The sequence below is a fragment of the Micromonospora sp. SH-82 genome (assembly GCF_051132485.1).
Taxonomy (GTDB): Bacteria; Actinomycetota; Actinomycetes; order Mycobacteriales; family Micromonosporaceae; genus Micromonospora.
The window spans coordinates 1,195,938-1,252,364 of sequence record NZ_CP148049.1 but is presented as its reverse complement, the minus strand read 5'-3'; the positions used below and the strand labels follow the sequence as shown (position 1 = coordinate 1,252,364).

Here is a 56,427-nt window from a genome sequence, read left to right as displayed (position 1 = left end):
CGGCACCCGCACCGTCGACGCCCCCCGCGCCCGCCGCCAGCCCGAGTCCGACCCGCAGCACCCCGCCGGCCCCGGTCCGCGCGCGTCCCACCGGCCTCCCCGCCGGCCTGCGCAAGACCACAGGGGTACGCGAGGTCGCGCTGACCTTCGACGACGGCCCCGACCCGAAGTACACCCCGACCGTTCTCGACCAGCTCCGCGAGGCGAAGGTGAAGGCGACCTTCTGCGTCATCGGCAAGCGGGCCGAGCGGTACCCGGAGTTGGTGGCCCGGATCGCCCGCGAGGGGCACCAACTCTGCAACCACAGCTGGGACCACGACATGGACCTGGGCCGACGGCCGAAGGCCGCCATCCGCGCCGACATGAGACGGACCAGCGCCGCCATCCGTGCCGCCGTACCGGACGCGAAGGTCCCGTTCTACCGGCAACCGGGCGGCAGGTGGAACGCCGAGGTGGTGGCGGTCGCCAAGCAGTTGGGGATGCGCTCACTGCACTGGACCGTCGACCCGCAGGACTGGGCGAAGCCCACCGCCCCCACCATCGCCAAGCGGATCAAGAAGGCCGCCCGCCCCGGCGCGGTCGTCCTGCTGCACGACGGCGGGGGTGACCGGGCCCCGACAGTGGCCGCCTGCCCCCGGGTGATCCTCGACCTCAAGACCCGGTACGGCATCACCAAACTGCGCTGACCTGCGGTTTTGTACGGCCGAACGGGGCCGCCGGTACCGGTTTTGTCGACCGGCACCCGATCACGTATGCTTTGCAAGCCTCCGGCGGGGCCGGATGGGAGCAAGTCCGCCAGAACTTGCGAGTGTGCAATGATGGCGGGGCCGCCCTCATCGTCTAGCGGCCCAGGACGCCGCCCTTTCAAGGCGGTAGCACGGGTTCGAATCCCGTTGGGGGCACGGTCCGGCTTCGGCCGGATGCAACAGAGCAAGGTCCTGTGGAGCAGTTGGAGTGCTCGCCGCCCTGTCAAGGCGGAGGTCGCGGGTTCAAGTCCCGTCAGGACCGCAACGCTACGCCGCGTGCACCTTGCGCGGCGTTCTGCGTATCGGCTGACGGTCCCCACAGGCAGTTCACCTGCTCACCGGGTAGCATGAGCCGAGATCAAGGCCAGGTAGCTCAGTTGGTACGAGCGTCCGACTGAAAATCGGAAGGTCGGCGGTTCGACCCCGCCCCTGGCCACATAGCCTTTCGCCGGGCTACCAAGATCCCCACTAGCGGAAACGCCGGTGGGGATCTTTGCGTTCCCGACCCCAGAACCCGCCCGTGATCGACCTCTCCCAACCCACCGTCGCCCGCAACGGATCAGGCAGCACCCGAGGGTGGGTGTGTTGCAGGGCGGGGAGGCGGGCTTTTGGGTAGATTCGGACTTATGGCGCAGAAGGGGGCAGCGGTTCGGCAGGAGGTGGGGCCGGCCTCGGTGCGGAGTGTGCTGCTCGTGCCGGTTCCGGTGGAGCGGGCCTTCGAGGTCTTCGCCGAGGAGTTGGCCGACTGGTGGATCCGGGACTACACCTGGTCCGGGTCGGCGGCGCTGGTGGAGTTGGGGATCGAGCCGCACACCGACGGGATGCTCTACGAGATCGGGCCGTACGGGTTCCGGGCCGACTGGGGTCGGGTCCTGGTCTGGGAGCCGCCGTACCGACTGGTCTTCACCTGGCAGATCGGGCCGGACCGGGCACCGGTGCCGGACCCGGAGCGGGCCAGTGAGGTGGAGGTGCGTTTCCGCGCGGACGACTCCGGCGACACCGTGGTGGAGGTGGAGCACCGGCACTTCGAGCGGCACGGCGAGTCGGGTGAGGGCTACCGGCAGGCGCTGACCGCCGGGTGGCAGGAGCTGCTGACCGGCTACCACCGCTCCGTGACCCGCTGACCCGACACCGGAGCCCCCAGCACCACCCGGGACACCGGCACCGCAGCATCCCGCACCGCACCTTCAACCTTCGGCTGCCGAGCTTCGGCCGGGGAGTCGTCGGGCCGACGACGGGGTGGGGACCCGTCTGCCGCCCAGGTCGGCGCGGCGGCCCGCCTCGGCGCCGGTGCCGAACCCGCCGCCGGCCAGTCGGCGGCGTGGGGCCGTACGCAGTCGGGGGTAGGCCTCCGCGACCCGCCGCTGCACCCGGTCGGTCCGGTCGACGAGGACCAGGGCGTACGACTCGCCGGTGACCTGCCCGGCGGCCGCCTCCTCGGCGGCCCGGAGCCGTTCCCCGACGGTCTGGGCGAAACCGGCCAGCCAGGTACGCCGGAAGGCGGCGACGTGGACGCCCGGTGGCACGGGGGTGCCGGCGAGCCCCTGTGCGGCCTGCACCAGCAGTGAGGTGAACAGGACGTCGACCCGTTCCAGGTCGCTGGCGAAGCCGAACAGGTGCATCTCGAAGCCGCTGCCGTTGCGGCGACGTACGCACCGGCACCGCATGGGGTCGGCGACCGCGGCCAGCAGACCGGCCTTGTCCCTGGCGTACGGGGCGGGGACGTCGACCAGCCGGTCACCGACCGGGTCGGTGGCCGGGTCACAGGCGGCGAGCAGGGCGCTGTCGACTCCGTACCGGGCGATGAGGTCGGTGGCCTTGGCGGTCAGCGCGGCGGACTCGGCGGGGGTGCAGGCCGGGTCCTCCGCCTTGGCCAGCAGCTTGCGGACCTTGCTGAGCATCCCCTCGGACATGACAACAGAGCTACCACACCCCCTGGACACACCCGGGAGCGACAGGCGACACATCGACGCGTACCATCGTCTCGGCACGGGGTCCGTCCACTGCGGACGGTTGTTCGAGCATCTGGAGGTGGGCATGTCCGTCACTGTCACCCGGGCACTGGCCGGAGCCGTCGCGTTGACCGTCGCCACCATCGGCGGTCCGGCCGGGGCGGCACCCTCGGGGGGCACCGCGGAGGCGGCACCGGCCGAGGTCATCGCCGAGGTCACCGCCGGGGTGGGGGCGCAGAACCAGTTCGCCACCACCTCCACCTGCTACGGCGGGTCGGTCCGCTCGTTCTTCCAGGTCGCCGGCTGGGGCGGCAGCGCCGGGCCGTACCGGACGTCCACCCGGTGCAAGGACATCAACGTGCGCAACGCGAGCCCGTTCCCTGTCGACGCCTGCGTGGTCTTCGTCGACAAGACCAGCAAGTGCAACTACTGGAGTTACCTGCCCGCCAAGTCGGGCTGGGTGGTGGTCGCCACGAACGTCAAGGACGGCGTCCGGTTCCAGGTCCGGTTCGAGACCCAGCGGTACGAGTACGAGGCCCTGACCTCGCACCACGCCTTCTGATCAGAAGCAGCCGCGCCTCCCGGGTCGTCAGCCGGCTCGACTGCGCAGGGTCGCCAGGGTCGACCCGGCGAGGGTCTGGAGACACTCGGGGAGTTGCCCGTCGGCCACCGCCGCCCCGAACAGTGCCTCACCGGTGTCCTGGTCGTGATTGGCGTACGCGCTGACGAACCGGGCCACCCACCGGGTGTCGTACTCGGCCTCGTCGATGTCGGGGAACTCCAACGAGCACCCCCCGACCGGCACCTCCTCGCCGAGGAGGGTGGCCGCCAGACACCAGGCCATCCCGTACGCCCCGTCCAGGCCGGAACGCTCGACGACGGTGTCGATCGTCCTGGCCACGGCGGCGCCGTCACCGTCGAGCGCCGAGTCGAGGATGGCGGTGGCGTCGTCGAACATCTGCCGTGATAGGTCCGTCACTCGCCGCACAGTAGGGCAGCGGGTCAAGTGATCACCAGGGGTGCCGGGAAAATCACACCAGGTGAGCGGTGCTGCGTGGGGACGATCTGATCCGCTGCCGCGCTCCCGCCGGTGACCGACGGCACGCTAGTGTGCGCAGCGGACCTTCGCCCAAGGAAGGACGACCATGCTCCCATCCCGCGTCCCCCGCGCCGCCGCACTGGCGGGTGCTGCGGCGCTCCTGTTCGCCACCGTTGCGTGCGGGACGGACGAACCCGAGGAGGCGACCACCCAACAGGTGCGTCTCTACGGCGTAGACGGCAACATGCAGAACTCCTTCCCCGCGCAGTTGAAGGACCGGTCCGGCCTGGTCGACGGGATGAAGGGGACCACTCCCCTGACCCCGCTGCCGGAGGGTTTCAAGGAGCGGCTGCGTGCGGTCGACCCGAAGCTGACCGACTTCCCCTACGCCGGGGAGTCCTACGACGCGGTGGTGATCAGTGCCCTTGCCGCCGAGTTGGCGGGCACCACGGCGCCCCGTGAGGTCGCCCGGCAGATCGTCGGTGTCACGAACGGCGGCAAGCGCTGCGACGACATCCCCACGTGCCTGAGGCTCGCCCGCGACGGCGAGGACATCGAGTACCGGGGGATGTCGCTGAACCGGGCTGGGTTCACCGACGCCGGGGAGCCCTCCACCGCCAGCTACGCCACGCTCCACTTCGACCACGAGAAGATCGACGAGGGCAAGACCGAGTTCGTGGGCGCCGGGGACGAGTCCCGGGCGAGCACCAAGGCCCCGCCGAAGGCCCGGCCGGGCAGCGGCAGCCGGGGCGGCGCTCCGCTCGTCTTCGGCGGGCTGCTGCCGCAGACGGGTGACCTGTCGCTGGCGTATCCGCCGCAGTTGGCCGGGGTCCGGCTGGCGATCCGTGAGATCAACGCGGCGGGTGGGGTGCTCGGGGAGCCGACGCGCTTCATCGAGGGCGACGACGGCACCAATGTGAACGTGGCCAAGGCGACGGTGGCCTCGCACGTCTCCGCCGGCGTGCACGTGATCATCGGATCGGCCGCCTCGGGTATCTCCCGGCAGGTGCTGCCCGACGTGGTGGCCGCCGGCCGGATCCTCTTCTCCCCGGCCAACACCGACGCCGGGTTGAGCGAGGTGGAGGACCAGGGGCTCTACTTCCGTACCGCCCCGCCGGACAACCTCCAGGGTCGGGCGCTCGCCGACGTGATGCTCCGGGACGGGCCGACGAAGATCGCCCTGGTGGCCCGGAAGGACTCGTACGGCGAGGGCCTCCAGGGGTCCGTCCGGGACGAGTTGGAGCGGGCCGGGATGGGCCCCGACCGGGTGAAGCTGCTCACCTACACGCCGCCGGAGGGCGCCGAGGTACCCGTCGACTTCTCCTCGGGTGCCCTGGACATCAAGGACTTCGGGGCGGACGCGGTGCTGATCATCGGGTTCGCCGAGTCGGCCCAGGTGATCATGGCCCTCGACGACGCCGGACTCCGGATCACCGACGACGACTGACGCACTGCCTCGTCGGTGACCTGCCCGGGCACGGGCGGTGTCGGCGAGGTCCGGGCAACGCAGGGCAGGGGAGGCCGTCGGCAACGACCGACGGCGTCCCCGCCGACGTTCAGGACGGCGACCGTCGGCTCCGGCTCCGGTCGAGGAACTCGGTCATCCGGCGGTGCTTCTCCTCGTCCTCGAAGAGGACCGCCTGGCTGACCAGGTCCAGGTGGGGGTGGGCGGCCGGTGGGGCGTCCACCGCCAGCTTGGTCAGCCGCAGCGCCAGCGTCGAGCCCTTGGAGATCTCGTCGAGCAGTCCGTGCGCGGTGGGCATCAGCTCGGCCGGGTCGGCGACCACCCGGTTCACCAGCCCGATCCGCAGCGCCTCGGCGGCGTCGACCCGCCGCCCGGTGAAGAGCAACTCCTTGGCCCGCGCCTCGCCCACCAACGCCGGAAGCCGGTGGGTCGCCCCCGCCCCGGCCAGGATCCCCAGTCGCACCTCGGGCTGGCCGAACACCGCCCGGTCCGTGCACACCCGCAGGTCGCAGGCGTACGCCAGCTCCGCGCCGCCGCCCAGCGCCGGCCCGTCCACCGCCGCCACAGTCGGCAGGGGCAGGGCGCGGACCCGGGCGAAGACGGCCGAGTTGATCGCGGCGAGGGCGTCGGACCGGCCGCGTTCGCGCAACTGCCCGATGTCGGCCCCACCCGCGAAGATCCCCTCGACGCCGCCGGTGAGCAGCAGGAGTCGCGGCCGGGCCTCCAACTCGGCGCAGACCTGGTGCAGGGCGGTCACCAGGTCGGCGTCGATGGCGTTGCGCTTCTCCGGGCGGTCGAGGGTGACCACCAGGCGGTCCGGCTGCTCCTCGACCCGCAGGCCACCTCCGCCGGTCGGGGTCGGGGCGCTCATCGGGTCGCCTCCCCGGCCGTCGTCGGGGCGTCTGCCCGGCGGCCGTCGACCCAGCGGTAGAAGCCCTCGCCGCTCTTGCGGCCCAGCCGACCGGCGGCCACCATCTCCTCCAGCAGCGGCGGCGGGGCGAAGCGGTCACCGTACGCGGCCTGGAGCGTCCGGGCGATGTCCAGCCGGACGTCCAGCCCGACGAGGTCGGTCAGCTCCAGCGGGCCGACGGGATGCTTGTAGCCGAGGACCATCGCCTTGTCGATGTCCGCCGCGTCGGCCACCCCGTCGGCGAGCATCCGGATCGCCTCCAGTCCGAGGGTCACCCCGAGCCGGGAGGTGGCGAAGCCGGGCAGGTCGCGTACGACGACGGGGTCCTTGCCCAGGCGGCGGGCGAGCGCGACGGCCGCGACGGTGGTCTCGTCGGCGGTGGCCGGGCCGACCACGATCTCCAGCAGCGGCATCGCCCAGACCGGGTTGAAGAAGTGCAGTCCGAGGAAGCGGTCCCGTGGCCCGATCCCCTCGGCCAGGTCGGTGATGGGGATGCTGGAGGTGTTGCTGCCCAACAGGGCCGGACGCAGGTCGGCGGCCGCCCGGAGGACCGCTCGTTTGAGGTCCAGCCGTTCCGGCACCGCCTCGATCACCACAGCGGGCTCCGGGGCGACCTCGGCGAGCCCTCCGACCACCGTGAGCCGGTCCCGGTGTGCGCCCGCCTCGTCGACTGTCAGCTTGCCCCGCTGGACGGCCCGGTCCCGGAGGTCCCCGAGGCGGTCACGGGCCGCTGCGGCCCGCTCCGGGTCCACCTCGACCAGTTCCACCCGGTATCCGGCCCCGGCGGCCACGTACGCGATGCCGAGGCCCATCGTGCCGGCTCCGATCACGACACAACGATCGCCGGTGACGCCACGGGGATCGCCCGGGTCAGGCCGCTCGCTCCACTCGTTCATGGGGCGACCCTATGCAGCCACGACCCGACGGCGCTGCCCGGGGCGTCGGCCCCTGCGGGATCACGCGACCACGCTCCGTGGGGGACCGTCGCGTCGGCCTGTCATGATCGGATGCCGTACCGGCAGGCGTGGGGACGGACCGGATCGGGTACAGACGGCGGTCAACAGAGGGAAGGGACGACCCGACATGAGCCAGGCACCGGAGATCCTGCCGAGCACCGACCCGGCGGAGAACACCGAGACGGTGGACACCCGAGGCGACGAGCGGATCGAGCTGCTGCGCGCGGACACCAACAACGACGGACGGACCGACGTCTGGGTGGTGGACACCGACGGCGACGGCAAGGCCGACCTGTTCCAGTTCGACACCGACGGCGACGGCAAGGTCGACGTCACCATGGTCGACCTCAACGAGGACGGCACCCCGGACGAGGTGGTCGACGGTGACGGCGGGCTCCCGCCCGAGCAGCTTCCCCCCACCGTCCAGGTCTGACCCGATGTCGCGTCCCACCCGCTTGCGGTAGTACGCGCGGGCGGGTGGGGAGCTGCGACGGGCGGTTCCACGGGCGGTGCCGCACCTGTGTCCCCCGCCACCGCCCACGAACCGGGACACCGGGCGGCGGGGTGAGCCGTACCCTGGCGGCATGACCACGTTGGATCGCCTGTCGGCGGAGAAGTACGTCCTGGTGACGACGTTTCGTAAGGACGGTCGGGCGGTGCCGACCCCGGTCTGGGGGGTCCGGGACGGGGACGCCCTGGCGGTCTGGTCGGCGGCCGACGCGGGGAAGGTCAAGCGGATCCGGCGCAGCGGCGAGGTGACAGTGGCCCCCTGCGACGTGCGGGGGCGCCCGCACGGTCCGGCCGTGCCGGGGCACGCCGTCCTCTGCGACCAGGCCGACAGCCGCCGGATCCGACAGTTGATCAAGGAGAAGTACCGGCTGCTCGGCCGACTGACGATGCTCGGTAGCCGGATGCGTCGGGGCGAGACCGGCACCGTCGGAATCCGGATCACGTTCGCCGCCGAGTGACGGGGCGGCGAGGGCTCCTCCGGACACGAATCAGGGGCGGCGGATGATCTCCGCTGCCCCTGAAAATGTGAAACTGGTGAAGCGCTTCCTGTCAGTCGCCCTGCCGCTGCTGGGGGATCTGCCCCTGCAACAGGGCTCGAACCTCCGACTCCCGGTAGCGGCGGTGGCCTCCGAGTGTCCGGATGGCACTGAGCTTGCCCGCCTTCGCCCACCGGGTCACCGTCTTCGGGTCGACACGGAACATCGACGCCACCTCGGCCGGTGTGAGTAGCGGCTCTGGTTCGTGCGTTCGCGATGCCATCGGTCACTCCTCCACATGTATAGACATCGGCCGGGGTCCCGCCGGCCGACGCGTCTCCCATGGTCCGGCTAGTCCCCGATGTCCGACATGGGCCGAACGGCCGAAGGTCCCTAGACGGACGGATGAACCATGCCCGATTTATACGACTAATACACCTCAGAAAGTACCTTATTCGGACTCATAATCACGGTTCGTGATGCGTCAGCTACGAGCCAGCCTCGGATTCGACCGGGATTACTGGCTGTTTTGTGACTAGTTGCACCTTTCGAGCAGCTGAACCGCCCGCCAGCGGGCCACCAGCTTGTCGTACGCCGCCGAAGCCTCGTCCGCCTCGCCCTTCGACAGCCCCGCGAGGCCCGCCGCGACCAGTTCCGGCGAGTCGTCGGCGGCCAGGGTCTCGTCCGACAGCAGGTGCACCAGACCGCCGTAGTCCAACTCCACCACCGAGTGCGGGTGGAACTCCTCCAACCACCGGGCCGCCTCCTCGACCGCCTCGGTGATCGGTGCCTCCCCGACCGTCTTGGTCAACACCGACAACGCCCGGGACGCCCGCTGACGGGCCTTGGAGATCTCGGTACGGAACCGCAGCGCCCGCCGCCCCGGCGCCGTCACGTGGTCGCGCTCCTCGGCGTCGAACAGCACGAACCACCGCAGCGGGACACCCCACGTGGCGATCTGCTCGTGCACCCGGGGCACCCCGTGCTCCAGCACCCGCGCGCCGCTGCGCCAGTCCTCCACCACCGCCTTGGCCTGACCGGCCAGGATCGGCGGGACGAACGCGTCGGCGAGCACCGGAGGAACCCCCTCGCGGGCGGACAACGCCGCCTCGGCCACCCGGATCCGCAGGTTCCACGGGCAGATCAGCAACGTGTCGTCGGTCTCCACGACGTACGCCTCGTCAGGCAGGTCGGGCAGCCGGGTCCAGCCCGCGCCGAGCGCCTCGATCACCGCCGTCCGTTGCCGGTCGGGCCCCTCCAACGGGGCGACCGCCCGCCCCTGGGCCACGTACCGACGCCAGTACGACTGGCGCTTACGGTCGAAGGCGGTCAGCGGCTCGTACACGCGCAGGTATGAGGCGAAGAGCGACGGCACTGCGCGATCCTCCCACGACTCGGGCTCGGACCCCACGTCAGCGCCGTCCCCGACCAGGGCGGACCACCCGACGCCCCGGTCCGACGCCGTGCAGGCGAGGCGATACTAGGCTCGGTCACACCGGCAGACCCCCGCCGGCATCCCCCGAGGGCGCGTCCCACGAGGACGCCAGCGACACCAGGAGCACGTCATGGGCGTATTCGCCAGCACCGACGACCCGGGTTCCACCGGGCACGAGCAGGTCGTCTTCTGCCAGGACAAGCAGAGCGGCCTGCGGGCGATCATCGGCATCCACTCCACCGCGCTGGGCCCCGCGCTCGGCGGCACCCGCTTCTACCCGTACCCGAGCGAGGAGGCCGCCCTGGCCGACGTGCTCGACCTGTCCCGTGGCATGGCGTACAAGAACGCGCTGGCCGGGCTGGACCACGGCGGCGGGAAGGCGGTCATCTGGGGTGACCCGGAGGAGCTGAAGTCGGAGGCGCTGCTGCGCGCGTACGGCCGGTTCGTCGAGTCGCTGGGCGGGCGCTACTACACCGCCTGCGACGTCGGGACCTACGTCGCCGACATGGACGTGGTGGCCCGGGAGACCAGGTACGTCACCGGCCGCAGCGTGGAGCACGGTGGCGCGGGCGACTCGTCGGTGCTGACCGCCTGGGGCGTGTTCCAGGGCATGCGAGCCGGCGCCGAACACCTGTGGGGCAACCCGACGCTGCGCGGTCGACGGGTCGGGGTGGCCGGTCTCGGCAAGGTCGGCAAGCACCTCACCGGGCACCTGCTCGACGACGGCGCCGAGGTGGTCGCCACCGACGTCAGTCCGCGCGCCCTGGAGTGGACCCGCACCACGTACCCGCAGGTCGACCTCGTGGCCGATGCGACCGCGTTGGTCAGCTCCGACATCGACGTGTACGCCCCCTGCGCGCTCGGCGGCGCGTTGGACGACGACACCGTCACGGAGTTGCGGGCGCGGATGGTGGCCGGGGCAGCCAACAACCAGCTGGCCCACCCCGGGATCGAGAAGCTCCTCGCCGACCGGGGTGTCCTCTACGCCCCGGACTACGTGGTCAACGCGGGCGGGGTGATCCAGGTGGCCGACGAGATCGAGGGGTTCGACTTCGACAGGGCGAAGCTGCGCGCCACCCGGATCTTCGACACCACCCGGGAGATCCTCCGGCTCGCCGACGCCGAGGGCGTTCCCCCGGCGGTGGCCGCCGACCGGCTGGCCGAGCGGCGGATGGCCGATGTGGGTCGGCTCCGCTCCATCCACCTCCGCTGACCTCCTCCGCCCCGGTGATCAAGGGCTCCGCGACCGGACGGGGCGGCGCGGCTCCCTTGGCCCCGAGCACTCCCCGACGATCTGAGCGGTACGCCCCGACAAAGTCCTTCTGTGGGGTTTTGTTCGGTGTAGCGGGTGCCCACCGCGTCGCCCCCCACCCGTACACTCCGTGACGGATGGGCAACTGCGACTCGCTGAGCCGGCTGTCGGCAACCCGAGGTGCCGAACGGTGGCATCCCCATGTACCGTAAGAGCCACGAGAGATGCCTGACGTCATCGGGGCCCGCCTTCGGGCTGCCCCGAATTCTGTGCGAGGGGGTCGAGCCATGGGGCGCGGCCGTGCTAAGGCCAAGCAGACAAAGGTGGCCCGGGAGTTGAAGTACAACACCCCGAACACCGACCTCGCCGCCTTGCAGCGAGAACTCGGCGGCAGCGGAAAGTCGAACCGCGACTTCGACGACGACTACAAAGTCGACGACGATGACGACGACCATACGGACGACGACCCGGACAACTGGGCCCGTCCGCCCCGCTGACCTCCGGTCACATCTGAGCACGCGGTGAGCTCCGCGTGCTCATGCATGTGCCGACCTGAAGCCGGCGAGCCAGATGCCGACTCGGGGACCTGCCGTACCAGCAGGTCCCCGAATCACGGCTGACCTCACCGGGGTCGGTTGTTCCAGTTGTAGAACGTCGGGATGTTCTCGAAGTGGTTCCAGGCGCAGACCGCGCCACCACCGTCGCCACCCGCCACCTCGGACCGCTCTCGACGTGCCGCCTCGGCCTCGTCCAACAGCGCGTTCAGGCCGACGGCGGCGTCCCTGAACCGCTCCGCGATCAGATCGACGGGCTCCGCCTCGATGCGCTCAGGCTGCCGGTCCCTGGTGGTCTCGGGCATGCTCCAACACTCCCTCCAGTAGGCGGATCTTGCTGTTGCGGCAGTGCTCGGTCTCCGTACCGTCGAAGCGTCGGTGTTCGAAATAACGGTTGGCCGCGTGGCCGCCACCGCAGAACCCGAAGTACGCGCACGACGAGCGGCAAGCCTCCACACCGGTGAGGAACTCCCCCACCCAGGACGTACCGGACGCGGACGTCAGGATCTCCGCCAGCGGAGCCTGCAACACGTTGCCACTGCTGAAGTCGCCGTACCGGGGATCGGTGAAGCCGGCCAGCTCCGGTGAGAGGACCGTCACCGACCCGTCGTACCCGACCGTGGGGATCGGGTCCAGTTGCCGGGGCAGGACCGTGTCGGCCGCCCCGTCCAGGGTCGCCGCCACGTACCGCAGCGACCACTCCACCTCCCGCAGGTGGATCCGCGGGTCACGACGCCACGCCGCGACCAGTTCCGACCAGAACCCGGTCACCGCCGCCCGGTCGTGGGTGTTGTCCCGGAGGTTGACCCCCTCGGTCTCCTCGATGTTGACGCCGAGGACGTCACACCCCAGGGTGAGGAAGTAGTCGTACAGCTCGGTGGCGAGCCCCGGCTCGGGTCGGCTGACGACTGCCAGTGCCGAGAACGGCAGCCCGTGTCGACGCAGCGCCGCCACCCCGCGCAGGATCCGGTCGTACGCCGGCTGCCCGCCCCGGGTGGTCCGCTCGTGGTTGCGCTCCCGGGGGCCGTCCACGCTCACGCTCACCCGCATCCGGTGCGCGGCGAAGAACTCGCACCAGGCGTCGTCGATCAGCGTGGCGTTGGTCTGGACGTGCTGCTCGACGTCGCCGTCGAAGGGGGCGATCAGGGCGGCCAGGTGCTCCCGGCCCGCCGCGAGCGGCTCACCGCCGTGCCAGACCACCGAGAAGCGCCCCTGGGTGGCCCACCCGTTCACCGACTCCGCCACCGCCTCGGCCACCGACACCGGCATCCGCCGGTCGGCCGACCGCATCGGCAGATAGCAGTAGGCGCAATCCAGGTTGCACAGGGTGGTGGGCTGCATCACGACGTACGACGGCACCGCCGCGATCCCGTGCATCCCGCTGAACGGCCTGTCCCGAGCGGCCATCGTCACCTCCGGAGCGCATGAGGTCACCCCTCAGGCTAGGCGGCGATGGCCACTCGGGTAAGCCCCGATCAGTTGGTCGTACGACCACAGGGCCGGCTCAGCCCCGGGTGTGCTGCCCGACCATCTGCACCGCGCCGGTGCCCTCGACGATCTCGCCGGCCTGCCAGGCGTCCACGCCCCGGCCGGTCAGGGTGGCCAACGCCCGGTCGGCGTCCTCGGCCGACACGATGGCGAACATGCCCACGCCCATGTTGAACGTGGCCTCCATCTCCGGGTCCTCGATCCGCCCCTTGGTCTGGATCAGGTCGAAGATCGGCTGGGGCTTCCAGGTGGAACGGTGCACGACCGCGTCCACGTGCTCCGGCAGGACCCGGACCAGGTTGCCCGGGATGCCACCGCCGGTGATGTGAGACAGCGCCCGGACCTCGGCCTCGGCGATCAGCTTGAGGCAGTCCTGAGCGTAGATCTTGGTGGGGGTGAGCAGCTCCTCGCCGAGGGTCCGCTGCCGACCGAAGTCCTCGATCACCACGTCCAGCCGCATCCGGCCGGCGCCCAACAGCACGTGCCGGACCAGGGAGTATCCGTTGGAGTGCAGGCCCGAGGAGCGCATCGCGATCACCACGTCGCCCACCTCGACCCGCTCCGGGCTGAGGATGTCGCTCTCCTCGACCACCCCGACACCGGTGGCGGAGATGTCGTACTCGTCCGGCCGCAGGACGCCCGGGTGCTCGGCGGTCTCGCCACCGAGCAGCGCGCAACCGGCGTACCGGCACCCGTCGGCGATCCCGGCGCCGATCTCGGCGACCCGATCCGGCACCACCTCACCGGTGGCGATGTAGTCGAGCAGGAAGAGCGGCTCGGCACCGCAGGCCACCAGGTCGTCGACGACCATCGCCACCAGGTCGATGCCGACGGTGTCGTGGATGTCGAGCTGCTGGGCGATGACCAGCTTCGTCCCCACCCCGTCGGTCGAGGAGGCGAGGATCGGGTTCTTGTACTTCGTCGTGTCCAGCCGGAACAGCCCGGCGAAGCCGCCCAGGTCGCCCATCACCTCCGGCCGCCGGGTCTGGCGAACCTTCGACTTGAGCAGCTCGACCGCGCGGTCACCCGCCTCGATCGACACCCCGGCGTCGGCGTAGGAGACCGTACGTTTGCGGCCGGGGCGGCCGGTGCCGGCCGTCCAGGGCTGACGGTCGCCGCCGGCGCCGGTCGGGCTGCTTCCTGCGCCGCTGCGCTCGGACACGTGCGTCACGGTTCTCCCCTTTGTGGTTCTCGCGGTGCCGGTCGTAGGCGGCGGTCGGGCCGGTCGGCCCGAGGCACCGTCGCCGTCGCGGGTTGTCGCGCGGGTGCTGCTACGAGTGGTGCGGTGCCGCGCCACCGGGAGTGGCGACGAGCTCTTCGATGACATGCTGCGGAGCCTCGGACGACCCGGTCGTGACCCGACGCCCGATACCTTCGAGCAGATGTTTGCCGATTTGGTTCCCGGCCGGCAGATCGATCGGATACTCCCCATCGAAGCACGCACGGCAGAGCCGGGTCTTCGGCTGCTCGGTCGCCGCGATCAGCCCGGGGAGGGAGACGTACCCCAGCGTGTCGGCACCGATCGACCGCCGGATGCCCTCGTTGTCCAACCCGTTGGCCAACAGCTCGGCCCGGGTGGCGAAGTCGATACCGTAGAAACAGGGCCAGGTCACCGGCGGCGAGGAGATTCGTACGTGCACCTCCAGCGCACCGGCCTCGCGGAGCATCCGGACGAGGGCCCGCTGGGTGTTGCCCCGCACGATCGAGTCGTCCACCACGACCAGCCGCTTGCCCCGCACGTTCTCCCGCAGCGGGTTGAGCTTGAGCCGGATACCGAGCTGACGCAGGGTCTGGGACGGCTGGATGAAGGTACGCCCCACGTACGGGTTCTTCACCAGACCGGAGCCGTACGTGATGCCGGAGGCCTCCGCGTACCCGATGGCGGCCGGAGTGCCCGACTCCGGCACCGGGATGACCATGTCGGCCTCGACCGGGTGCTCCTTGGCCAGCAGGCGGCCGATCTGCACCCGGGCGGCGTGCACGTTGCGTCCGGCGATGGTGGCGTCCGGGCGGGCGATGTAGACGTACTCGAAGAGGCAGCCCTTGGGCTCGGGCGCGGCGAACCGGGAGGACCGCAGGCCGTCGGCGTCGATGGCGATCAGCTCACCCGGCTCCACCTCCCGGACCACGCTCGCCCCCACGATGTCCAGCGCGGCGGTCTCGCTGGCCACCACCCAGCCCCGCTCCAGCCGGCCGAGGACCAGGGGACGCACCCCGTTGGGGTCCCGGGCGGCGTAGAGCGTCGACTCGTCCATGAAGACGAAGCTGAACGCCCCCCGCAGCTGGGGCAGGACCTCCATCGCGGCGGCCTCGACCGAGAGGTCGGGACGGCTGGCCAGCAGCATGGTCACCAGGGAGGTGTCGTTGGTGGCCCCGTCGGAGTCGATGCCCCTGGTCTGCACCTCCTGCTGCAACTCGGCGGTGTTGACCAGGTTGCCGTTGTGCGCCAGGGCGATCGTGGTGCCGGAGTTGGTCGACCGGATGGTCGGCTGGGCGTTCTCCCAGGTGGAGGCGCCGGTGGTCGAGTATCGGGCGTGCCCGATCGCCACGTGCCCCCGCAGGCTCGCCAGGGTGGGCTCGTCGAAGACCTGCGCGACCAGGCCGAGGTCCTTGTAGACCACCACGCCGGTACCGTCGCTGACCGCGATCCCGGCTGCCTCCTGGCCACGGTGCTGCAACGCGTACAGCCCGAAATAGGTGAGATTGGCGACCTCTTCCCCCGGCGCCCAGACACCGAAGACGCCACACGCGTCCTGGGGGCCGGGTCGTTGGGGGTCAAGGTCGTGGCTCAGCCGGCCGTCGCCTCGGGGCACTGCCGCTCCCTCAAGATTGGTCGGGACCGGCCGGGCGGGGCGCTCGACGCCTTCGCACTGCGGCCGGGACCACTGTCGTCACCTGACAGTGTACGCGAATCCGTGTCGACACCCAAAGTCACGATTCGAGAGCAGAGAGTCACCGACAGTGGTATCTTCCCTGGTTCACAACGGTAGGTGAGCGGAGAGATCGGCTCGCGTTCCGCTCATCCGGACGCGACCCTGGGTCACCGCCTCCGCCCATCCGAGTCGCCCGGTGGCCGTCTCCACCCACGTCTGCGGATCCATCTCCACCACGTTCGGCGGCGTACCCCTGGTGTGTCGGGGACCCGGAACACACTGAACTGCACCGTAAGGTGGGATCCGCACCTCCACCGATCGGCCGGGCACCCGCTCCGCCAGGAGGGTCAGCAGGGCACGAACCGCTGCCCGATAGACCGACCTTTCGGGCGTACGTCCCTCGTCGAACGCCGCGAGTACGGCCTCGACGGCTTCGGACTTACTGTGCGGAGAGGACACGACGGGACGATACGGCCTGACCGTACGACGCGCGACGCTGGCCCTGGGTCGCGCCGATCCGGTCAGACAAGGCATAGTGGCCGACGGTGTATTCGTACCGTGATGATCCTCGGCCCGGCTACCGCAGGCCGGGGAGGTCGGACCGGAAGGCGGTGGACGTGTCAACACACCGACGTGCCTGGCAGCGGGCCGGTGTGGTCGTAGCCCTGGTTGCCGGCAGCCTCGTACTTCCCGCCACACCCGCCCTGGCCGCCGACGTCAGCGTCTCCCCTGGCTCGGTCACCATCCGAGCCGGTGCCGAGGTCACGCTGAACGTCCAGGTCACGGCAGGTGAGGGTGACGAGAGTGCCGACATCAGCGTCGGCAACCTCCCCTCCGGGGTGAGCTGCGTGGCCGGCTGCGCCCGCGTCGACTTCAACGGCCAGCAGCAGGTGAACCAGCAGGTCCGACTCCGGGCCAACGGCAACGTCCGGGACGCCAACGCGGGTGCCTTCGTGCAGGCCCGGGGCAACGAGTCCGGTGTCGGACAGGGCGGCCAGGTCCAGGTGACCGTGCAGGGCCGCCAGGAACCGACCCCGACCGAGCCCGAGCCCGAGCCGACCCGCCCGCAGGTGCAGACCGTCCGGGCCGTCTCCGGCAAGGTCGTCATCCAGGCCAACGGCGACGCCGTGTCGAACGCCACCGTCATCCTGCTCGACGGGAACGGCCGACGGCACGAGACCAGCAGCGACGGCAGCGGCAACTTCCGCTTCGGTGGCAGCACCTCGAACCCGATCAGCCCCGGTCAGCTCCAGCTCGGTGCCAGCAAGGACACCGCCCGAGCCACGATGACCGTCGGTGGGTCCAACGGCCAGAGCATCACCGGCCAGCGGATCCGGCTCCCCATCCAGGTGGAGGAGAGCCCGAGCCCCACCCCCTCGGCCACCGAGGAACCGGCCCCGACCGTGGAGGCCACCGAGGAAGCCAACGAGGACGAGACGACCGAGAACACCGAGGCGGTCCAGGCCCAGGAACCGACGGGCAACCAGGACTCCGGTGGCATGGGCGGGATGCTGCTGATCCTGCTCGGCGCCCTCTTCGTCGCCATCGGCGTCGGCACCTTCGTGCTGCTCTACCTGAAGCGCCGGGACAACGACGACGGTGACGAGGACGACTCGGCGGCCGCCGCCGGTGCCGCCCCCCGGGCCGCCGACGACCAGACCCGGGTGGTCAACCGGATCGACGCCGGACCCGACGCGACGATGGTCGGTGGTGCCGCCCTCAGCGACGCCCCGACGATGCTCCAGCGGCCGGTGGTCGACGACGTACCCCCGGATCCGTACGGGGCTCCCGAGCCCTACCCGGCCGGGGGACAGCAGCAGGGTTGGGCCGGCAGCGGTGGTTACGACGACGACCGGACCCGGCAGGAAGGCTACGACGACCGGACCCGGCAGGAGGGCTACGGCGGCGGGTACGGCAACGCTCCCGCCTCCGGGGGCGGTGGGTACGGCAACGCCGCTCCCGCCTCGGGTGGTGGCTACGGCAGCCGCGACTACGACGCCTCCGGCGGCGCAGCCTCGGGCGACTACCCGCCCACCCAGGCCCGTGGGGCCGGTGGCTACGGCGAGCGGTACGACGAGCCCACCGGCCGGTACCAGGGCGACGACGCCACCTCCTATCCCCCACCGGCCGACCCCTACGCCACCGGGCTGTACCAGCCCGCCACCGACCAGGGGCCGGGTTACGGCCAGCAGCCGGAGCAGTCCGGCGGGTACGACCAGCGTGGCGGCGGATACCACCAGCAGGGCGGGTACGACCAGGGCGGGTACGGCGGCCAGGGCGGGTACGACCAGCAGACCGGCGGATACGGCCAGGAACCGCCCCGCCAACGCGGCGGCGGCTACGACCAGCAGACCGGCGGGTACGACCAGCAGGGCTACAGCCAACGCGGCGACGCCCAGGGCGGGTACGACCAGCAGAGCGGGTACGGCGGCCAGGGCGGCTACGACCAGCAGTCCGGCGGGTACGACCAGCGTGGCGGCGGGTACGACCAGCAGGGCGGGTACGGCGGCCAGGGCGGGTACGACCAGCAGACCGGCGGATACGGCCAGGAACCGCCCCGCCAACGCGGCGGCGGCTACGACCAGCAGACCGGCGGGTACGACCAGCAGGGCTACAGCCAACGCGGCGACGCCCAGGGCGGGTACGACCAGCAGAGCGGGTACTACGGCGACCAGCAGAACCAGGGCCAGGGCCAGAACCCGACCGGCCGGGGACGGGCTGACGGCCCGCCGCCCGAGCGGGGTGGCCGCCGACTCGACTGGTTGGACGACTGACCCGAGACGGTCCCTGACCGACCCTCACACCGACGAGAGTGGGCCGCCCCGATTCCCGGGGCGGCCCACTTCTTCGTAGGCCGCCTCTCACGGAGAGGGACTCCCCGGACCACCGGCCGGGACTGCCCCGGGCAAGTCGCAGACCGTGGGGTGTGGATCAGGCCGGGACGAAGACGCCCTGGCGGAGCAGGGGAACCACGGTGGAGACGCCGAACTGGACGGCGATCTCCACGTCCCCGGCGAAGCCGAGTTCGGCGAGTTCCCGGCCGGAGACACTGCCCCGTACCGCCGCCGTCAGGTCCGGGGTGCTGGCCAGCGCGGCGAGCGCCATGGCCGCCTCGACGGAGAGCCCCCGGGCACCCCGGAGACCGCGTCCAGCACGCTGGCCGCCCCGAGCTGATCCTCCACCGACGGCCGCAGTGACCCGTCGGGCCACCGTTCACCGGCGGCGATCACCCCGATCGGGGCGTCGACGGAGCCGTACCCCTCGCGGTGCAGCCAACGGCCGACGGCGGGCGCGTTGCGCAGGCAGGCCGCCACCACCGGTCGGCCGGCGGCACCTGCGGCGGCGCTGATCGCCGAACCGTCCGGCTCCGGCAGCACCAGGTCGGCGACGAGCGGGGCGGCGCTCAGTGCCGACGGGGAGAGCGACCAGGGCCGCTCCGGGGTGGCCCTGGTTCGTTCCACCGCCGCGACGGCACCGATCCGGCGGGCGTACTCGGGGGCCTGTTCGCTCCAGGGGAAGGGATGCGCCCGGATGCCCCGGCCGACAGCCACGTCGACGGTGGTGGTGAACGAAAGGACGTCCACCACCACGAGGACGGCGCAGACCCGGCCGAGCTCGGCCGCCCCGGCCAGCCCCCAGTCGAACCGGGCACCGCTCCGGGCTGGACGTGGACGGCCGAGCCCACGTCCTCAGCGCTCGTCGGCCGCCGGGGCCGCGCGTCGGTGCCGCCGGCGTCGGCCGGTTCGACCGGCTCGGCCGGCGGATCGACGGGACCCGCAGCGTCCGGTCCGTCCACGACCGGTGGGGCGTCGGTCGGGCCGTCGGTCGCCTCGTCCTCCGCCGGGGACTGCGTCTCGGCAGCCTCCGCCGGGGCGTCGACGACAGTCGCACCGACCGGTGCGGTCGCCAGACCGGCCGGGGTGACCGCCTGGGCGGCCTCCACCGCGGCCGCACCGCCGAAGAGCCGGGGCAGGGTCGAGGTGTGCGCCTCGCGCAGCTCGTCCAGGCCGAGCTGGAACTGTCCCTGCACGTCGAGGGCGCCCAGGGTGGAGTCGGTCGTGCCGATCGCCTCCCACGGGACGTTCCGCTCGGTGCAGAGCGCGGCGAACGCCTTCTCGTGTCCCCGGGGCACCGACACCAACGCCCGACCGGCCGACTCGCTGAACAGGAAGACGAACGGCATCGAGGAACCCGCGAACCGTTCCGGGACGGTGATCCGGGCACCGACGCCGTTGCGCAGGCAGGACTCGACCAGACCCTGGACGAGGCCACCGTCGGAGAGGTCGTGCGCGGAGCTGAGGTGCCCGACCCGGGCCGCCTCGGCCAGCAGTTCGGCCAGTGCCCGCTCCCGGTCCAGGTCGACCTGCGGGGGTACGCCACCGAGGTGCTTGTGGGTGACCCAGGCCCACTCGGAGCCGGACAGCTCCACGTGGGTCTCGCCGAGCAGGTAGAGCTGGTCCTGCTCGCCCTCGGGCCGGGACACGAAGCCCATCGGCACCCGGGCGGCCACGTCGTCGATGATGCCCAGCACCCCGACCACCGGGGTCGGGTGGATCGCCGCCGCCCCGGTCTGGTTGTAGAAGCTGACGTTCCCGCCGGTGACGGGGATGCCCAGCTCGGCGCAGCCGTCCGCGAGTCCGCGTACCGCCTCGGCGAACTGCCACATCACACCCGGGTCCTCCGGCGAACCGAAGTTCAGGCAGTTCGTCACGGCGATCGGCTTCGCGCCGGTCACCGCCACGTTCCGGTACGCCTCGGCCAGGGCCAGCTTGGTGCCGTTGTACGGGTCGAGCCGGGCGTACCGGCCGTTGCCGTCGACGGAGAGGGCGACACCCAGGCCGCTCTCCTCGTCGATCCGGATCACCCCGCCGTCCTCCGGCTGGGCGAGGACGGTGTTACCCAGGACGTACCTGTCGTACTGCTCGGTGACCCAGGTCTTGTCGGCCAGGTTCGGGGACGCGACCATCCGCAGGACCGTCTCCCGGAGGGTCTCCGGGTCGGTCGGGCGGGGCAGCGTCTCGGCCCGGTCGGCCTGGAGCAGGATCAGGTCGGCCGGCTCCCGCATCGGACGGGCGTAGACCGGCCCGTCGTCGACCAGGGAGCCCGGGGGAACGTCCACCACGAGGTGGTCCCGCCAGGTGATGAGCAGCCGGCCGGGCTGCCCGTCCTCGGTGGGCGGGGTGACCTCGCCGATGTTGGTGGCCCAGACGCCCCACTTCTCGGCGGTCTTGAGCACCGCCTCCAGCTTGTCCGGGGCGACGACCAGGAGCATCCGCTCCTGCGACTCGCTGGCCAGGATCTCGTGCGGCTCCATCGAGGCCTCGCGCAGCGGCACCCGCTCCAGCCAGACCCGCATGCCGGTTCCGGCGGCGGCGGCGGTCTCGGTGAGCGCACAGGTCAGCCCGGCACCGCCGAGGTCCTGGATGCCGACGACCAGTTCGGCGTCGTACAGCTCCAGGCAGGCCTCGATCAGGAGCTTCTCCATGAACGGGTCGCCGACCTGCACCGAGGGCGGCGCTGCTCGCTCTCCTCGTCGAAGGTGGCGCTGGCCAGCACGGAGACGCCGCCGATGCCGTCCCGGCCGGTCCGGGCGCCCATCAGCACCACGACGTTGCCGGGGCCGGTGGCTTCCTTCTTCTGCAGCCTGTCGACCGGGAGGACACCGAGGCAGAGCGCGTTGACCAGGGGGTTGCCCTGGTAGCAGGGGTCGAAGACGACCTCGCCGCCGATGTTGGGCAGGCCGAGGCAGTTGCCGTAGCCGCCGACACCGGCCACCACCCCGGGCAGCACCCGGGCGGTGTCGGGGTGGTCGGCCGCGCCGAACCGCAGCGGGTCCATCACCGCGACCGGCCGGGCACCCATGGCGAGGATGTCCCGGACGATCCCACCGACGCCGGTCGCCGCGCCCTGGTACGGCTCGACGAAGCTCGGGTGGTTGTGCGACTCGACCTTGAAGGTGACCGCCAACTCGTCGGAGACCTGCACCACACCGGCGTTCTCCCCGATACCGGCGAGGAGCCGGTCACTGGGCGGAGCCTTCTCGCCGAACTGGCGCAGGTGCACCTTGCTCGACTTGTAGGAGCAGTGCTCGCTCCACATGATCGAGTACATCGCCAGCTCGGCCTGGGTGGGCCGCCGGTCCAGGATGTGCCGGATCCGCTCGTACTCGTCGTCGCGGAGCCCCAGCTCGGCGTAGGGCTGAAGCTCCTGCGGGGTGGCGTCGGCGCGGGGGACGGTGTCCACCCCGGCGGTCCAGTCCTGCTCCGGGGCACCGTCGGCCGAATCCTGAGGGCCGGTCGGGGCCTGAGGGCCGGTCGAAGCCTCGGGGCCGGTCGGGGCCTGGGGGCCGCGCGGGGCGGGGGCCACCGGGCCGCCGTCGGGGCGGCCGGTCGGGTCCTGCGCTGCGCCGTCGCCGGCCGAGGCGGTCACGGCCGCCGGGGCCGGGCCGCCGTTCTGGTCGACGCGCGGCGTCGGTGCGCCGGGCGGACCGGGGTACGGCGGCGGTGCCTGCTGCACGGACTGCCGCTGGGGGGCCGTCGCCGGGGCGGGCGGTCCCGCCGGAGCCGGGGCGGCACCCGGGGTGGGCCGACCGCCGGCCGGGCTCGCCGGGGAACCGGACGGGGGCGCGACGGCACCCGCCTGCTCCGCCGGGAAGCCGCCCGAGACCGGGCGTTCCTCCGGGTCCGGATGGGGGGTCATGACTTCTCCTCGCTGCGCCCGTGGTCGCCCGACGGACGGTAGAGCCGACCGATGATCTCGACGCGACCGGTCACGCCGGCGCCCCCACCAGGTGCTTGAGGACCGAGGTGAAGAAGCCGAGACCGTCCAGGGAGGGGCCGGTGAGGGCCTCCACCGCGTGCTCGGGGTGCGGCATGATGCCGACCACGTTGCCGGCCTGGTTGGTGATCGCGGCGATGTCCCGCTGCGAACCGTTCGGGTTCCCGCCGACGTAGCGGGCGACGACCCGCCCCTCCGCCTCGAGCTGGTCCAGCGTGGCGGGGTCGGCGACGTAGCAGCCCTCCCCGTTCTTGACCGGGATCAACACTTCCTGGTCGGACTGGAAGGCGCTGGTCCAGGCGGTGCCGGTGGAGGCGATCTGGAGGCGCTGGTCACGGTTGCGGAAGTGCAGGTGCTGGTTGCGGGTGAGCGCCCCGGGCAGCAGGTGCGCCTCGCAGAGGATCTGGAATCCGTTGCAGATCCCCAGCACCGGCAGGCCACCCCGGGCGGCGTCCACGATCGTCTCCATCACCGGGGCGAACCGGGCGATGGCACCGCAGCGCAGGTAGTCGCCGTAGGAGAACCCGCCGGGCAGCACGACGGCGTCCACCCGGTGCAGGTCCGGGTCACCGTGCCAGAGCCGGACGGGCTCGGCTCCGGCGATCCGGACGGCCCGGGCCGCATCCCCGTCGTCCAGGGACCCCGGGAACGTCACCACCCCGATCCGGGCGGTCACGGCCGCGCTTCCACAGGCTCGTCGGCCTCGACGGCGTGGATGGTGAAATCTTCGATGACCGGGTTGGCCAGCAGCTTGTCGGCGATCTCCCGGGCCCGGTCCAGGTCCGGCTCACCGGTGAACTCGATCTCGATCCGCCTGCCGATCCGGACCGAGGCGACGTCGTTGACGCCGAGCCGGGGCAGCGCGTTTGCGACGGCCTGGCCCTGCGGATCGAGGATCTCGGGCTTGAGCATGACGTCGACGACGACGCGAGGCACTGGGCACTCCTGACTGTGTACGCAGTTGGGTGCCGGCCCACTACGGGCGAGCCCAGCAAGCCTACCTGGCAGATGGGTCCCCGGACGCACCGGCCGGGACCAGCAAGGACAGTGATCCACACAACCATGGCCCGTCAGCCGGACATCCCGCCACACGCGCCCGGACACGCCGCCGGAGCAGGCGTTTTACCGACAGACAGGTAGGCCGAATCGTTACATCGATCAACCCCGATCAGCCTCTTGCCGACACAACCGGACGCCCGTATCGTTCATCGACATAGTTCGATCAACGCGGTGGGTGACCACCCCACCGCGCCCGCGTCACCCGGTGACCCCGGGTGCCCACCCCCGGCAAGGAGTCCCCCGCATGCGAATCCGCCCCCTGCTCGCCGTCATCGGCACCGCCCTGATCGGCGTCCTCGGCGCGTCCTCCGGGGCCGTGGCCGCCCCGGCCGGCCCGAACCCCATCATCGGCGGCGGCACCGTCGCGTCCGCCCCGTGGGCCGCAGCCGTACTCAGCAACGGCTCCTTCACCTGCTCCGGCAGCGTCATCGCCGCGAACTGGGTGCTCACCGCCCGGCACTGCGTCAGCGGCACCATGTCCGTCCGGGTGGGCAGCGTCAACCGCACCTCCGGCGGCGTCACCCGGACGGTCAGCGCCACCTACGGCCAGTACGACCTGGCCCTGCTGCGCCTCTCCTCCCCGGTCACCAACACCCCCGTGACGCTCTCCGGCAGCTACCCGCCGGTGGGCTCGACCAACACCATCTTCGGGTGGGGCATGACCTGCTACAGCGGGTGCTCGGCCTCCACCGTCCTGAAGACCGCCACCGTCCAGGTGACCAGCACCAACGTCACCGACGCGTACGGCGGCCGGGCGATCCGGAGCACCGCTGTCAACGGCAACGCGTGGCGCGGCGACTCGGGCGGCCCGCAGTTCTACAACGGCGCCCAGGTCGGCGTCGCCTCCACCGCCGACGGGCGGAGCATCCAGAACTACGGCAGCGTCGCGTTCAACAGGGCCTGGATCAGCTCGGTGGCCGGCGTCTGAGACGTTGAGCACCCCCACCGGCGGTTGCTCCCCTAGCGACCCGGGTGGCCGGTGGCGGCGCGGATGGTCGGCCGAGTGCCGGGCGTCCGCGCCGCGCCGTTTTGCAGCATCCGGCCAGTGGCACACGGCCGACGAACCCGCAGGGTCGGGTCTGCCAGGCTCAGGGCGTGCTGGTCGTGACCACGGATCAACTGCCCGGCTACGAGATCCGCCAGATCCTCGGCGAGGTGGTCTCCTCGATGGCCCGAACCCGCAACCCGTACCGCGAAGGGGTCAAGAACCTGCGCGGCGGGGCGTACGACCCGATGGCCCCGGACAACCTCACCCGGTGGCGTACCGACTCGGTCGCCCGGCTGGCCGAGGAGGCCCGGCGGCTCGGGGCGAACGCCGTGGTCGGCATGCGCTTCGACAGCCGCGACTGCGGGGAGCTCTGGATGGAGATCTGCGCCTACGGGACCGCTGTGATCGTCGCCTCCACAGTTCCCGAGTCGATGCCCCCGGACCAGCCGCTGATCGCTGCCGACACCGCCCAGGAGGGTGGGATCGCCGAGGCCCCCGGCGGGATCGCCGAACCCGCCAGCGCCCCCAACCTCACCTCCGCCCCCGACACCCCCACCCACTAGACGAGCGGACGGGCCGGGGTCAGAGGATGGGGCTGGGGGTGTAGGCGGCGGCGGTGGGGTGCGCCTCGGCGACAGTGGCCACCCGGGTGGCCACCGCCTGGACCTGGGCGGCGGCGGCACCGGTGAAGGCACCCCGGTCGGCGACCAGGGTGTCGATCTCGGTACGGGTCAACCCGAGGCGGGTGTCGGCGGCGAGCCTGTCGAACAGGTCGTTCTCGGCCGCCCCCTTCTCCCGCATCCCCAGCGCCACCGCCACCGCGTGCTCCTTGATCGCCTCGTGGGCGACCTCCCGGCCCACGCCTCGGCGTACGGCGGCGACCAGGATCTTCGTGGTGGCGAGGAAGGGCAGGAAGCGCTCCAGCTCCCGGTTGATCACCGCCGGGTACGCGCCGAACTCGTCCAGCACCGTGAGGAACGTCTCGAACAGCCCGTCGGCGGCGAAGAACGCGTCGGGCAGGGCCACCCGGCGGACCACCGAGCAGGAGACGTCACCCTCGTTCCACTGGTCCCCGGCCAGCTCGCCGACCATCGACAGGTAACCCCGGATGATCACCGCGAACCCGTTGACCCGCTCCGAGGAACGGGTGTTCATCTTGTGCGGCATGGCGCTGGAGCCGACCTGACCCGGCTTGAACCCCTCGGTGGCCAACTCCTGGCCGACCATCAGCCGGATCGTGGTGGCCAGCGAGGACGGCGCGGCGGCGACCTGGGCCAGGGCGGAGATCACCGCCAGGTCGATGGAGCGCGGGTAGACCTGCCCGACGCTGTCCAGGGTCCGGGAGAAGCCGAGGTGCCGGGCGACCCGCCGTTCCAGCTCGGCGACCTTGTCGGCGTCGCCGTCGAAGAGGTCCAGCTGGTCGGCGGCGGTGCCGACCGGACCCTTGATGCCGCGCAGCGGGTACCACTCGATCAGGTCCACCAGCCGCTCGTACGCGATCAGCAGCTCCTCGGCGGCGGACGCGAACCGCTTCCCGAGCGTGGTGGCCTGCGCGGCGACGTTGTGCGACCGACCGGTGACCACCAGGTCGGAGTGCTCGACGGCGAGCCGGGACAGCTGGACCAGGGTGGCCACCACCCGGTCCCGGACCAGTTCCAGGGAGGCCCGGATCTGGAGCTGCTCGACGTTCTCGGTGAGGTCCCGGGAGGTCATCCCCTTGTGCACGTGCTCGTGTCCGGCGAGGTCGCTGAACTCCTCGATCCGGGCCTTCACGTCGTGCCGGGTGACCCGCTCCCGCTCCGCGATCGAGGCGAGGTCCACGTCGTCGACGACCCGCTCGTACGCCTCGATCACCCCGTCCGGCACCGTCACCCCGAGGTCGGCCTGCGCCCGGAGGACGGCGATCCAGAGCCGCCGCTCCATCTTCACCTTCTCCTGCGGTGACCAGAGGGCGAGCATGTCGGGTGAGGCGTACCGGTTGGCGAGCACGTTCGGGATCGTCGTCACCCGTCCATTCTCCGGCACCGGCACTTCCCCGCGGTCCGGTAGGTCTCCCGGGTGGGCGCGATCACGCTCCCGGGTCGTCAGGTGCCGGTGAGGGCCCGGTAGAGCAGGGCGCAGGCGTCGGCTTCGCTCGGGGTGCGCAGGCGTACGTCGTGTTCGCCGCGTTCGTACGCGCCGACCTCCCAGTCACCGGAGTCGTGACGGCGCAGGAACCAGTGGTCGGGCGGGGGCGGTACGGGCTCGTCGACCCCGTCGATCACGAAGGCGTGCCGGGGTGTCCCGGCCGCCAGGAGGGCGTCGCGTACCTCGTACCGGTTCATGCCCGCCCTCCCGTGTCCGCCCCCGCGACCGACGGTCGGTCGAGCCGCCCCCCGATCTCAGCAGGTCGGCCGCGCGGCGGCAGCGGCGCCGGTGCGGGCGGAGCTGGCAGCGGTGGAGCTGGCGGTGGCGCAGCGGGTCGCCGTCCGGGGGGTCAGGTCCTCCTCGACGAGGTACCCGTTGGCGAGCAGCCAGGTGACGTTGAGGGCCGCCCCGGCCTGCGGCAGGTACGCCGGGTTGAGCTGGAACTGGGTGCCCAGGCCGGGCTGGGCGAACCATCCGGCGGCGGGTCCGGAGTCGACGGGGAACGGCTTGGTCACGCAGTACACGTGGTAGTTGGCCAGGGGTGACTTCTCCGGGGTGTTCAGGTTCAGCGGGGGGAGCGCCCGGGAGCCGTACGGGGTGCCGAGCGGGGACAGGAAGCTGCCACCGGGGTTGCCGAACCGGTCGAGGCGGTAGCCCACGAGGAGGGTCTGCCGGGTCTTGACGGGCCGCCCGTCGGGGCCGAGGACGAACCCGCTCGACGGCGGGTACCGCAGGGAGGTCCGGTCGTTCAGCGTGTAGTCGGCGGCCCACTGGTCCTCGGTGACCCCGCCGAAGCGCTGGTAGCCGGCGAGCAGCTGGCCGACCGGGGAGGCGGTGGGCAGCCGCGCCGGGCCGAACAGGTAGTTGCCGTCGTGATGGCGGGTGGTCTCCGGGGCGGTCGGCGGTCGGCCCGGCCGACACAGGTCGGTCCGGGGCGACGGCGTGGGGTCCGGCTGCGGTGACCCGGTCGCCAGGGGGGCGTCCCGGGGCGTCCCGGCGCGGTCGACGACGGCGGTACGCAGGGCTGCGACACGTTCGACGGCAGCGGAGCGGGGAGCCTCGGCCCGGTCGGTGGCGACAGGGGCAACCTCGGCGCGGTCGGCGGTCCGGGCGACCTCGGTGTGGTCGGCGACCGAGGCCGCGGCGGGCACCATCACCAGCGCCGCGCCGGACAGGACGGTCAACGCCCATCGACTCACCGTCATGCGAACCTCCGATAGTGGACAAGCAACCCCTATCATCCGAAACGGGTCTTACCCCTGGGAGGTTTCGCCCGGTGAGTACCGAAAAGTGGAGTCGGGAGCGCACGTAAGGAACGGGTGTCCGCTCGCCGGGAGCGCACCCGAGAGCCGTGCGTCGTTCCCGTCGCGGCCACCTGAACGCCTCCGGTCGGTCACCGGAGGTCGCTAGCTTGACAACCTCTTCGACCCGACCTGCCCTCGTCGCGCCCCGGCCAACCGGCCCGGCGCGTGGACGCCACGTGACGCCCGGCCCCGGCCGGACATGGACGGAAAGGCGGCGCCGCCGTGTGGCTCAAGGCGCAACCCACGGAGCTGCAGTGGTTCCTCGACGCAGCGGCGACGTACTGGGAGAAGCACCTGCCACCGCAGGACCACCCGGAGACGATCCTCGTCGAGGCGTTCCACCAGGACGTCCGGGTCACCCTGCGCAACCTGGTCTTCGCCAACGCGATCCGGCGGATCCGACCGGCCCGACTGGTGGTGCTCACCGGGGTCGAGGAGGACTGGCACCGGACCCTGTGGAGCGGATTCGACGTGTCCCTGGTCGAGCGGTTCAGCCGCGCCTTCGGGGCCGGTGACGTCATCGACGTCTACGACCTGCTCGAACGGCGTCGCAAGGACCCGACCCTTCCGCTGCCCCTCGCCGGCCGGTCCCTCCCGGTGGTCGAACCCCTCGACGAGGAGACCCTCACCCGGTACGCCGACGCGACGTACTGCCGACTCGCCAAGGTCCCCCGGCTCCCGGCCGACCACACCACCCGGGCCGACTACCGACGCCGCCGGGAACTCGGCGCCGGCCTCTCCGCCCTCTACGAGACGCTGTTCCGAACCGGTACGGTCGCCGCGCTGGTCACCAGCCACGTCGACTACGACCAGTGGGGACTGCAGGTCGAGTCGGCCCGCCGGGCGGGGGTCCCGGTCATCCACACCCAGCAGACCGGCTGTCTGAAGGCGTACGGGTTGTTCCCGGAACACGACTCCGGGACGGGCACCTTCCGGGCCGAGCTGACCCGGCAGATCGGCGCGGTGTTCGACGAGCGGATCTGGCCCCGGCGACTGGAACTGCACTCCGCCGCCGAGCTGATCGCCTGGCGGGCCAAGGTCAACCTGGGACGGCCGAGCTGGTGGCGCGGCGGGGTCACCGCCGCCGTCGACCTGAGCAACCCCGCCGAACGCGACCGGCTGCGCAGCCACGTCGCCGCCCGGTTCGGATTCGACCCGGCCAGACCGGTGATCGCCGTGTTCAACCACGCCGTCTCCGACGCGCTCGGCACCAACAAGGAACTCTTCCCCAGCCTCGCCGACTGGTTCGCCGAGACCGCCGGGTACGCCGCCCGCCGCACCGACGCCCAGTGGCTCTTCCTCGACCACCCCAGCCAGGCGTTGTACGACTCGACCGGGTTCTTCGCCTCGGTCGCCCAGGAACACCGGCGACACCGGCACGTCGCCTTCCACCCCAGCGCCAAACTGAGCAAGAACGCCCTGTGGAGCCTCGTCGACCTGGGAGTGACGGTCCGCGGCAGTGTCAGCAACGAGCTGCCCGCGTACGGCATCCCGGTGATCCAGGCCGGACACTCGGAGTGGAGTTCCTGCGGGGTATCCACAGTGGTCGAGGACGCCGACGAGTACTGGAGCAGCCTCGACACCTCGATCGAGGCGGCCAAACGGGGTGAGCTGACAGTGACCGACGAGCAGGTCCGCCGCGCCCGACTCTGGCTCTGGCTGTACCGCAGCGGGGGCGACCTGGTCACCCCGCTGGTGCCGCAGTGGGACGTCTGGCCCGCCACCCACCTGCTCAAGTCGATGGGGGCGGCGTTCCGGCACATCGAGAGCGACGCCGACCCGCTCTACCCGGCGGTGGAACGGATGTGGCGCAACCGGGAGCCGATGCTCACCCGTACCGACCTGGGTGCACCGCCCCCGGCCCCCTCCTTCTCCCTCACCGCCCGGATGCCCTCGACGATGGACACCGATCCGGCCCTCCCGACCGGGGCGCGCTGATGGCGGTCGGGTCCTGGTTCACCACCGACTTCGACGTCCCCCACCCGGTCGGTGACCTCCCGGCAGTGGTCGACGGCGGCCACCAGCCCACCGTCTGTGTCGTCGACCAGATGGTCCGCGGCCACCAGATCATCGGTCGGGCGGTCGGCGACCCGGCCACCGTCGGCATCAAGGTACGACCGGCCTGGCAGCCGATCCGGGTGGCGGTGACACTGCAACTCGACGACGCCGGAACCCGCTGGTGGGCGAGCCGGGTCAAGCCCGACCCGGCGCAGGCCGAACGCCCCCGGCTGGTGGTGCTCAGCTCGCAGGGCCGGATCCGGGGGGCCGCGGTCCTGGCCCGTAGACAGGGTTGGCTACGGGCGGGCGGCAGCAAGGAGACGATCTCCTTCGAGCTGGCCGCCGACGAACTCGGCGACGACGACCTGCTCCTGGTGGAGATGAGCGACCCCCGGATCGACCTGCCCGGCTGGGCGGACGGCCGCTTCTCGACGAGCAGCGCGATCGGGCTGCGGATCGACCGGATCCACCTCGACCCGCTACCCACCACCGAGCCGCCGCCCCCCTCGGCGGCCACCAGCGGCTGCCCGTTCCTGGTCGTCCCGGCGACCTCCCCGGAGACCGTCCGGGTCCGGGTGGGCACCGTGCCACCGGCACCGCCGGTCCCCCGCAACCCCACCAGGTCGTACGCGAAGCGCAAACCGGCCCGGGCGGTGCTGAAGGTGCTGCGGACGGCCCGTCGGGCGGCCGGTCGGGCCAGCGCCGAAGCCGGTGGTGACCGGGTACGCCCCGACGACCTGACCGTCGACGCCGTGGACCTGACCACCGGGGCGGCGGTGCCGGTACGGATCGTCGACCGGGGTGCACACACCCTCGACCTGCGCCTGCCCACCGACCGGGAAGGTCCGGTGCTCCTCGGCGTCACCGAGCCGGGCGGGCACCGCCGGGAACGGACCGCCCGACAACTCGACTGCCGGTTCGACGGCGGCACCCCGTGACCATCGAAGCCGGGCACGTACCGGTGACCCTCGGGTCGGACGCCGAGGCGAACCGGGTCCACCTCCAACACCTGCTCGACGCGGCGGAGGGCGGCACGCTGGTGCTGCCGTCGGGGACGTACCCGCTCGATCGGGGTTTGACGGTGCCCGCCGGCTGGACGGTGCGCGGCGCCCCGGCCGGGGGGACCCCGACGACCTGGCTGACCGTCGACACCCCGGGCGACCGCCCGGTCCTGCACGTCACCGGCGGCCACGTCGCAGTGGTGGACCTCGGGTTGCGGCCTGCGCCCAGCCGCCCCGGTGAACACGACGGCGACCGGGGCACCGGGCTCACCGTCGGCAGGTACCTGTACTCCGACGAACCCGAGTGGATCGACACGATCAGCGTACGGCGGGTCCACGTCGACCACGGCACGAACCGGGCCGCCAACGCAGTGGCGATCATGGGTGCCGTCCGGGACGTCAAGGTACGTGACGTCACAGTCACAGGTGGACACACCGGCATGGCAGTCCACTGGGGTGCCGTCGGAGCCGGCGTCGACACCATCACCGGCCCGTCGTACCACCCGCACCGCCTCGACCTGACCGGCGTACGCGTCCGGGACGCCGTCGAGGGTTTCTACCTCAGCGCCGTCCACGACGTGGCTGTCGACGGAGCCTGCCTCCGTGGGGTCGACATGGGGTTCCGCCTCCTCGCCGGGGACAACACCGACCGGTTCCACAGCGACCCGGCCACCCGGATCGGCGAACGCATCGACATCCGGGACGTCTGCATCACCTGGACCGGCCCGCTCTACGGAATCCGGGTCGCCGGTTGGGGCCGCAGCGAGGTCGACGGCCTGGTCAGCCACCTGACCTACGCCGACACCACCCTCCGGGACATCGTCCTCCGCCGCCCACCCGCCACCAGCGTCCCCACTCCGGCCCTCACCGGAGCGGCCCCCACCGGCGTTCCGACCCCCGCCAGGGTCGCGACCACGGCCCCCACCGGGACCCCCACCGGCGGCCCGACCACGGATTCCACCGGAGTCACCCCTCCGACCCCCACCGGCACCCCCGCCCCGGCCGCCACCGGGGCAGCCAAGCGTGGCTGGTCACCGCTGCTGATGGAGTACGCCGACGCGGTGACCCTGACCGGTGTCCGCATCGAACCCCCCATGACCCCCTGCTGCCCCCTCGGGTAACTCGTCTGCAGGTCGCTGACCGGCTCCGAGAGCGTGGACCTTGGTAGAAACTGGCCCCAGGAGGGGCCGAGATCCTCCAAGTTCTCCGACCCACCGCCCGTGCACCCCGCCTCCCCGCCCTACACTCCGTCCCGTCCCGTCCCGTCCAGCCCCTCGCCTCGCCACGGCACCCCCCACCTCACGGCACCCCCTCGTGCCGATCTTGGACAGTTTCCGTTAGCTCCTAACGAGAACCGTCCAAGATCCGTAAGGGCCAGCGCCACGAGAACGCCAGCCAGCGCAGGACTGACGCAGGGCGGCGCAGCGCGGCGCAGGACGGCGAGCCTCCGCACGGGCCTCACCGTCGTTGGTGATCAAGGGCTTTGCGTCAGATCCCGGCTGCGGAATGACACAAATCCCTTGATCACCGGGGCGAAGGGCACGGAGGCTCGGGGAATCGGGGCGAAGGGCAGCCCGGGGATCGGGGTGGGGAGCGCAGGGGTGGGGAAAGGGGAGGGGGGGGTCAGCGTTGGAGGATGGCGGTTACGCCTTGGCCGCCGGCGGCGCAGATGGAGATCAGGCCTCGGCCGGAGCCCTTCTCGGCGAGGAGTTTGGCCAGGGTGGCGACGATCCGGCCGCCGGTGGCGGCGAACGGGTGACCGGCGGCCAGCGACGATCCGGTGACGTTGAGGCGGTCGCGGTCGATGGTGCCGAGCGGGCCGTCGAGGCCGAGCCGGTCGGTGCCGAACTCGGGGGACTCCCAGGCGGCGAGGGTGGCCAGGACCTGCGACGCGAACGCCTCGTGCAGTTCGTAGAAGTCGAAGTCGGCCAGGTCGAGTCCGGCGCGGGCCAGCATCCGGGGCACCGCGTAGGCGGGGGCCATCAACAGGCCCTCGTCGCCGTGGACGAAGTCGACGGCTGCCGTCTCCGACCAGGTGAACCAGGCGAGCACCGGCAGGTGGTGTTCGCGGGCCCATTCTTCGCTGGCCAGGAGGACCGTGGAGGCCCCGTCGGTGAGCGGGGAGGAGTTCCCGGCAGTCATGGTGGCCCGGTCGGCGTCCGGTCCTCGGGTGCCGAAGACGGGTTTGAGCGACCCGAGCTTCTCCAGGCTGCTGTCCGGGCGGAGGTTCTGGTCGCGGGTCAGCCCCAGGTAGGGGGTGATCAGGTCGTCGAAGAACCCTCTGTCGTACGCGGCGGCGAGCCGTTGGTGTGAGCGTAGCGCCAGTTCGTCCTGGGCCTGCCGGTCGATGTTCCAGCGCAGCGCGGTCTGGGCGGCGTGGTCGCCCATCGACAGCCCGGTACGGGGTTCGGCGTTGCGGGGCAGTTCGGGCCGGAACGGCTGGTGGGGGCGGAGCCGGGCGGCGAGCTTCAGCCGTTCGCCGAGGGTCCGCGCCGAGTTGAGTTTGAGCAGCGTACGGCGTAGGTCTTCGTTGAGTGCCAGGGGCGCGTCGGAGGTGGTGTCGACACCTCCTGCGATGCCGACGTCGAGCTGCCCGAGGGCGATCTTGTTGGCGACCAGGATGACCGCTTCGAGGCCCGTCCCGCAGGCCTGTTGCAGGTCGTACGCGGGGGTGTGCGGGTCGAGTTGCGAGCCGAGGACCACTTCACGGGTGAGGTTGAAGTCGCGGGAGTGCTTGAGGACAGCCCCGGCGACCACCTCGCCGATCCGCTGCCCGGCGAGGCCGAACCGGGCCACCAGCCCGTCGAGGGCCGCGCCGAGGAGGTCGGCGTTGCCCGCCTGGGCGTACCGGGAGTTGGAGCGGGCGAAGGGTACGCGGTTTCCGCCGATGACGGCGACCCGCCGGATGCTCTGCACGATCCCGTCTCCGTTTCGCGGACTTGCCGACAACCTACCGACCAGTAGGCTACCGCTATGACCGACAGGTACGCGAGCTTCGTCCGATCGGGGGCCGGTCGCGCGCTGGTCAAGCGCCTGGGACTGCCCGACCCACCGCGACTGCGCCGGTTCACCCCCGGCGACCCGCTGTTGCCCGGCCCCTTCGTCCTCGACGGGGGTGGGCGGCTCGCCGACCGGGTCGGTCGGATGCTCCTCGCCACCGGGGCGGCGATGCGGGACACCACGCCCGACGTCGCAGATCCCACGGTCCGGCCGAACGCGACGAACGGGGCGCTGATCTTCGACGCCACCGCCGTGTCCGACTCCAAGCAACTGCGGCAGGTGTACGACTTCCTCCACCCCCGCGCCCGCTCCCTGACCCCCGGTGGTCGGGTGGTGGTGCTGGGCACCCCGCCGCAGGAGTGCACCTCGACCCGGGCCGCCACCGCACAACGCGCCCTGGAGGGGTTGACCCGCAGCGTCGGCAAGGAGTTCGGGCGGGGCACCACCGCCCAACTGGTCTACGTCACCGAGAACGCCGACGAGGGGACCTGGGTCAGCCTGGAGGCGACCCTGCGGTTCCTGCTCTCCGGCCGGTCGGCGTACGTCTCCGGGCAGGTGATCCGGGTCGGTGCCGGACGGGCGGTCGCCCCGGCGGACTGGAACCGCCCCCTCGACGGGCAGGTCGTCGTGGTCACCGGGGCGGCCCGGGGGATCGGCGCGGCGGTGGCCGAGGTGCTGGCCCGCGACGGCGCGGAGGTGGTCGCCCTGGACGTGCCGGCGGCCGGGGACGCCCTGGCGGCGGTGGCGAACGGGATCGGCGGCAGCGCCGTACAACTGGACCTGACCGCACCGGACGCACCGCAACGGCTCGCCGACCACCTGGCCGGTCGACACGGCCGGGTCGACGCCGTGGTGCACAACGCCGGGATCACCAGGGACAAGACCCTGGCCCGGATGGACCCCGACCGGTGGGACACCGTCCTCGACGTGAACCTCTCCAGCCAGGAACGGATCAACGACGTCCTGCTGGAACGGGACCTGGTCCCGGCGGGTGGACGGCTGGTGTCGGTCTCCTCCGTTTCCGGGATCGCCGGGAACCGGGGGCAGACCAACTACGCCACCAGCAAGGCCGGGGTGATCGGGCTCGTCGAGTCGTCGGCCCCGGTCCTGCGGGAGCGGGGGATCAGCGTCAACGCCGTCGCCCCCGGGTTCATCGAGACCCGGATGACCGCCCGGATCCCGTTGACGATCCGGGAGGCGGGCCGCCGGATGAACAGCATGGCCCAGGGCGGTCTCCCGGTCGACGTGGCCGAAACCATCGGCTGGCTGGCCTGGCCCGCCTCCGGTGCGGTCACCGGCAACGTGGTCCGGGTCTGCGGCCAGAGCCTGTTGGGCGCCTGATGACCGATCGACACAAGCCCGTGGGGCAGGAGCGGATGCGGGAGCGGGTGCAGCTGCCCGGGTTGCCGTCGGCCGGGCCGCTGTACCGGCGGGCCCTGCTCGGCGCGCTGCCCCTCGGGGGCGGCCGTCGAGGTGACGCCCTGCCCGACGTGGAGTACGCCGTCGACGGGGTGACCGTCGACGGTGGGCACCTCGCCGAGTACGACCGGGTCTGCGGGTTCCGGTTGACCGACGAGTTGCCGGGGACGTACCCGCACGTGCTCGGTTTTCCGTTGGCGCTGCGGCTGATGACCGGGGCGGACTTCCCGCTGCCCCTGGTGGGTCTGGTGCACGTGGCCAACCGGATCACCGTCCACCGCCCCGTCCACGCCGGGGAACCGTTGGACCTCGTCGCGTACGCCGAACTGTTGCGCCCACACGAGCGGGGTCGGCAGGTCGACGTCGTGGTGACCGCCTCGGTCGGGGGTGTCGAGGCGTGGCGGGGTGTCTCGACGTACCTGCGTCGGGAGTCGACCCCCGACGGCGGTGGCGGGCGCGAGCGCCGGGACCGGCAGGCACCGCCGGCCCCCTCCGCCCGGTGGCGGGTGACCCCGTCGGTCGGTACGGAGTACGCCCGGATCTCCGGCGACCTCAACCCGATCCACACCTCCCGGCTCGGGGCCCGCCTGTTCGGGTTCCCCCGTCCGATCGCGCACGGGATGTGGACCAAGGCCCGGTGCCTGGCCGCCCTGGCCGGTCGACTACCGGCCGCCTACTCGGTGGAGGTGGAGTTCAAGCGGCCGGTCCTGCTGCCGTCCACAGTCGACTTCACCGCCACCCCCGCCGAGGGTTTCGCCCTCCACAGTGCCCGCACCGGCCACCCCCACCTGACCGGAACCCTCGGACCGCCGCACCCGTAGCCGCCTTCTCGCAGATCTCGGGAAGGAACGGCCCTGAGGGCCGTCCGCTTCCAAGATCTCCAGCTGCGGCGGGTCCTGGGCGACCTCGGGGTGGACAGTCACCCGATCGTGCGATACGTTGTTCTCAGATCGAGTTCTTCTCACTTAGAGAGTGAGTCGGGCGGGGAGGAATGCAGCGTGAATGAGCAGGAGTTTCTCGCCGAGTACGACCCCCGGGCGTACCCGGCCGTCGCGGTGACGGTGGACGTGGTGGCGCTGACCATCCGCGACGGCGTACTGCACCTGCTCCTCGTCCGACGCGGCGAGCCACCGTACGAGGGCCACTGGGCACTGCCCGGCGGGTTCGTCCACCCCGACGAGGACCTGATCACCGGGGCCCGGCGGGAGTTGGCCGAGGAGACCGGGCTCGGCGGTGACCGGCTGGGCCGGGTCCACCTGGAGCAGTTGGCCAGCTACGGGGCCCCCGACCGGGATCCCCGGATGCGGATCGTCTCCGTGGCGTACCTGGCGTTCGCCCCCGACCTGCCCGACCCGACCGCCGGAACCGACGCCGAGGACGCGGCCTGGCTGGCGGTGACCGCACTGCCCAGCCGTCCGCTCGCCTTCGACCACGGCCGGATCATCGAGGAGGGGCTGGAGCGGGCCCGGTCCAAGCTGGAGTACACCCCGCTGGCCACCCGGTTCCTCGACCCCGAGTTCACCATCACCGAGCTGCGGGCCGTCTACGAGACGGTCTGGGGGCACCCGCTGCACGCCGGGAACTTCCACCGCAAGGTGCTCTCGGTGCCGGGGTTCGTGGAGAGCACCGGCACCAGCACCGAGCGGGGCGGAGCCCGGGGCGGCCCCCGCGCCAAGCTCTACCGCGCCGGTGACGCCCGACTGCTGCACCCGGCGCTGCTGCGCCCCGCCCGGGAGGAGACGATCCGGTGAGAACCTCCGAGGCGATCCACCTGGTCGCCGCCGTGCGTACCGACGCCGAACTCTTCGGCGACCAGGCCCCGGCCCGCCGGTACCGGGAGCTGGTCGCGGCGCTGCACCCGGACCGGCTGGGTGCGGCCGACGACCGGGAACGCGTCGCCGCCGTCGAGGCGTTCCAGCAGGTCACCGCCAGGTGGCGGGCGTTCCGTGACGGGAGTACGGGTTCGACGGTCGCCCTCGGCGACTACCGACTCGGTGCGCTCCGGTACGCCGGTGACCTGACCGACCTGTACGACGTCGGGGCGGACCGGCTGCTGAAACTGCCCCGCGACCCGGCCGACAACGACCTGATGGCCCGCGAGGTACACGCCCTGCGCACCATCGAGGAGCAGGGCGACCCCCGGCACCTGCCGTACGTGCCCCGGCTGGTGGAGAGCTTCCGGCACCGGGATCCCGCCACCGGCGCCGAACGGCGGATCAACGTGGTGGCCGCCGTACCCGGTCTGCACAGCCTCGACGACGTACGCCGGGCGTACCCGGACGGGGTCGACCCTCGGGACGCGGCCTGGATGTGGCGACGGCTGCTGGTCGCCCTGGGCCTGGCCCACCGCGCCGGGGTGGTGCACGGGGCGGTCCTGCCCCGGCACGTCCTGATCGAGCCCGACGCCCACGGAGTGGTCCTGGTCGACTGGTGCTTCGCCACCCCGCTCGGGCACACCGTCCCGGCGTGGGTCCCCGGTTTCGCCGACTGGTACCCGCCCGAGGTGGCAAAGCGGAAACCGGCCGGGGCCGGCACCGACATCGCCATGGCCACCCGGTGCATGACCTGGCTGATGGGTTCCCGCGCCCCGCGCGAGCTGCTCGCCTTCGCCGACGGCTGCCGGCAGCGGTTCCTGCGGTCCCGACCCGACGACGCCTGGCAGCTGCTCGGCGAGTTCGACCAGGTGCTGGAACGGCTCTACGGCCCCCGCACCTTCCGACCCTTCACCCTCACCCGCTGAGGAACACCTCACCCCTCAAGGAGGCTGCCATGGGCAGCGGAGTCTGGTCCACCGACGTCTACGACGCAGCGAAGAAGTACCGCCGGGCCACCGGCAAGAGCGCCTTCTCGTACAGCGACAGCGGGGCGCGGAAGGTCCACCCCTCCCTCGACCCCCGGGACGCGATGCGGGAGAGCCGGGACTCGACCGAGCACCCGCAGTCGACGCCGATCGCGGTCCTGTTCGACGTGACCGGGTCGATGGGACACGTCCCGCGCACCCTCCAGAACAAGCTGCCCCAGCTCCTCGGGCTGCTGCAACGCCAGGGGTACGCCCGGGACCCGCAGATCATGTTCGGTGCGATCGGCGACGCCACCTGCGACCGGGTCCCGTTGCAGGTCGGGCAGTTCGAGTCGGACAACCGGATGGACGACGACCTCGGCCGGATGGTGCTGGAGGGCGGCGGTGGCGGCCAGATGCAGGAGTCGTACGAGCTGGCCATGTACTTCATGGCCCGGCACACCGCCACCGACAGCTGGGACAAGCGAGGTCGGCGCGGCTACCTGTTCATCATCGGCGACGAGCTGGCCTACGCCGGGGTCAAGCGCCGGGAGGTGGCCAAGCTGATCGGCGACGACCTCGGCGAGGACGTCCCGATCCGCCGGATGGTGGACGAACTCGTCCAGCGCTGGGACACGTACTACCTCCTCCCCGCCGGGAGCCACTACGCCCGCAACTCGAAGGTGCTGGACTTCTGGCGCGACCTGCTCGGGCAGAACGCCGTCACCCTCGACGACCTGGACGCGGTCTGCGAGACCATCGCCCTCACCATCGGCCTCGGTGAGCAGGCCATCGACCTGGAGGAGGGCCTGCGGGACCTGGAGCGGGCCGGGTCGACGGCGACCGGGACCGTCTCCAAGGCGCTGGCCCCGCTGCGGGCCGGTCGGCAGGCGGTCGTGTCGACCCTGCCGCCCGCCTCGACGGGGGCCGCACCCACCAGCGGTGGGGTCACCCGGCTGTGAACGGGACACCCACCCGCAGCGGTCCGGTCGGTGTCGACACCGACCGGACCGCCCACCGGCCCCGGCTCCCCCGCCCGAACGGGACCGGTGGGGGGATCGGGGCCGGCGGGCGACACGTCATGGTCGTCGACCTCGGGTACGGCGACGCGGGCAAGGGCACGGTCGTGGACTGGCTCTGCGCCACCCGGCCGGTGCACACGGTGGTCCGTTTCAACGGGGGTGCGCAGGCGGCTCACAACGTCGTCCTGCGCGACGGACGACACCACACGTTCGCGCAGTTCGGGGCGGGTACGTTCCGCCCCGGGGTGCGTACCCACCTGGCCCGGCAGGTGGTGGTCGACCCGCTGGCCCTGGCCGCCGAGGCCGACCACCTCGCCGAGGTCGGGGTGCCGGACGCCCTCGACCGGCTCACCGTCGACGGGGAGGCGCTGCTGGCCACCCCGTACCACCGGGCCGCCAACCGGGCCAGGGAACTGGCCCGGGGCGACGGGCGGCACGGCTCCTGCGGGCTCGGGGTGGGGGAGGCCGTCGCGTACGGGCTCGCCCACCCCGACGAGGCACCCCGGATCGCCGACTGTCACGACCCGGCCGTGCTCCGCCGCCGACTCACCGCCCTGCGGGACCGGCTCACCGCCGAACTCGGGCCGCTGGACGCCCCACCCGTCGACGACTGCCTGCCCGCGTTCACCGCCTTCGCCGAGCGGGTGGCGATCGTCGACAGGACCTACCTGACCGGGGTGCTGCGGGCCGGGACCTGCGTCTTCGAGGGCGCCCAGGGCGTACTCCTGGACGAGTGGCACGGATTCCACCCGTACACCACCTGGAGCACCACCACCTTCGCCAACGCCGAGACCCTGCTCGCCGAGGCGGGTTCGGCCGGGCAGGCCGAGCGGTTGGGAGTGCTACGGACCGTCACCACCCGGCACGGCCCCGGCCCCCTGGTCACCGAGGATCCGACGTTGCCCCTGGCCGACCCGCGCAACCCCACCAACCGGTGGCAGGGGCACTTCCGGTTCGGCCACTTCGACGCCGTGGCCCACCGGTACGCCCTCGCCGTGGCAGGTGGCGTCGACGGCCTCGCCCTGACCCACCTCGACCTCGCCGACCACGGCCTCGACCTGCGCATCTGCCACCGGTACGACACCCTCGGCGAGCTGGCCCCGGGCCGCCCCGGAGACCTCGACCGGCAGGCGGCACTCACCGACCGACTGCTCACCGCCCGACCGGTGTACGACGCCGAGACCCCCGACGACTGGCCGGAGGCGGTGTCGGCGGCGCTCGACGTGCCGGTGGTGCTCACCTCCCACTCCCCCACCGCCGAGGGCAAGGTGGAGTGGGGCCGGGCCCTCTCCACGCCCGTTGCCTAGAAGCGCCGGTTTCTCGACGCCGTACGGTCGAGCATGGGGGGATGCAGTCGCTGCTGGACCTGCTCCGGGAGACGGTCACCTCACCATGGGTCTACCTGGTGATCTTCCTGGTGACGGGGGTGGACGCGGTCTTCCCGGTGGTGCCCGGGGAGACGGTCGTGGTCACCGCCGGGGTCTTCGCGGCGACCGGGCAACCCGACCTGGCCTGGGTGATCGTGGTGGCCGCCCTGGGCGCGCTGGCCGGCGACCACCTGTCGTACGCCATCGGACGATCGGGCGGCAGCGGACGGCTGGACCGGGCACCGGCGGACAGTCGACGGCGGGCGAGCCTGGAACGGGCCCGCCGGGCACTGGACCGGCACGGCGGACTGATCCTCACCACCGCCCGCTACATCCCCGGAGGACGGACCGCTGTGACCCTGACGATGGGCGCGGTCCGCTACCCCCGGCGCCCATTCCTGGGCTACGACGCCCTCGCCGCCGCGACCTGGGCGACGTACAGCACCCTGCTCGGCTACTTCGGCGGCCTCGCCTTCGAACGTGACCCGGTCCGGGGAATCCTGGTCGGGGTCGGGCTGTCGGCCGCCGTCACCGGGCTGGTGGAGGTCGCCCGTCGGCTCCGCCGCCGAACCGCCCCCTAGACCGGTTCGGCGACGTCGTCGAGGTAGGCGCGCATCGCGTCCCGGTTGCGGGGAAGCCCGTACTCACCGACGAGCATGCTGAAGTTCCCGAAGGTCCGGTCGCCGAACAGCCAGGTCCCCTCGGCGGCGGCCAGCGTCTCGACCAGTCGCCGCTGCCGGGGCGGCAGTCCGGCCGCCGGGGTCCCCGCCGCCAACGGCCCCTGTGGGAAGGCCATCCGCAGCGCCTCCGTCGCCACCGGCAACGCCTCGGTCCCGGTGACGGTGGGGAGCCGGTCGAGCAACGCGTCGAACGCCCGGTCGGCGTGCTGCGGGCCGCACTGGCGCAGGGCGAGTGCCGCGTACCCGCCCAGGTCACCGTCGAGGAACGGCACCTCCTCGTCGCCCCCGTCCGCACCCTCCGAACCTGCACCGGCCTGCGGGTCTGCGCCCGTCTCCGGATCTGCACCGGCCTGCGGGCCTGCACCGGCCTGCGGATCTGCGCCGGGCTGCGGGGTCGTCCAGCGGAGCAGCTCGTCGACGGTGGCCGCGTCGCAGTGCTCACCCAGCACCCGGGCCCGCCCCACGGCGGCGGCCCACCGCACCACCGGACGCGGGTCGGTCAGCAACCCCGGATCCGGGGCGGCACCGAGCAGCCCGGCCGCCACCACGGCGGTAGCCACCTCCACCGGACTCCGGACGAACCGGGTGGTCGAGGGCTGCGGGGTGGTGACCCGGACCAGGGCGGCGAGCGAGTCGGCGGCGTCCTGCGGGAACCAGGCCAGCGCATACGCCGCCCCGATCCTCAGCTGCGGATCGGGGTGGTCGAGCAGGCGGCGGAACAGCGGCACACCCTCCCGGACCGCGTCGTACACGGCCAGGGAGACGTACTCCCAGAACCGGTTCTGGTCCGCCCCGTCGAGCGATTCGAGGTAGCGGTACTCGAGGTACTCGCCCTCGTCGCCCGGGGGCGGCTTGGCGGCGAGCAACTCGCGTCCACCCTCGGCCGACCGGCGCAGGTCGTCGACGGGGAAGCCGTCGGGCAGGTGACCCTCGTCGTACCCGATCGCCAGCGAGGTCAGCAGGCTCGACACCCAGTCCGGTTCCGGGGTGTCCTCGGCGGCGAGCAGTTCCAGCAGGAAGGGCACCGCGTACGCGCTCGCCTGGTAGCGGCTCCCCTGGTGGAAGATGTTGCCGAAGAGCGCTTCGAGCGCCTTCTCCCGCACCTTCGGATCGAATGACCGGAGGGCGCGGATCTGGTCGGGCACGTCGGCGGCCGACCCGTAGGCGTGGCCGAGCCGATCCCATTCGACATCATCGAGTCCGTCAAGCACCCGCCCATCCTCGACCACCCCACCGACACTTCCTCGCCGGACCGACGGGAGGCTCCTCGACCACCGGGTCCGGGGCAGCCGCCGTCCTACTCCTCCGGCGGGGTCCAGGTGGTCCCGGTGAGGAGTCGGGCGGCGCCGAGCCAGGCGACGGTCATCATCCGGGTGGCGGTCGCGGCGGGGTCGGCGTCGGGGTGGTCGGCCAACCAGTCGGCAAGCGACTCGCTCGCCCCGACCAGGGCGTACGCCACCACCTCCAGGTCGGATCCGCCCACCTCCCGCCCGGACTCGGTCACCCGTGCGGGCTCGGGCTCTCGCTCGGACCGCGCGTGGTGGAGCATCCCGGCGACCACCTCGACCATCCGTGCCCGGATCGTCGCCAGTTCACCGGCGAAGGGCTGCGAGCCACGGGCCTGCCGGTAGAGGACCGCCCAGCCGTCCCGGTGTGCCCCGACGAAGCCGAAGAAGGCCCGGAGTCCGCGCCACAGTCGCAGGTCGGCGGGGAGGTCGGGGGCGGCCGCCCCGGCGATGGCCTCCAGCATCCGGGTGGCCTCCCGGTGCAGGCAGGCGACGAACAGCTCCTCCTTCGTGCCCAGGTATGCGTACACCATGGGTTTGGAGATGCCTGCCGACTCGGCGATCTCGTCCATGCTGGCCGCGTGGAAACCGCGTCGGGAGAAGGTCCGCACGGCCGCGTCGAGCATCTGCTGCTCGCGTACGGCCCGGGGCAGACGTTTGAACGCGGGCACGTCGGGCACCTTGCCAGCATACCTACTCATACGTAAGGTTACGCTTGAGTAACCTGCGTCGACCCATCCGTGAGAGGTGCCAAACCCGATGACTGACTTCGACCCGGCCACCTTCGCCAACTACGGCCCGAAGGAGTTCGCCCAGCTGGTCAAGTCCACCCCGGACGCCAAGATCGCCGAGGTGATGTCCGGCAACCTGCGAGGCACGGTCCTCGACGAGGTCTTCACCCGGCTCCCGACGATCTTCCGTCCGGAGAAGGCCGGCTCCACCAACGCGGTGATCCACTGGACCATCACCGGGCGGCCCGACGGCGGATCCGACACCTACGAGATCGTCGTCGCCGACGGCACCTGCACCGTCGACAAGACCCCGCAGCACGAACCGAAGCTCACCCTGACCATGGGGCCCGTCGAGTTCCTCCGGATCGTCAGCGGCGGCGCGAACCCGGTCATGATGTTCATGACCGGAAAGTTGAAGGCCAAGGGCGACCTGGGCCTGGCCGCCAACATCGCCAACCTCTTCGACATCCCCAAGGCCTGATCCCGCCTCGGGCCGGATCAGCCGGGCAGTGCGATCCGGCCCTCGACGGCGGCGGTGGCGATGTCCCCACGGCGGTGGGCCCCTGCCAGCGTCACCCCGTCGACCAGCTCGTACGCCGCGTCCCGGGCTGCGGCCAGGTCCGGGCCGGTGGCCGTACCGCAGAGGATCCGCCCTCCGGCGGAGAGCAACTCGCCGTCCGGACCGCGTCGGGTCCCGGCGTGGATGATCCCCGGCCGGTCACCACCGGTGATCACGTCCCCGGTACGCGGCGTCCCCGGGTAACCCTCGGCGGCGAGGACCACCGTGACCGCCGCGCCGTCCCGCCAGCGCAACGGCGGATGATCGGCCAGCGTACGCGTGGCGGCGGCGTGCAGCAGCCCACCGAGCGGGGTCTCCAGCAGGGCGAGCACCACCTGGGTCTCCGGGTCGCCGAACCGGGCGTTGAACTCGATCACCCGGGGGCCGGCGGCGGTGATCGCCAGCCCGACGTAGAGCAGCCCGGCGAACGGGGTGCCCCGGCGGCGCATCTCGGCCAACGTCGGGTGCACGGTGCTCGCCATCACCTCGTCGACGAGGCCGGACGGCGCCCACGGCAACGGCGCGTACGCCCCCATGCCGCCGGTGTTCGGACCGGTGTCGCCGTCCCCCACCCGTTTGAAGTCCTGGGCCGGCAGGAGCGGCACCGCCGCCTCCCCGTCGGTCACCACGAACAGCGACACCTCGGGTCCGGCGAGGTACTCCTCCACGACGACCCGACCGCACTCGGCGGCGTGCCGCAGGGCGGCCACCCGGTCCTCGGTGACCACGACACCCTTGCCGGCGGCGAGCCCGTCGTTCTTCACCACGTACGGTGCACCGAACTCGTCGAGCGCCGCCGCGACGCTCTCCGCGTCGGTGCAGCTGTACGCCCGGGCGGTCGGCACCCCTGCGGCTGCCATCACGTCCTTGGCGAACGTCTTCGACCCCTCCAGCCGGGCGGCCTCGCCACCGGGCCCGAAGACCGCGACGCCCTTGGCGCGCAGAGCGTCGGCGACCCCGGCCACCAGTGGCGCCTCCGGTCCGATCACGACCAGGTCGGCGGCGACCTCCACCGCCAGCGCGGTCACGGCCGCCGGGTCGGCGGCGTCGACCTGCCGCAGCTCGGCGAGCCCGGCGATCCCCGGGTTCCCCGGCGCCGCGATCAGCGCCTCGACCTCCGGATCACCAGCAAGCCCCAGGGCGAGCGCGTGTTCGCGCCCCCCACCACCAAGAAGAAGTACCCGCACGCCGCCGAACTCTACCCACCCCCGCCCCACCCCACCCCGGCCGGCTCCACCCCGGCCCCTCCCGCCCCCGGCCGGGTCGGCCCCCGGCCCCGATTCGGTGATCAAGGGGTTTGGGTCAGGTCGGTGATCGAAGTTGACGCAAACCCCTTGATCACCAACCCTGGGTCGAGGCCCGGCGGGGTGGTGGGGTGGTGAGGGCTTCGCGGACGGACCAGGGGATGTAGTCGGGACGGAGGGTGTCGGCCCAGGTGAAACGGAGCACCCGCCAGCCCGCGTTGACGAGTCGGTTCTGCCGCCGACGGTCGGCGAAGAGGGCTTCCGGCGTACCGTGTGGGCCTTCACCGTCGGCCTCGGCTATCAATCGGGCCGACCGCCATCCCAGATCACCCACGGCGATCAGGTGACCGTCCTGGTCGCGCACCACCAGTTGCAGCGCGTCAGGGGAGACGCCTCCGTCGACGCACCGCAGTCGAGAGCGCGTCTCCAGTGGCGACTGCGCCCGACCGTCCGCCTCCCGGACGTACGACCGCGCCGCGACGGCACCCCGGCGTCCCCGGACGAGCGCCGGCACCGCCGCCAACTGCTCGACGGTCACGAAACCCCTGTTCAGCGCGGATTCGAGCACACAGACAGCCGGGTAGCGGTCTTCCCGCAGGGCCACGTCGACAACGGTACGCAGAGGTGACGTGGCTCGGATCCCAGCCACGTCGACGATGTCACCCGGGACGGTGGTCAGCTGGTGCACGACTGCCCGGGGGTCACCGCGCCGCTGAGACCTGGGCTGGTCGGCGGGGACCGACACGTGGATGGCGGAGGTTCGCCGGAGACCGGCGATGCCGTGCAGTTCGAGAGCCGTGTCCAGCACCGCGAAGGCCCCGGTTCCGAGGCTGGTGACGGCGGCTCGGATCAGCCCCCGGCGACGTACCGGATCGAAGGCTGCACTCCCCGGCGCGAACCGGTCGTGTCCCGAGTCGGCGGCCGCACCTACCGGCGCGAAGCAGCCACGGGCGAGCCGGCCCCAACGACCGGACCGACACAGTTGTCGAATCTGACCTCGGGTCAGCCCGGCGGCGAGGGCCTGGCTCGTGGTGACCATGCCGTCCTGCTGGGCGGCCACCCTCTGAAGGATTTCGAGCGGCGTCACCCCCACACCCTCCCCCGCCCACCGAAAACCCTCACCCCCTGTGGAAAACCCTGTGGACAACCGCGGCACCGGGCTCACCCCGCCCTGTTGATCAAGGGATTTGCGTCACCAGAAGGCTCACCGATGACGCAAATCCCTTGATCAACGCCGGAAATCGGAGGGGGCGCTGGAGGGAGGTGGGGGTTCGGGGTTAGGGGAGGAGGGGGTGGAGGGTCACGTTCTCCTGGCGGCCGGGGCCGACGCCGACGATGCTGACGCGGGTGCCGCAGAGTTCCTCGATGCGCTGGATGTAGCGCTGGGCGTTCTTGGGCAGGTCCTCCCAGGTACGCGCCTCACCGATCTCCTCCCACCAGCCGTCGAGCTCCTCGTAGACGGGGCGGGCGTGGTGGAAGTCGGTCTGCGTCATCGGCATGTCGTCGAAACGCTCACCGTTGATCTCGTACCCGACGCAGATCGGCACCTTGGGCAGGCCCGTGAGCACGTCCAGCTTGGTGATGACCAGGTCGGTGACCCCGTTGAGGCGGCACGCGTACCGGGCGACCACCGCGTCGAACCAACCACAGCGCCGCTCCCGGCCGGTGGTGGTGCCGTACTCCTGGCCGACCTTGCGCAGGTGTTGGCCGTTCTCGTCGAACAGCTCGGTGGGGAACGGGCCGGAGCCCACCCGGGTCGTGTACGCCTTGCTCACGGCGATGACCTGGTTGATGGCGGTCGGCGGGATACCCGCGCCCACACACGCCCCACCGGCGGTCGGGTTCGACGAGGTCACGAACGGGTAGGTGCCGTGATCCATGTCGAGCATGGTGGCCTGGGCGCCTTCCAGCAGGACGATCTCGTCCCGGTCGAGGGCGTCCCAGAGCATGGCCCGGGTCTCCGCGATGTACGGCCTGAGCCGCTCGGCGTACTCCAGGTACTCCTCGATCGTCGCGTCGACGTCGATCGCCTTGCGGTTGTAGATCTTGAACAGGAGCTGGTTCTTCTCGCGGAGCGCGAGTTCCAGCTTCTTGCGCAGGATGCCCGGGTCGAGCAGGTCCTGGAGCCGGATGCCCATCCGGGCGACCTTGTCGCCGTACGCGGGGCCGATGCCCCGGCCGGTGGTGCCGATCCGGGAGGAGCCGAGGTACCGCTCGACCACCCGGTCCAACGCCCGGTGGTGCGGCATGATCAGGTGCGCGTCACCGGAGATCCGCAGCCGGGAGACGTCCACCCCCCGCTCGGCGAGCCCGTCGATCTCGCTGAGCAGGACCTTCGGGTCCACCACCACCCCGTTGCCGATGACGATCATCGCCCCGGGGGAGAGTGCCCCGGAGGGCATCAGGTGCAGGGCGTACTTCTGCCCGTCAGGGGTGATCACGGTGTGTCCGGCGTTGTTCCCGCCGGAGTAGCGCACGACGTAGTCGACCCGCTCACCCAGCAGGTCGGTAACCTTGCCCTTGCCCTCGTCGCCCCACTGAGCGCCGATGAGCACGATCGCTGGCATCTTCTCTGCCTCCAGAAGGCTCGGGTGCCAGGTGGCGACCGGTTGGCGAGCCCGGGGGATCAGGCTAACAAGTTGTGACGACGTGGCCGGCAGGGGTCACGGCGAGAAGCAGGAGGCTCCGACCGTGTACGACGTGGTGCTGCTCGCCCTCGACTCGGAGCGGAGGGCTCCCGGGGGATGCGGCAGCGGCGACTCCTGCTGCGGCCCGGCGGCCGGAGACGGGTGCGAACCCGCCGGGGAGCGCTGCGAGACCCCCCGGGTGCCCGTTCTGACCTGCGCGGATGCGCTCACCCGGCGGGGTGCCCGGGTGGAGACGGTCACCGCCCGGTCGGACGCGGAGATCGACGCTGTCCTCGCCCGACTCGACGGTCCACCCCGCCCGGACGGACTGACCTGGCCGGATCCGGACGGCAAGACCCGCCTCGTCGTCGCCACCGCCAGTGACGCGCAGTTGCGTGCGGTACTGCGCCGGATGGTGCGCCGGTACGCCCCGCCACCCAGCCGACGCCCCGCCGACCTGGCGGGCAACCGTACGGTGCCGGACCTGCCGCCGGTGGGCGTACTCCCGCTCGACCCGGCCCGGGTGGGGGCGCAGCGGGACCTCGCCGCGCAGCTCGGGCTGCCGCGCGACCCGGCGGAGGTCGCCGCGGCGGTGCTCGACGGCGACGCACGTCGGCTGGACCTGCTCCGCAACGACGGCGGCTCGGTGACCCTGGACGGAGCGCTGCTCGGGGCCGCCGACGACGCCGGTCGCCCGATGCCGTTCCGGGGCCGGATCGAGGTCGACGACGTCGTGCTGGCCACCGGCGAGGAACGGCTGTTGGCCTGCGCGATCGGCAACGCCGGCGGGTACGCCCGGCTCGACGACGTGGCCCTGCTGACCGCCCCCGACCCGACGGACGGGCTGGTCGAGGTGGCGGTGGCCGTTCCCGTGGTCGCCCGACGCGCGTTGGGCAGGAAGCGGGTACGGCTGGAGGTGCGCCGTGCCCGGGGCCGGGCGGTGGCGGTCGTCCCGCGTGACGAGCGGGTCCCCTATCTCGACGACGGCGTCGAGGGTGAACTGAACCGCAAACGTTCCTGGTGGATCGAGCCGGGCGCCTGGGCGGTCTGGACCAACTGAACGGTTCGTCGGGATCGACGACCGGGCGGATCCGCCCCGACGGTCCGCATCGACCTGGGCCGACGGGACCGGCGGATTCGCCCCGACGGCCCGCATCGACCTCGGCCGACGGGACCTGCGTCGCACGGACGCCTATCCTCGGCAGGAGGAGTGGGGGAGGAACCGTGGCCGACGACAGTGCCGACCGGGTCCGTGGACCTGGTCACCAGCCGGTGCCCGAACGGGACGTCGAGCCGGTCTGGCCACCGGAGCACGGTGGTCCGACGGCAGCCCAGGGACACCTGCCCGCCGACGACGCCCCGGTGGTCGACCACCACGCGTACCCGTCGCTCAGTCAGCCGCCACCACCGGCGGTGCCGAGGACGACCGACGACGCCGCGACGCCGTGGGCGGTGAACGCCCCCGTCGACCTGCACTCCCCGTTCACGATGGACCAGCCGGTGCCAGTCCAGCCGGTCCAGCCGGTACCGGTCCAGCCGGCACCGCCCCCGGTTCCCCAGCAGCCGGTGGCGGTCCCGGAGGAGACCGGCGGCCGGGCCGCGCCCGAGCCGCCGAGGACGCCCTGGACCGCACCGCGACACGCGGCCACCAGCGATGAGCACTCGGCCGCCGACGACCCGTCGACCGGCAACGGACGACCGTCGGTGACCGGCGACCCGTCCGCAGGCGGCGGACGCACGCCAGGGGCCGGCACCCCGTCTGCGGGCGGCGGACGCACGCCGGGGGCGGGCACCCAGGCCGCCGGTGGTGGGCGACCGTCGGGGGCGGGCACCCAGGCCGCCGGTGGTGGGCGACCGTCGGGGGGTCACGGGCCGTCGAACGGCGGTGGGCGGGCGTCGCAGGAGTCACCCTGGGCACAGCCACCGCAGCGGGTCGCCGGTCCGGGCTCCCCCGATCCGGTACGCGGGGGCGGCCCCCCGCACCCGGCCACCACACAGATCCCGCAGCCACCCAGCCCGGCCGCCCCGATCCCGCAGCCGACGACACCCGCCGACCCGGTTCCCGAGCCGACCTCCGCCGACCCGATCCCGCACTCGCCGACTCCGGCCGACCCGATCCCGCAGTCGCCGATTCCGGCCGGACCGGATCCGGCTGCTCCCGAGGCGGAGGGTGCCCGCCCGGGGCCACGACCCCCGACGTTCGCTCCCCCCGTACCGGTGCCACCCCGGGTCGACCAGTCGGGTCCGGTCCCGCCCGCGGCACCCCACCCGGCGTCGGGCCACGCCGACCCCGCAACGCCACCGCAGGCCGCACCCGGACCGGGGGCACACACCCTGGGACCGGGGGCGCATCAGGAGACCCCCGGCCAGGATCCGGCCGGTTGGCCTCCGGCGACGTGGCACCAGGGATCCGGTCACCCGATGCCGCCGCAGTCGTACCCGGGGGCGAACGCCGGTCCGTCGGCATACCCGGGGGCGGACGCCGGACCGCAGTCGTACCCAGGGGTGGACGCCGGTCCGTCGGCGTACCCGGCCACCGCCTGGTCACCGGAGCCGCCCGTACCGCCGACTGCGGAGGACTTCGCCCGTCGTCGGCAGCTCCGGCCGCCTGATCCGGTGGCCACCGTCGGCCTCCGAGCGGTGATCAACAAGACGGGTCTGGTCAAGCTGCCGCCGGGCCGACACGAGCAGGAACTGCGGCAGGACATCGAGATGGTCCGGCGCAACTTCGGCGGACTACGTCAGGTGACAGTGGTCAACCCCAAGGGTGGCGCCGGCAAGACCGTGGCCATCCTGCTGCTCGCCATGACCTTCGGACAGAAGCGCGGCGGGTACGTGTTGGCCTGGGACAACAACGAGACCCAGGGCACCCTCGGGATGCGCGCCCAGCAGGACTTCCACTCCCGTACGGTGCGGGACCTGCTGCGCGACCTCGGACAGTTCGAGGGGGCGCAGGGCCGGGTCGGGGACCTGTCGCAGTACGTCAGGTCCCAGGGGGAGGGCATGTTCGACGTGCTCGCCTCGGACGAGTCGGCCACCGGGGGCGAAATGCTGACCGCTGCGGCGTTCGGCGAGCTTCGGGAGGTGGTGAGCCGGTTCTACAAGTTGATCTTCGTGGACACCGGCAACAACGTCCGGGCGCACAACTGGCAGGCCGCCATGGACGCCACCGACCAGTTGGTGGTCACCATGTCGGCCCGTAACGACTCGGCGGAGACCGCGGCCCGGATGCTCGACCACCTGGAGCAGAGCGGACGACAGCGGTTGGTCCGGCAGGCGGTGACAGTGGTGTCGATGCCCCCGTCGCGCAAGGAGATCGACCTGCCGGCGATCCAGCAGCACTTCGCCGCGCGGACCCGGGCGGTGCTGCTCGCGCCGTACGAACGGCTCATCGACTCCGGTGAACCGATCCGGTACGGCGGACTCTCCGCAGCCACCCGCGACGCCTGGCTCAAGATCGCCGCCTCGGTGGCCGAAGGGCTGTAGCCGCCGGAGGCGGGGCGGGTACGGCGGGTGCCGTACCCGCCCCGGCAGCGGATCAGAGCCGACGACGAGCCTGCCGACGGCGGCCGGTTCCGGGTCGACCAGCTGCGACGTCAGTCGCTGGAGAGAGCGTCCCCGGCGGCGGGGTCGCAGTCCCGCAGAAACTGCGCGCACCGGGCCGCCTCGTCCGCCTCACCGATCTCGCCGGCCGCCCGGGACAGGACGTAGAGGCAGCGCAGGAATCCCCGGTTCGGGTGATGCGCCCACGGCACCGGACCGTGCCCCTTCCAGCCGCTGCGGCGCAGCTGGTCCAGACCACGGTGGTACCCGGTCCGCGAGTAGGCGTACGCGGCGACGACCTGACCCTCGGCCAGGGCACGGGCGCCCAGCGCCGCCCACGCCGCGCTGTAGGTCGGGAAGCGCGCGGCGACCTCCGCGTAAGCCTCGTCGGTGGCGGTCTGCCCGGCGGCAGCCAGGGCGGCGTCCGCCTCGGTGGCCTCGGGAAGGAGGGTGGCCGGGGGCTCCGGCAACAGGTTCTGCATCGCCCCATTCAACCCGCTTCGCGTCGGCCTCCGCGAGGGGGGTTGGGACTCGGAGACCACCGGAACGGCTGTATCGCGTCACCCTCCGGGGCAGCTGCCGGAGGGCGTCCGGGGTAGGCCGGGGCTGCCCGGGTGAGGTTCGGTGTTGATCCGTTCGGGCAGGATGGCGGAATGCCGACCCCACCTCCCGCGGACGTCATCGAGCCGCACACCCACCCCGACGAGATCGAGACCCGGACCGCCTTCGACGAGCGGCTCACCACCGGCAGCCTCACCGGGCTCACGGTCCAGGGGCTCCGGCTGGACCTCGATCCGGTGCCGGACCTCGCCGACGTGGACGTCGCCGGCACCCTCTTCATCGGCTGTCGGTTCGCGTCCCGGGAGGTCGGGGCGGACCTGCTCCGGCGGGGCGCGAACGTGGTCCCGCCCTTCTCCGAGCTGCCCTACCCGACCCAGCCGACCCATCTCTACACCCCGCAGGAGCTGGCCGCCGGGTTCGCCGAGGCGGGCTTCGCCGGCATGTACGACACCCGGGTCTACGAGCACTTCCGGGCCCACGGCGGCGCGCTGCCGGAGGTGAAGGAGGCGCTGGCCCAACGGTTGCACGACCACGGGGTCGACAACGCCCTGGCCGACGCCACCCGCGCCTGGCTGGCCGACCACGGACCACAGTCGGTGGTGGGGATCATGGGCGGGCACGCGGTGCTGCGCGGCAGCGCCCCGTACCGGATGGCCGCCACGCTGGGGTGGGAGCTGGCCCGCGCCGACCGGCTGATCGTCACCGGGGGCGGCCCGGGGGTGATGGAGGCGGCGAACCTGGGCGCGTTCCTCGCCCCGTACCCGGTGGAGGAGTTGGCCTCGGCGATCGACACGCTCGCCGAGGCACCCGACTACGCCGACCACGAGCGGTACACGGCGGCGGCGCTGGCGGTCCGGGCGCGGTACGGCCCCGACGACGCGCCCGCCGAGCCGGCGTCGGACGGCGCCGTGGTGCCCCGCCCCCGGGCGGCCGGGCCGGACGTCGACTGGGCCCGCAGCGGCGGACTGGCCATCCCCACCTGGCTGTACGGGCACGAACCGGCGAACCTGTTCGCCGGGCGGATCGCCAAGTACTTCTCGAACGCGATCCGGGAGGACACCATCCTGCGCCTGGCCCGGGGTGGGATCGTCTTCGCCCCGGGGCGGGCCGGGACCGTCCAGGAGGTGTTCCAGGCGGCGACGAAGACCTTCTACGGCACCGACGGGGCCAGTGGCGCGTACGTCTTCCTGGACCGGACGTACTGGACGCAGGAGTTGCCGGTGGAGGCGTTGCTGCGGCCCCTGCTTGCCGGTTCGCCGTTCGGTGACCTGGCGAAGACCGTCCACCTCACCGACGACGTGCACGAGGCGGTGGGCATCCTGACCCGTCACCACTGAGTGGGGGTGCTGCCCGAAAGGGCCCCCGCTCGCTGCCCGGACGGGCGGAGCGGAGGCCCTGCGGGCGGTTCAGGTCACGTGAGCTTGGTGCCGGTGGAGCGCAGGTGCTCGCAGGCCTCGACGACCCGGGCGGCCAGGCCGGCCTCGGCGAGCTTGCCCCAGGTACGCGGGTCGTACTGCTTCTTGTTGCCGACCTCGCCGTCGATCTTGAGTACGCCGTCGTAGTTGCGGAACATGTGGTCCGCGACCGGGCGGGTGAAGGCGTACTGCGTGTCGGTGTCGATGTTCATCTTCACCACGCCGTAGTCCAGCGCCTCCCGGATCTCCTCCAGCAGCGAGCCGGAGCCACCGTGGAAGACCAGGCTCAGCGGCTTGTCCTTGCCGTACTTGGCGCCGACCGCCTCCTGGATCTGGTTGAGGATCTCCGGCCGGAGCTTCACGTTGCCCGGCTTGTAGACGCCGTGCACGTTGCCGAAGGTCAGCGCCGCCATGTAGCGGCCCTTCTCGCCGAGGCCGAGCGCGTCGACCATGGCCAGGCCGTCCTCGACGGTGGTGTAGAGCTTGTCGTTGATGGCGTTCTCGACGCCGTCCTCCTCACCACCGACCACGCCGACCTCGATCTCCAGGACGATCTTGCCCTCGGCGGCCCGGTCGAGCAGCTCGGAGGCGATCTCCAGGTTCTCGGCGACGGGTACGGCGGAGCCGTCCCACATGTGCGACTGGTAGAGCGGGTCCTCGCCCCGGGCGACCCGCTCCTTGGAGATGGCCATCAGCGGGCGGACGAACTTCTCCAGCTTGTCCTTGGGACAGTGGTCGGTGTGCAGGGCGATGTTGACCGGGTAGTTCTTGGCCACCTCGCGGGCGTACGCCGCGAAGGCCACCGCACCGGAGACCATGTCCTTGACGGTCGGGCCGGAGAGGTACTCGGCGCCACCGGTGGAGACCTGGATGATGCCGTCGCTCTCGGCGTCGGCGAAGCCCTTGAGGGCGGCGTTCAGGGTCTGCGAGGAGGTGACGTTGATCGCGGGGTACGCGAACCGGCCGGCCTTGGCGCGGTCCAGCATCTCCGCGTAGACCTCGGGGGAAGCGATGGGCATGTCGAACGCTCCTTACTTACCGCTGTCGGCCGGTTGGCCGCTGTCTTCCGTTGGTCCGCCGGACCGCACTGTCCACCGCCGCAAGTATCCCGTAGCAGCCGTACAGCGGCACAACCGCCCCGAACACCGCCACCTCGACCGGCTCACCGGCCTACCGGCGGTCCACGTTGTCCGGCAGGACGATGCTGATCAACCAGCTGACCACGGCCACCACTATCGCCCCCCAGAACGCCGGCCAGAAGCCGTCCACCCGGAACGGCAGGTCCAGGGCGTCGGCGATCCAGTCGGTGAGGAGGAACAGCAGGGCGTTGACCACGAGCGCGAACAGGCCGAGGGTGAGCAGGTAGAAGACGCAGCCGACCACCTGGATGACGGGCTTGAGGACCGCGTTGACCACCCCGAAGATCAACGCCACCACCAGCAGGGTGAGCGCGGTGTTCGCCCCGGACCGACCGCTCACCTCCACCCCGGGTACGACCAGGGTGGTGACCCACAACGCGACAGCTGTGGTCGCCAATCGGATCAGGAATCCCACCGCCTCATCCTGGCATCGTGAGGCCGCCGCAGGGGTGGCAATCGACCGACGCGTACCCGGCGGGACGAGCGGGGAGGCCGGGCACCCCGTACGGTGTGGGTAGTTTTCCACCGTTATCCAAGGGAGGGACGATGGGACAGCCCGACGAGGACTTCACCCCGAGCGACCACCTGACGCCGGAGGAGCGTGACCCGGAGGCACCGGAGGCCGACGTCGTCGAGCAGGCGACCTCGACCGACCCGGCGGACGGCGAGGTCGAGCCGCACCGGGGTCTGGAGGTCGGTGACTGGGACGCCGCCGAGCAGGCCCTCCTCGTCACCGGCGACGAGGACGACTACCGCTGATCCGCCGGTCGACGCCGGTGGCGGGGTGTGAGCGCCCGGTCACGGCCTAGACTACTGTCGGCCGTCGTCGATGCCGTACGACCGCCGCTGTCGTTCGGCACAATTCGGAGGTCGTCGCGTGCCCACCACCCTGGCTCTGGGGCCGGACTGGCTCGATCCGGAGTTCCTGATCTCCACCTTCGGGCTGCTCGGCATCCTGGCCATCGTCTTCGCCGAGTCCGGGCTGCTGATCGGGTTCTTCCTGCCCGGCGACTCGTTGCTGTTCACCGCCGGTCTGCTCACCGCCGACGGGCAGTACATCACCTACCCGCTCTGGGTGGTCTGTCTGCTGATCACCATCGCCGCGATCGCCGGCGACCAGGTCGGGTACGCCTTCGGCCGCAAGGTCGGTCCGGCGTTGTTCCGCCGGCCGGACTCCCGCCTGTTCAAGCAGGAGAACGTGGTCAAGGCGCACGGCTTCTTCGAGCGGTACGGCGCCCGGTCGATCGTGCTGGCCCGGTTCGTGCCGATCGTCAGGACGTTCACCCCGATCGTGGCCGGGGTGTCCGGGATGAACTACCGGACCTTCGTGACCTACAACGTCGTCGGGGGTGTCCTCTGGGGCACCGGGGTCACGGTCCTGGGCTTCTTCCTCGGGCAGATCCCGTTCGTGAAGGCCAACATCGAGGCGATCCTGATCGCCATCGTGCTGGTCTCCGTACTGCCGATCGCCTTCGAACTCCTCCGGGCCCGGCTCGCCACGCACCGCCGCGCCTGATCGTCACCCCGCCACCACACCTGACCCAATACTCAGTAAATCCAACGTCGTCGCAGGCCGGGGCCGCCGAGGGCTCGATCGGCCCCCGGTAGCCTGGTTGCCCACGTGACCGGTCCGCGTACCGCGGTCCGGCCGGACTGACGAACGAACGGATTCTCAATGGCACTGGGTGAACGGGTCGGTCATGTCTTCCGAGGGGCGGCCATCGGCGTGGCCGAGGCCGTACCAGGAATCAGCGGAGGCACGATCGCGCTGGTCACCGGCGTGTACGAGCGGCTCATCGCCTCCGCGGGGCACGTCGTGAGCGCGGTTCGCTACGCGGTGGCGGACGTCCCTCGCGGTCGGGGCTGGGGACGGGCGGGAGAGCAGTTCCGGCAGGTCTACTGGTCGGTGGTGCTGCCGGTGTTCTTCGGGATGGTGCCGGGTCTGCTGCTCGCGGCGAAGCTGCTCGAACCGGTGCTGACGCAGTATCCGGAGCACACCCGGGGGCTCTTCCTCGGCCTGGTCCTGGCCTCGGTGATGGTGCCGCTGTCGATGATTCCCCGCCCGAGGCACGTCGGGCACCTGGTGGCCCTGGTCGCCGCCGCGATCGGCGCGTTCCTGCTGACCGGCCTGCCGCAGGCGGAACT

General features: G+C 72.0%; 52 protein-coding genes, 3 tRNA genes and 3 pseudogenes (2 of these 58 running past the window's edge). 31 read left to right on the top strand and 27 right to left on the bottom strand.

Annotated elements, in window-relative coordinates:
• The 5 genes from WHN02_RS05835 to WHN02_RS05815 form a co-directional block, all read left to right on the top strand.
• Positions 1-686 carry the 3' portion of a polysaccharide deacetylase family protein gene (locus WHN02_RS05835; protein WP_434742399.1) on the top strand. Its footprint begins 106 nt before the window's first position, so 686 of the gene's 792 nt are visible here — the last part of the coding sequence; its start codon lies off the left edge, out of view; the stop codon is at positions 684-686.
• 143 nt (positions 687-829) lie between these two features.
• Positions 830-902 (top strand) — tRNA-Glu (locus WHN02_RS05830).
• Between the two features lie 32 nt (positions 903-934).
• Positions 935-1,008 (top strand) — tRNA-Asp (locus WHN02_RS05825).
• Between the two features lie 100 nt (positions 1,009-1,108).
• A tRNA-Phe gene (locus tag WHN02_RS05820) sits at positions 1,109-1,182 on the top strand.
• A 190-nt stretch (positions 1,183-1,372) separates the two neighbouring features.
• Positions 1,373-1,870 (top strand): SRPBCC family protein, encoded by a 498-nt coding sequence (locus WHN02_RS05815; RefSeq protein ID WP_434742398.1) that lies wholly within the window; start codon positions 1,373-1,375, stop codon positions 1,868-1,870.
• Positions 1,871-1,933: 63 nt separating this feature from the next.
• On the opposite strand, the gene WHN02_RS05810 is transcribed toward WHN02_RS05815, so the two are convergent.
• Positions 1,934-2,659, bottom strand: coding sequence for a DUF2786 domain-containing protein (locus WHN02_RS05810; protein WP_434742397.1), 726 nt, complete (start codon positions 2,657-2,659; stop codon positions 1,934-1,936).
• A gap of 124 nt (positions 2,660-2,783) precedes the next feature.
• On the opposite strand from WHN02_RS05810, the gene WHN02_RS05805 reads away from it, so the two are divergent.
• Positions 2,784-3,260 carry a hypothetical protein gene (locus WHN02_RS05805; protein WP_434742396.1) on the top strand — a complete coding sequence of 159 codons (477 nt, stop codon included), beginning with the start codon at positions 2,784-2,786 and terminating at the stop codon, positions 3,258-3,260.
• A gap of 27 nt (positions 3,261-3,287) precedes the next feature.
• On the opposite strand, the gene WHN02_RS05800 is transcribed toward WHN02_RS05805, so the two are convergent.
• Positions 3,288-3,656 carry a hypothetical protein gene (locus WHN02_RS05800; RefSeq protein WP_434743831.1) on the bottom strand — a complete coding sequence of 123 codons (369 nt, stop codon included), beginning with the start codon at positions 3,654-3,656 and terminating at the stop codon, positions 3,288-3,290.
• A gap of 187 nt (positions 3,657-3,843) precedes the next feature.
• On the opposite strand from WHN02_RS05800, the gene WHN02_RS05795 reads away from it, so the two are divergent.
• Positions 3,844-5,184: an ABC transporter substrate-binding protein gene (locus tag WHN02_RS05795; protein ID WP_434742395.1), complete on the top strand. Its 1,341-nt coding sequence runs from the start codon at positions 3,844-3,846 to the stop codon at positions 5,182-5,184.
• Positions 5,185-5,293: 109 nt separating this feature from the next.
• Here WHN02_RS05795 and WHN02_RS05790 read toward each other — a convergent pair whose 3' ends face one another.
• Together WHN02_RS05790 and WHN02_RS05785 are read right to left on the bottom strand one after the other, a co-directional pair.
• On the bottom strand, positions 5,294-6,073 hold the full coding sequence (locus tag WHN02_RS05790; RefSeq protein ID WP_434742394.1) for an enoyl-CoA hydratase/isomerase family protein: 780 nt from the start codon (positions 6,071-6,073) through the stop codon (positions 5,294-5,296).
• On the bottom strand, positions 6,070-7,008 hold the full coding sequence (locus tag WHN02_RS05785; protein WP_434742393.1) for a 3-hydroxyacyl-CoA dehydrogenase family protein: 939 nt from the start codon (positions 7,006-7,008) through the stop codon (positions 6,070-6,072). The genes WHN02_RS05790 and WHN02_RS05785 overlap by 4 nt, the downstream gene beginning before the upstream one ends.
• A 187-nt stretch (positions 7,009-7,195) precedes the next feature.
• Here WHN02_RS05785 and WHN02_RS05780 point away from each other — a divergent pair, with 187 nt between their 5' ends.
• Positions 7,196-7,501 (top strand): hypothetical protein, encoded by a 306-nt coding sequence (locus WHN02_RS05780; RefSeq protein ID WP_434742392.1) that lies wholly within the window; start codon positions 7,196-7,198, stop codon positions 7,499-7,501.
• Between the two features lie 151 nt (positions 7,502-7,652).
• A complete protein-coding gene (locus WHN02_RS05775; protein WP_434742391.1) occupies positions 7,653-8,036 on the top strand; it encodes a PPOX class F420-dependent oxidoreductase in 384 nt (127 codons plus the stop codon).
• Positions 8,037-8,127: 91 nt separating this feature from the next.
• On the opposite strand, the gene WHN02_RS05770 is transcribed toward WHN02_RS05775, so the two are convergent.
• Together WHN02_RS05770 and WHN02_RS05765 are read right to left on the bottom strand one after the other, a co-directional pair.
• Entirely contained in the window at positions 8,128-8,337 is a 210-nt protein-coding gene (locus tag WHN02_RS05770; RefSeq protein WP_007073996.1) for a BldC family transcriptional regulator, read from the bottom strand.
• A gap of 252 nt (positions 8,338-8,589) precedes the next feature.
• Positions 8,590-9,429 (bottom strand): hypothetical protein, encoded by an 840-nt coding sequence (locus WHN02_RS05765; RefSeq protein ID WP_350897200.1) that lies wholly within the window; start codon positions 9,427-9,429, stop codon positions 8,590-8,592.
• A gap of 190 nt (positions 9,430-9,619) precedes the next feature.
• Here WHN02_RS05765 and WHN02_RS05760 point away from each other — a divergent pair, with 190 nt between their 5' ends.
• Together WHN02_RS05760 and WHN02_RS05755 are read left to right on the top strand one after the other, a co-directional pair.
• The gene (locus WHN02_RS05760) at positions 9,620-10,702 is read left to right on the top strand and encodes a Glu/Leu/Phe/Val family dehydrogenase (protein WP_434742390.1); all 1,083 of its coding nucleotides are present in this window, start codon (positions 9,620-9,622) and stop codon (positions 10,700-10,702) included.
• A 326-nt stretch (positions 10,703-11,028) separates the two neighbouring features.
• Entirely contained in the window at positions 11,029-11,238 is a 210-nt protein-coding gene (locus tag WHN02_RS05755) for a DUF3073 domain-containing protein (RefSeq protein WP_350897197.1), read from the top strand.
• Positions 11,239-11,363: 125 nt separating this feature from the next.
• Here WHN02_RS05755 and amcA read toward each other — a convergent pair whose 3' ends face one another.
• The 5 genes from amcA to WHN02_RS05730 all read right to left on the bottom strand — a co-directional run bounded on the left by amcA (position 11,364) and on the right by WHN02_RS05730 (position 16,115).
• Complete coding sequence (gene amcA / locus WHN02_RS05750; protein ID WP_434742389.1) at positions 11,364-11,600, bottom strand: multiple cyclophane-containing RiPP AmcA; 237 nt, start codon at positions 11,598-11,600, stop codon at positions 11,364-11,366.
• Positions 11,569-12,672 carry a cyclophane-forming radical SAM peptide maturase AmcB gene (gene amcB, locus WHN02_RS05745; protein ID WP_434743830.1) on the bottom strand — a complete coding sequence of 368 codons (1,104 nt, stop codon included), beginning with the start codon at positions 12,670-12,672 and terminating at the stop codon, positions 11,569-11,571. Before amcB ends, amcA begins: the two co-directional genes overlap by 32 nt.
• Before the next feature lie 127 nt (positions 12,673-12,799).
• Positions 12,800-13,954, bottom strand: a complete 1,155-nt coding sequence (gene purM / locus WHN02_RS05740) for a phosphoribosylformylglycinamidine cyclo-ligase (protein WP_350897195.1) — start codon at positions 13,952-13,954, stop codon at positions 12,800-12,802.
• Between the two features lie 100 nt (positions 13,955-14,054).
• On the bottom strand, positions 14,055-15,596 hold the full coding sequence (gene purF, locus WHN02_RS05735; RefSeq protein ID WP_434742388.1) for an amidophosphoribosyltransferase: 1,542 nt from the start codon (positions 15,594-15,596) through the stop codon (positions 14,055-14,057).
• A 165-nt stretch (positions 15,597-15,761) separates the two neighbouring features.
• On the bottom strand, positions 15,762-16,115 hold the full coding sequence (locus WHN02_RS05730) for a sterol carrier family protein (protein ID WP_434742387.1): 354 nt from the start codon (positions 16,113-16,115) through the stop codon (positions 15,762-15,764).
• Positions 16,116-16,273: 158 nt separating this feature from the next.
• Between WHN02_RS05730 and WHN02_RS05725 the strand changes: the two genes are divergently transcribed.
• Complete coding sequence (locus WHN02_RS05725) at positions 16,274-18,430, top strand: carboxypeptidase regulatory-like domain-containing protein (protein WP_434742386.1); 2,157 nt, start codon at positions 16,274-16,276, stop codon at positions 18,428-18,430.
• Positions 18,431-18,587: 157 nt separating this feature from the next.
• Here the strand turns inward: WHN02_RS05725 and WHN02_RS05720 are convergent.
• The 4 genes and pseudogenes from WHN02_RS05720 to purS form a co-directional block, all read right to left on the bottom strand.
• Positions 18,588-19,341 (bottom strand): annotated as a pseudogene (locus tag WHN02_RS05720) (2-phosphosulfolactate phosphatase).
• 168 nt (positions 19,342-19,509) lie between these two features.
• Positions 19,510-22,022: pseudogene (gene purL, locus WHN02_RS05715) on the bottom strand (phosphoribosylformylglycinamidine synthase subunit PurL); the annotation flags it as partial.
• A gap of 403 nt (positions 22,023-22,425) precedes the next feature.
• Complete coding sequence (gene purQ / locus WHN02_RS05710; protein WP_434742385.1) at positions 22,426-23,109, bottom strand: phosphoribosylformylglycinamidine synthase subunit PurQ; 684 nt, start codon at positions 23,107-23,109, stop codon at positions 22,426-22,428.
• The gene (gene purS / locus WHN02_RS05705) at positions 23,106-23,369 is read right to left on the bottom strand and encodes a phosphoribosylformylglycinamidine synthase subunit PurS (RefSeq protein ID WP_350897189.1); all 264 of its coding nucleotides are present in this window, start codon (positions 23,367-23,369) and stop codon (positions 23,106-23,108) included. Before purS ends, purQ begins: the two co-directional genes overlap by 4 nt.
• Before the next feature lie 367 nt (positions 23,370-23,736).
• Here purS and WHN02_RS05700 point away from each other — a divergent pair, with 367 nt between their 5' ends.
• Together WHN02_RS05700 and WHN02_RS05695 are read left to right on the top strand one after the other, a co-directional pair.
• Positions 23,737-24,420: a S1 family peptidase gene (locus WHN02_RS05700; RefSeq protein WP_434742384.1), complete on the top strand. Its 684-nt coding sequence runs from the start codon at positions 23,737-23,739 to the stop codon at positions 24,418-24,420.
• Positions 24,421-24,483: 63 nt separating this feature from the next.
• A pseudogene (locus WHN02_RS05695) lies at positions 24,484-25,043 on the top strand (YbjQ family protein).
• Positions 25,044-25,062: 19 nt separating this feature from the next.
• On the opposite strand, the gene purB reads toward WHN02_RS05695, so the two are convergent.
• The 3 genes from purB to WHN02_RS05680 form a co-directional block, all read right to left on the bottom strand.
• Positions 25,063-26,487, bottom strand: a complete 1,425-nt coding sequence (gene purB, locus WHN02_RS05690) for an adenylosuccinate lyase (protein WP_434742383.1) — start codon at positions 26,485-26,487, stop codon at positions 25,063-25,065.
• 77 nt (positions 26,488-26,564) lie between these two features.
• Positions 26,565-26,804, bottom strand: coding sequence for a hypothetical protein (locus WHN02_RS05685; RefSeq protein ID WP_434742382.1), 240 nt, complete (start codon positions 26,802-26,804; stop codon positions 26,565-26,567).
• 57 nt (positions 26,805-26,861) lie between these two features.
• Positions 26,862-27,812, bottom strand: coding sequence for a glycohydrolase toxin TNT-related protein (locus tag WHN02_RS05680; RefSeq protein ID WP_434742381.1), 951 nt, complete (start codon positions 27,810-27,812; stop codon positions 26,862-26,864).
• 321 nt (positions 27,813-28,133) lie between these two features.
• Between WHN02_RS05680 and WHN02_RS05675 the strand changes: the two genes are divergently transcribed.
• From WHN02_RS05675 to WHN02_RS05665, 3 genes are read left to right on the top strand one after another with little or no spacing between them, the layout of a single operon-like run.
• Complete coding sequence (locus WHN02_RS05675; RefSeq protein WP_434742380.1) at positions 28,134-29,849, top strand: hypothetical protein; 1,716 nt, start codon at positions 28,134-28,136, stop codon at positions 29,847-29,849.
• Positions 29,849-30,847 carry a hypothetical protein gene (locus WHN02_RS05670; protein WP_434742379.1) on the top strand — a complete coding sequence of 333 codons (999 nt, stop codon included), beginning with the start codon at positions 29,849-29,851 and terminating at the stop codon, positions 30,845-30,847. The genes WHN02_RS05675 and WHN02_RS05670 overlap by 1 nt, the downstream gene beginning before the upstream one ends.
• Positions 30,844-32,031, top strand: a complete 1,188-nt coding sequence (locus WHN02_RS05665; protein ID WP_434742378.1) for a hypothetical protein — start codon at positions 30,844-30,846, stop codon at positions 32,029-32,031. Before WHN02_RS05670 ends, WHN02_RS05665 begins: the two co-directional genes overlap by 4 nt.
• Positions 32,032-32,533: 502 nt before the next feature.
• Here the strand turns inward: WHN02_RS05665 and WHN02_RS05660 are convergent.
• Positions 32,534-33,826 (bottom strand): acetyl-CoA C-acetyltransferase, encoded by a 1,293-nt coding sequence (locus WHN02_RS05660; protein WP_434742377.1) that lies wholly within the window; start codon positions 33,824-33,826, stop codon positions 32,534-32,536.
• Positions 33,827-33,883: 57 nt separating this feature from the next.
• Here WHN02_RS05660 and WHN02_RS05655 point away from each other — a divergent pair, with 57 nt between their 5' ends.
• From WHN02_RS05655 to WHN02_RS05625, 7 genes are all read left to right on the top strand, one after another.
• Positions 33,884-35,251 carry a 3-oxoacyl-ACP reductase gene (locus WHN02_RS05655; protein ID WP_434742376.1) on the top strand — a complete coding sequence of 456 codons (1,368 nt, stop codon included), beginning with the start codon at positions 33,884-33,886 and terminating at the stop codon, positions 35,249-35,251.
• On the top strand, positions 35,248-36,150 hold the full coding sequence (locus tag WHN02_RS05650) for a MaoC family dehydratase (protein ID WP_434743829.1): 903 nt from the start codon (positions 35,248-35,250) through the stop codon (positions 36,148-36,150). Before WHN02_RS05655 ends, WHN02_RS05650 begins: the two co-directional genes overlap by 4 nt.
• Positions 36,151-36,327: 177 nt before the next feature.
• On the top strand, positions 36,328-37,080 hold the full coding sequence (locus WHN02_RS05645) for an NUDIX hydrolase (RefSeq protein WP_434742375.1): 753 nt from the start codon (positions 36,328-36,330) through the stop codon (positions 37,078-37,080).
• Positions 37,077-38,069 (top strand): serine/threonine protein kinase, encoded by a 993-nt coding sequence (locus tag WHN02_RS05640; RefSeq protein ID WP_434742374.1) that lies wholly within the window; start codon positions 37,077-37,079, stop codon positions 38,067-38,069. Before WHN02_RS05645 ends, WHN02_RS05640 begins: the two co-directional genes overlap by 4 nt.
• A gap of 29 nt (positions 38,070-38,098) precedes the next feature.
• Positions 38,099-39,070 (top strand): hypothetical protein, encoded by a 972-nt coding sequence (locus WHN02_RS05635; protein ID WP_434742373.1) that lies wholly within the window; start codon positions 38,099-38,101, stop codon positions 39,068-39,070.
• A gap of 119 nt (positions 39,071-39,189) precedes the next feature.
• A complete protein-coding gene (locus tag WHN02_RS05630) occupies positions 39,190-40,437 on the top strand; it encodes an adenylosuccinate synthetase (protein WP_434743828.1) in 1,248 nt (415 codons plus the stop codon).
• A 41-nt stretch (positions 40,438-40,478) separates the two neighbouring features.
• Positions 40,479-41,078, top strand: a complete 600-nt coding sequence (locus WHN02_RS05625) for a DedA family protein (protein ID WP_434742372.1) — start codon at positions 40,479-40,481, stop codon at positions 41,076-41,078.
• Here the strand turns inward: WHN02_RS05625 and WHN02_RS05620 are convergent.
• The gene (locus WHN02_RS05620) at positions 41,075-42,388 is read right to left on the bottom strand and encodes a hypothetical protein (RefSeq protein ID WP_434742371.1); all 1,314 of its coding nucleotides are present in this window, start codon (positions 42,386-42,388) and stop codon (positions 41,075-41,077) included. The two genes, WHN02_RS05625 and WHN02_RS05620, sit on opposite strands and share 4 nt — an antisense overlap.
• Positions 42,389-42,474: 86 nt before the next feature.
• The gene (locus WHN02_RS05615; protein WP_434742370.1) at positions 42,475-43,164 is read right to left on the bottom strand and encodes a TetR/AcrR family transcriptional regulator; all 690 of its coding nucleotides are present in this window, start codon (positions 43,162-43,164) and stop codon (positions 42,475-42,477) included.
• A 58-nt stretch (positions 43,165-43,222) separates the two neighbouring features.
• Here WHN02_RS05615 and WHN02_RS05610 point away from each other — a divergent pair, with 58 nt between their 5' ends.
• On the top strand, positions 43,223-43,675 hold the full coding sequence (locus tag WHN02_RS05610; protein WP_434742369.1) for an SCP2 sterol-binding domain-containing protein: 453 nt from the start codon (positions 43,223-43,225) through the stop codon (positions 43,673-43,675).
• Between the two features lie 17 nt (positions 43,676-43,692).
• Here WHN02_RS05610 and purD read toward each other — a convergent pair whose 3' ends face one another.
• The 3 genes from purD to WHN02_RS05595 all read right to left on the bottom strand — a co-directional run bounded on the left by purD (position 43,693) and on the right by WHN02_RS05595 (position 47,564).
• On the bottom strand, positions 43,693-44,940 hold the full coding sequence (gene purD, locus WHN02_RS05605) for a phosphoribosylamine--glycine ligase (RefSeq protein ID WP_434742368.1): 1,248 nt from the start codon (positions 44,938-44,940) through the stop codon (positions 43,693-43,695).
• Positions 44,941-45,091: 151 nt separating this feature from the next.
• Entirely contained in the window at positions 45,092-46,084 is a 993-nt protein-coding gene (locus tag WHN02_RS05600) for a type IV toxin-antitoxin system AbiEi family antitoxin domain-containing protein (RefSeq protein WP_434742367.1), read from the bottom strand.
• A 190-nt stretch (positions 46,085-46,274) separates the two neighbouring features.
• On the bottom strand, positions 46,275-47,564 hold the full coding sequence (locus WHN02_RS05595) for an adenylosuccinate synthase (RefSeq protein WP_434742366.1): 1,290 nt from the start codon (positions 47,562-47,564) through the stop codon (positions 46,275-46,277).
• A 124-nt stretch (positions 47,565-47,688) separates the two neighbouring features.
• Here WHN02_RS05595 and WHN02_RS05590 point away from each other — a divergent pair, with 124 nt between their 5' ends.
• Together WHN02_RS05590 and WHN02_RS05585 are read left to right on the top strand one after the other, a co-directional pair.
• On the top strand, positions 47,689-48,684 hold the full coding sequence (locus WHN02_RS05590) for a hypothetical protein (RefSeq protein WP_434743827.1): 996 nt from the start codon (positions 47,689-47,691) through the stop codon (positions 48,682-48,684).
• 164 nt (positions 48,685-48,848) lie between these two features.
• On the top strand, positions 48,849-51,110 hold the full coding sequence (locus WHN02_RS05585) for a chromosome partitioning protein (RefSeq protein WP_434742365.1): 2,262 nt from the start codon (positions 48,849-48,851) through the stop codon (positions 51,108-51,110).
• Between the two features lie 110 nt (positions 51,111-51,220).
• On the opposite strand, the gene WHN02_RS05580 is transcribed toward WHN02_RS05585, so the two are convergent.
• The gene (locus WHN02_RS05580) at positions 51,221-51,649 is read right to left on the bottom strand and encodes a DUF3151 domain-containing protein (protein WP_434742364.1); all 429 of its coding nucleotides are present in this window, start codon (positions 51,647-51,649) and stop codon (positions 51,221-51,223) included.
• A gap of 171 nt (positions 51,650-51,820) precedes the next feature.
• Here WHN02_RS05580 and WHN02_RS05575 point away from each other — a divergent pair, with 171 nt between their 5' ends.
• Positions 51,821-53,065, top strand: coding sequence for an LOG family protein (locus tag WHN02_RS05575; protein WP_434742363.1), 1,245 nt, complete (start codon positions 51,821-51,823; stop codon positions 53,063-53,065).
• Positions 53,066-53,139: 74 nt separating this feature from the next.
• Here WHN02_RS05575 and fbaA read toward each other — a convergent pair whose 3' ends face one another.
• Both fbaA and WHN02_RS05565 read right to left on the bottom strand, forming a co-directional pair.
• Positions 53,140-54,162 (bottom strand): class II fructose-bisphosphate aldolase, encoded by a 1,023-nt coding sequence (gene fbaA, locus WHN02_RS05570; RefSeq protein ID WP_434742362.1) that lies wholly within the window; start codon positions 54,160-54,162, stop codon positions 53,140-53,142.
• Between the two features lie 151 nt (positions 54,163-54,313).
• Positions 54,314-54,697, bottom strand: coding sequence for a phage holin family protein (locus WHN02_RS05565; protein ID WP_434742361.1), 384 nt, complete (start codon positions 54,695-54,697; stop codon positions 54,314-54,316).
• A 131-nt stretch (positions 54,698-54,828) separates the two neighbouring features.
• On the opposite strand from WHN02_RS05565, the gene WHN02_RS05560 reads away from it, so the two are divergent.
• From WHN02_RS05560 to WHN02_RS05550, 3 genes are all read left to right on the top strand, one after another.
• The gene (locus WHN02_RS05560; RefSeq protein WP_434742360.1) at positions 54,829-55,041 is read left to right on the top strand and encodes a hypothetical protein; all 213 of its coding nucleotides are present in this window, start codon (positions 54,829-54,831) and stop codon (positions 55,039-55,041) included.
• A 118-nt stretch (positions 55,042-55,159) separates the two neighbouring features.
• On the top strand, positions 55,160-55,798 hold the full coding sequence (locus tag WHN02_RS05555) for a DedA family protein (RefSeq protein WP_434742359.1): 639 nt from the start codon (positions 55,160-55,162) through the stop codon (positions 55,796-55,798).
• A gap of 159 nt (positions 55,799-55,957) precedes the next feature.
• Positions 55,958-56,427 carry the 5' portion of a DUF368 domain-containing protein gene (locus WHN02_RS05550; RefSeq protein ID WP_434742358.1) on the top strand. It continues 487 nt past the right edge of the window, so the window shows 470 of its 957 coding nt (coding positions 1-470); it begins with the start codon at positions 55,958-55,960; the stop codon falls past the right edge of the window.

Excerpts from the sequence above, each read along its gene's own strand:
- WHN02_RS05625 (WP_434742372.1), top strand. The coding sequence starts at position 40,479 with ATGCAGTCGCTGCTGGACCTGCTCCGGGAGACGGTCACCTCACCATGG.
- WHN02_RS05770 (WP_007073996.1), bottom strand. The coding sequence starts at position 8,337 with ATGGCATCGCGAACGCACGAACCAGAGCCGCTACTCACACCGGCCGAG.
- WHN02_RS05805 (WP_434742396.1), top strand. The coding sequence starts at position 2,784 with ATGTCCGTCACTGTCACCCGGGCACTGGCCGGAGCCGTCGCGTTGACC.
- WHN02_RS05575 (WP_434742363.1), top strand. The coding sequence starts at position 51,821 with ATGCCGACCCCACCTCCCGCGGACGTCATCGAGCCGCACACCCACCCC.
- WHN02_RS05790 (WP_434742394.1), bottom strand. The coding sequence starts at position 6,073 with ATGAGCGCCCCGACCCCGACCGGCGGAGGTGGCCTGCGGGTCGAGGAG.
- WHN02_RS05680 (WP_434742381.1), bottom strand. The coding sequence starts at position 27,812 with ATGACGGTGAGTCGATGGGCGTTGACCGTCCTGTCCGGCGCGGCGCTG.
- WHN02_RS05655 (WP_434742376.1), top strand. The coding sequence starts at position 33,884 with ATGACCGACAGGTACGCGAGCTTCGTCCGATCGGGGGCCGGTCGCGCG.
- WHN02_RS05815 (WP_434742398.1), top strand. The coding sequence starts at position 1,373 with ATGGCGCAGAAGGGGGCAGCGGTTCGGCAGGAGGTGGGGCCGGCCTCG.
- WHN02_RS05775 (WP_434742391.1), top strand. The coding sequence starts at position 7,653 with ATGACCACGTTGGATCGCCTGTCGGCGGAGAAGTACGTCCTGGTGACG.
- WHN02_RS05755 (WP_350897197.1), top strand. The coding sequence starts at position 11,029 with ATGGGGCGCGGCCGTGCTAAGGCCAAGCAGACAAAGGTGGCCCGGGAG.
- fbaA (WP_434742362.1), bottom strand. The coding sequence starts at position 54,162 with ATGCCCATCGCTTCCCCCGAGGTCTACGCGGAGATGCTGGACCGCGCC.
- WHN02_RS05615 (WP_434742370.1), bottom strand. The coding sequence starts at position 43,164 with ATGAGTAGGTATGCTGGCAAGGTGCCCGACGTGCCCGCGTTCAAACGT.
- WHN02_RS05810 (WP_434742397.1), bottom strand. The coding sequence starts at position 2,659 with ATGTCCGAGGGGATGCTCAGCAAGGTCCGCAAGCTGCTGGCCAAGGCG.
- WHN02_RS05635 (WP_434742373.1), top strand. The coding sequence starts at position 38,099 with ATGGGCAGCGGAGTCTGGTCCACCGACGTCTACGACGCAGCGAAGAAG.
- WHN02_RS05800 (WP_434743831.1), bottom strand. The coding sequence starts at position 3,656 with ATGTTCGACGACGCCACCGCCATCCTCGACTCGGCGCTCGACGGTGAC.
- WHN02_RS05610 (WP_434742369.1), top strand. The coding sequence starts at position 43,223 with ATGACTGACTTCGACCCGGCCACCTTCGCCAACTACGGCCCGAAGGAG.
- amcA (WP_434742389.1), bottom strand. The coding sequence starts at position 11,600 with ATGCCCGAGACCACCAGGGACCGGCAGCCTGAGCGCATCGAGGCGGAG.
- WHN02_RS05560 (WP_434742360.1), top strand. The coding sequence starts at position 54,829 with ATGGGACAGCCCGACGAGGACTTCACCCCGAGCGACCACCTGACGCCG.
- WHN02_RS05795 (WP_434742395.1), top strand. The coding sequence starts at position 3,844 with ATGCTCCCATCCCGCGTCCCCCGCGCCGCCGCACTGGCGGGTGCTGCG.
- WHN02_RS05580 (WP_434742364.1), bottom strand. The coding sequence starts at position 51,649 with ATGCAGAACCTGTTGCCGGAGCCCCCGGCCACCCTCCTTCCCGAGGCC.
- WHN02_RS05685 (WP_434742382.1), bottom strand. The coding sequence starts at position 26,804 with ATGAACCGGTACGAGGTACGCGACGCCCTCCTGGCGGCCGGGACACCC.
- WHN02_RS05700 (WP_434742384.1), top strand. The coding sequence starts at position 23,737 with ATGCGAATCCGCCCCCTGCTCGCCGTCATCGGCACCGCCCTGATCGGC.
- WHN02_RS05760 (WP_434742390.1), top strand. The coding sequence starts at position 9,620 with ATGGGCGTATTCGCCAGCACCGACGACCCGGGTTCCACCGGGCACGAG.
- WHN02_RS05595 (WP_434742366.1), bottom strand. The coding sequence starts at position 47,564 with ATGCCAGCGATCGTGCTCATCGGCGCTCAGTGGGGCGACGAGGGCAAG.
- WHN02_RS05630 (WP_434743828.1), top strand. The coding sequence starts at position 39,190 with ATGGTCGTCGACCTCGGGTACGGCGACGCGGGCAAGGGCACGGTCGTG.
- amcB (WP_434743830.1), bottom strand. The coding sequence starts at position 12,672 with ATGCACGGGATCGCGGCGGTGCCGTCGTACGTCGTGATGCAGCCCACC.
- WHN02_RS05785 (WP_434742393.1), bottom strand. The coding sequence starts at position 7,008 with ATGAACGAGTGGAGCGAGCGGCCTGACCCGGGCGATCCCCGTGGCGTC.
- WHN02_RS05780 (WP_434742392.1), top strand. The coding sequence starts at position 7,196 with ATGAGCCAGGCACCGGAGATCCTGCCGAGCACCGACCCGGCGGAGAAC.
- WHN02_RS05670 (WP_434742379.1), top strand. The coding sequence starts at position 29,849 with ATGGCGGTCGGGTCCTGGTTCACCACCGACTTCGACGTCCCCCACCCG.